Here is a 57,671-nt window from a genome sequence, read left to right as displayed (position 1 = left end):
TGTTCATCGACGTGCGCGGAACACGCATTCCCGCGACCGTCACCGCCCTGCCGTTCTACCGGCGCGCTGCGTAACCCGCGCGGCGCGTTTCGTGATCCACCCGAGCACACACCGGAGGAAGAAGTGACCGACCTGAACAGCCTCAAGTACACCGCCGAGCATGAGTGGATCGCCTTCGACGGCGACGTCGCCACGATCGGCATCACCGACTACGCGGCCGACAAACTCGGCGATGTCGTCTTCATCGATCTGCCCGCGGTGGACTCCGGCGTCTCCGCCGGGCAGGTCGTCGGTGAGATCGAGTCCACGAAATCGGTCGGCGAGCTCTACGCGCCTCTCACCGGCGACGTCGTCGGCATCAACCAGGCCGTCGTCGATGACCCGTCGCTGGTCAACGCCGACCCGTACGGGGGCGGATGGCTCATCAAGCTCCAGGTCGACACCTCCGACAGCTCCGAACTGCTCGATCGTGAGGCTTACGTCGCGCTCACCGGCGGCGACGCGTGAGCGCGAGCGTGCCCGATGGTTCGACCGCGCGGCTGCGCGGTTTCGCGGATCGCCACATCGGAACGGATGCCGCGGCCCAGGCGCGCATGCTGAGCGCTTTGGGATACGACACCGTCGACGCCCTGGTGCGGGCCGCGGTTCCGGCATCCATCCACGCGAACCCGCGTACGACGTCCGACATCCCGCCCGCCGCGACCGAGGCCGAGGCGCTGGCGGAGCTGCGCGAGCTCGCCTCGATGAACCGGGTCGCGCGCCCCATGATCGGACTGGGGTACTACGACACGTTCACCCCTTCGGTGATCGCGCGGAATGTGCTCGAGAACCCGTCGTGGTACACCGCGTACACCCCCTATCAGCCCGAGATCTCCCAGGGCCGGCTCGAAGCGCTGATCAACTTCCAGACGATGGTCACCGACCTGACCGGGCTCGCGACCGCCAATGCGTCGATGCTCGATGAGCCCACGGCCGTGGTCGAAGGGATGCTGGTGGCCCGCCGCGGCTCGAAGTCGGCGTCGAACGTGTTCCTTGTCGACGCGGACGCAATGCCGCAGACGAAGGCGGTGCTCGAGAACCGCGCCGCTGCCCTCGGGATCCGCCTGCAGTACACCTCGTACGAGCGGGCCACCGTGGAAGAGGTCGAAGCGTTCGGCGCCTTCGTCCAGTACCCCGGAGCATCGGGTCGCGTGTGGGATCCCTCCGACGCGGTGGCTGCGGTGCACGCGCAGGGTGGGCTCGTGGTGGTGGCAGCGGATCTGCTGGCGCTGACACTGCTGCGCTCGCCGGGTTCGCTCGGTGCGGACGTCGCCGTGGGCACGACGCAGCGGTTCGGCGTACCGCTCGGGTTCGGCGGCCCGCACGCCGGATACATGGCCGTGCGCACCGGACTGGAGCGTCAGCTGCCCGGCCGGCTCGTCGGCGTGTCCCAGGATGCCGCAGGCAATCCCGCCTATCGGCTCTCGCTGCAGACCCGTGAGCAGCACATCCGTCGCGAGAAGGCGACCTCGAACATCTGCACGGCGCAGGTGCTGCTGGCCGTGATGGCCGCGATGTACGCCGTCTACCACGGCCCCGACGGGCTTCGCGGGATCGCGACGGAGGTCGCGCAGAAGGCCGAGGCCCTCGCCGAGAGACTCCGCTCCTACGACCTCGCGGTGATGTCCGATGCGTTCTTCGACACGATCCGCGTCGTGACGCCCGGTCCCTCACGGCACGTGATCGACCGGGCCCGGTCGCGCGGGTATCAACTGTTCTGGGTGAACGACGCGACCGTGGGCGTCTCGGTCGACGAGACCACCACGGCCGACGACCTCGCCGCCGTCGCGTGGGCCTTCGGGCTGCCCTCGGCCGACGAGCGGGGCGAGCGGGACGTGCCGTTCCTGGACGCGACGCCGCTGGCCGGTGTCGCGGACTCGCTGCGGCGCCAGGACGAGTACCTGACGCATCCGGTGTTCACCACGCACCGCAGCGAGACCGCGATGATGCGCTATCTCAAACAGCTCGCCGACCGTGACTACGCCCTGGACCGAGGCATGATCCCACTCGGCTCCTGCACGATGAAGCTGAACGCGGCCACCGAGATGGCCGCCGTGTCGTGGCCCGAATTCTCGCGCGTGCACCCGTTCGCGCCCGAGGCCGACGTGCACGGCTACCTCGCGATGATCGAGCAGCTCGAACGCTGGCTCGCCGAGGTCACCGGCTACGACGCGGTCTCGCTGCAGCCCAACGCGGGCTCGCAGGGCGAGCTCGCCGGGCTCCTCGCCATCCGCGCGTACCACCGCGCCAACGACGAGCCCACGCGCACGGTGTGCCTGATCCCGTCGTCCGCGCACGGCACCAACGCGGCATCCGCTGTCCTGGCCGGCATGAAGGTGGTCGTGGTCGCGTGCGATGACGCGGGCAACGTCGACCTGGGCGACCTCCGGGCGAAGATCGCGCTGCACGAGTCGGAGCTGGCGGCGCTGATGATCACCTACCCCTCGACGCACGGCGTCTACGAGCAGGACGTGCGGGAGATCACCCAGGCGGTGCACGACGCGGGCGGCCAGGTGTACGTGGACGGCGCGAACCTGAACGCGCTCCTCGGCTACGCGCGTTTCGGCGACCTCGGCGGGGACGTATCGCACCTGAACCTTCACAAGACGTTCGCGATCCCGCACGGCGGGGGCGGTCCGGGCGTCGGTCCGGTGGCGGCCAAGGCACACCTCGCACCGTACCTTCCGGGACATCCTTTCTCGCAGCGCGCCGACCATGCGGGCGGGATCTTCCAGGGCGGCGCCGTGTCGGGTGCACCGCACGGCTCTGCCGGCATCCTGCCGATCTCGTGGGCATACATTCGGATGATGGGGCTGGACGGCTTGCGGGATGCCACGGCCGCCGCGGTTCTGGCGGCCAACTACATCGCGACCCGGTTGAAGGACCACTATCCGGTGCTCTACGCCGGCGAGGGCGGCCTCGTCGCGCACGAGTGCATCCTGGATCTGCGGCCACTGCGGGACGAGACGGGCATCACCGTCGACGACGTCGCCAAGCGGCTCATCGACTACGGCTTCCATGCGCCGACGATGTCCTTCCCGGTGGCCGGAACCCTCATGGTCGAGCCGACCGAGTCGGAGGACTTCACCGAGATCGAGCGGTTCATCGAGGCGATGATCGCGATCCGCGCTGAAGCGCTCGCCGTCGCGGCGGGGGAGTGGCCGGCTGAGGACAACCCGCTCGGGAACGCGCCGCACACGGCCGAGGCGGTCGTCGCGGCGGAGTGGGCGCACCCCTATTCGCGCGAGCTCGCCGTCTACCCGGTGCGCTCGCTGGTGCGGACGAAGTACTGGCCGCCGGTGCGCCGGATCGACCAGGCGTACGGCGATCGCAACCTGGTGTGCGCGTGCCCACCCGTGGAGGCGTTCGCCTAGCGCGTCCGCGCCCCTCTCGGCCGCGAGACCGGATAGACGCCGCGAGAGTGCGGGTAATCCCCTCAGTCTCGAGGCGGCGCTGCAGTCTCGCGGCCCTGCCGCCCGCGGCCGCCCAGGAGCGCGCCCAGCGCGAAGAGCTCCCGGGATGCCTCGGGATTCACCTGATGCAGACCCGCATGTCGAAGCGCCTCCCGCAGCGGGGTGAGCCGCGCCACATCGGCCCAGCCCCAGTGGGCGATCCCTGACGCGTGATTGCCAAGACGCCGATCGCGATCCTTCTCTTTGCGGATCGCCGTCGCCGGCGCCTGGAGCGTTCCGTCGTACTTCACGTCACCGTCCGCCTCGCCGATGACGCGGACGGTCTCCCACCACATGTCGCAGCGATCCACGACGCCGGCGGTGAGGAATTCGACCTGCAGCTTGGGCTCCTCGAATCCCAGCCATTCGATCGCCGCGCGACTCACCGATTCGAGGGGAGTCTCCGCAAGCGCGCTCGCCCGGTGCAGCACCCATCGCGCCACCCTCCGACCGCGGCTACTGGTCCTGCTCTCGTTGTGGGCGACGAGCGCCTCCACCGAAAGCAGCGGGTCGAGGCGCAGGGCGGCATCGGACACGGCCAGGCCGACCGCACCGTTTCTCGCGCGAGCGATGTCGACAGCGGTCTCGAGCGGCGAGGTGACCAGCAACCCGCCCAAGTCGACGATCACGCGATCGCCCCTCGTCGTATGCAGCCGGATGCCGCCGCTCAATCGCGATGTGGTGCCGGGCGTATCCTGGGCGTGGACCTCGAGCGGCTCGCCGAAGATCGGCAGTCCCAGGATCACGGCCGCTGACTCGTGGCTGAAGACGATGCCGGGATGGGTCATCGCTGCGGCATGGACGCGCGCCGCGTAGCGCTGCCAGGGCGCGAGCGTGGCCCAGTGCGAAGCCGGCGCGAGGATCCCTCGCCGAACCCGCACGAGACGGCCGTATGCGATGTCGCGTTCCGCGTGCGGCACCTGCGACGAGGGGATGAGCGGGATGGGCGAGGAGACCGCTAGGAATGATGAGGGCCCCGGATCGATGCTCAGCGTCATTCCCGCACTCTGACCGGCGGCGCGCGGACTGCCGGGATGTCACGCCGATCCGGTGGACGCATGTTCTCCGGAGCGGCCTGTGGAGGAGCCGCACTCGCTCCTTCGGCCTCCGCTGCCGCGACCCCCGCGAGACTGCAACCGCAACTCGAACGGGTGGGCGAACCCCGCTGTCTGGAGGCGCGGTTGCAGTCTCGCGGAAAGCGAGCGCGGGCTACACGGATGGCGACGGCGTCGGCGAGGGGGAGGGGGCGAAGACGCCGGGCCACAGTGCGGCCGCGAGCGGATAGCCGACGAACGCCACGATGTCCAGCAGCGTGTGCGCGATCACGAGGGGCATCACGCGCCCCCAGCGGCGGTAGCACCAGCCGAACACGACGCCCAGCACGAAGTTGCCGACGATCGCACCGACGCCCTGGTACGCGTGGTACGCCCCGCGCAGCGCGGCCGTGGTCAGGATGATCGTCCACCACGACCACCCGAGTCGCCGCAGCCGGTCGAAGAGGTACGCGATGAAGATGACCTCTTCGGTGAGCCCCGCCCGCACCGCGGCCAGAAGCAGCAGCGGAACCGTCCACCACGCGGCATCCAACGGCGAGGCCACGACGGCGACGTTCAGCCCGAGGACCCGCGAGACGACGTACAGCCCCAGCCCCGGCACGCCGATGACGGCGGCGAGCAGGATGCCGCGCCCCAGGTCGCCGCCGAACCGCGTGAAGTCCAGGCCGATGCGGCGCAGCGCGTTCGAGCCCGGCTCCCACAGGAGGTACACGACCAGGGCGACCAGCGCGAGCGCGAACACGACGCCCAAGAACTGGTACAGGACGTTCCAGAGGACCTCGGCATCCCGATTCGGGTTGAGCTGGGTCTGCTGCTGCCCGATGGGCGTGGTGCGCAGCGACGCGCGCACGAGAGAGAGGACCGAGTACAGCGCGGATTGCCCCACGGTGACGGCGAGGACGATGCCGATCTCCCACCACAAACGGGTTCGGGATGCCGCGGCAGGAGCTTTCCTCTGAGGTGAAGGGGGGGTCGGCGAGGTCACCTTGTCAGATTGTCACATCCGGCCTCTGTTGAGTTAAGGCTCTGTAACGTTTTCGCGGGAAGTTTTGACCATCCCACACCGGGTGCTTAGGGTTTCCCTATCCGCGTCCCGTCTGGCCTTGCCCTGACGTGTGCGCACAACCCTGCACAGGAGGATTCAGTGAGAATGAAGCGCATCTCGGCCGCGGTGGCTCTCACCGCTGTCGGCGCATTGGTGATCTCGGGTTGCGCCGCCGATGGCGGCGGCAACAGCGGCGACGACTCCGGTCTCGTCGAAGGCTCGTCCATCACCGCCGCGTGGAACCAGGCGTTCTTTTCGATGAACGGCAACACGTCGTTCGGCAACGCCACCGCCAACAACAACATCAACTACTTGGTGCTCGACGGCTTCAACTACTACAACAACACGCCGGAGCTCGTTCAGAACACCTCGTTCGGCTCGTACGAGCTCGTCAGCGAAGACCCGCTGACCGTCACGTACACCGTCAACGAGGGCATGAACTGGTCGGACGGCACGCCCATCGATGCCGCGGACCTGATGCTCTACTGGGCAGCCGAGTCGCGCGCGCTGGACACCCCCGACTTCGACCCGAACGATTTCATCGATCCCGAAACCGGTGAGTTCACCGAGGCCTTCCCGGCCGACGTGGTCTTCTTCGACTCCGGCGCGACCCCGACCTCCGGCCTCGGCCTGGTCTCGGAGACCCCGGTCATCGGAGAGGACGGTCGCTCGGTGACGATCACCTACGACCAGCCGTTCGTGGACTGGGAGCTCACCTTCGCGACCATGGGCGAGATGCTTCCCGCTCACATCGTCGCGAAGAAGGCCCTCGGACTCGACGACAACGAGGAGGCCAAGACGGCTCTTCTCGATGCCATCGAGAACGCGGATGACGCAGCTCTTGCGCCGATCTCGGCGTTCTGGAACTCCGGCTTCAACTTCACTGAGATGCCCGATGACCCGGAGCTCGTGACCGCCAGCGGCCCGTACATGATCAGCGACTACGTCGCCGACCAGTTCGTCACGCTGACGGCCAACCCCGAGTACAACGGCGACAACGCTCCGAGCATCGAGGAGATCACGATCCGCTTCATCCCCGACCCGCTCGCTGCGGTTCAGGCGCTGGAGAACGGCGAAGTGGACATCATCCAGCCGCAGGCGACCGCCGACATCACGACGGCTCTCGACGGCATCGACGGCATCACCGTCGACACCAGCCTCGGCGGCACCTACGAGCACGTCGACCTGCAGTTCGACCTCGGCAAGAACCCGGAGAACATCTTCTCGAACCCGCTCGTCCGCGAGGCGTTCATGAAGACCATCCCGCGTCAGGAGATCGTCACCTCGCTGATCGAGCCGATCATCGGCGACGACGCCATCGTGCGGAACTCGCAGATCTTCGTGCCCGGCGCGGAAGGCTACGACGAGTCCGTCGCGGCCAACGGCTCGGACGCGTACGCGGACGTCGACATCGCAGGCGCTCAGGCGCTGCTGGCCCAGTCGGGCATCACCGACACCTCGGTCTGCATCCTGTACGCGTCGAACAACCCGCGACGTGTCAACGAGTTCGCCCTGATCCAGGCCTCGGCCAACCAGGCGGGCTTCAACGTCACCGATTGCGGCTCGGAAGAGTGGGGCGGCCTGCTGGGCACGCCCGGCGCCTACGACGCCGCGCTGTTCGGATGGCAGTCCACGAGCCTCGGTGTGACCAACTCGCTCCCGACGTTCGAGACCGGAGGCATCAACAACCTCAACTCGTACTCGAGCCCCGCGGTCGACGAGATCGTCTCGAAGCTGAACGTCGAGTTCGATGAGCAGAAGAAGATCGACCTGCAGATCGATCTGGACACCCAGCTCTGGGCCGACTTCTACGGAGTCACCATCTTCCAGTTCCCCGAGGTCACCGCGATCAGCGACCGTGTCACGAACGTGACGTCGTCGATCCTGGCGCCGACCGTGTTCTGGAACGCATGGGACTGGGAAGTCACTGACGCCGGCGCGGAGGAGTAGACCGCTGCGAAACGCTCTAGGGCGAGCCTCGGCTCGCTGTAGACCGGGTGGGGTGCAGGTCCCCTGGGACCTGCACCCCACCGCGTTAGACTCCTCTCAGTGGTAGAGCACGCGGACGTGCACACAACCGCTCCAACTGCTCGCGCTGATTCACCGATTGGCAGGCGGCCACACCATGGCTTCATTCATCATCAGGCGGTTGATCGCATCGATCTTCGTGCTCTTCGCCGCGACGTTCCTGATGTACGTGCTCACAGCCTTCTCGGGCGATCCCCTAGAAGACCTGCGGCAGGGCAATGCGCCCAACAAAGCCGAGCTCATTGAATCCCGCACCAAGCTTCTGAATCTCGACGTCCCGCCCCCGCTGCGCTACTTCCTGTGGCTCGGCGGCCTGTTCCGCGGCGACTTCGGGGTCAGCATCCAGAACCAGCCGGTCAACGCCATGCTGGGCAACGCGATCACCGCCACCCTGACGCTGGTGACGACGGCCACGATCGTCGCGATCGTACTGGGCATCATCGTCGGCATCGTCTCGGCGCTGCGACAGTACAGCGGCTTCGATTACAGCGTCACGCTGGTCTCCTTCCTGTTCTTCTCACTGCCGATCTTCTGGGTCGCGGTACTGCTCAAGCAGTACGGGGCGATCCAGGTGAACAACTGGCTGAGCGATCCACGGATCTCCGTTCCGGTGATCATCGTGGGTTCGCTTGTGACGGGTCTGCTGTGGATGTCGCTCATCGGCGGCAGATGGAAGCGCCGTCTGATCGTGCTCGGCATCTCGGCGGTGGCGACGGCCGCCGTGCTGACGTTCCTGTCCGTCACCGAGTGGTTCGCCGATCCCAGCATCGGGATCGTCGTCTACAGCGTGCTGGCGCTGGGCACCGCGTTCGGTATCACGGCGATCTCCACGGGGCTCCGCAATCGCAAGGCGGTGTACGCGTCCCTCGCGGTGGCCGTTCTCGGGATCGCGCTGTACTTCCCGATGATGAACTACATCCTCAACGGGATGACCCTGTGGTTCTTCCTGGTGCTGATCGTGCTGACCATCGTCGTGTCCGCCGCGATCGGCTGGTTCTTCGGCGCTCCCGACCGCGGACCGGTGATGCGCACCGCGGCGATCGTGGGCGTCCTGGTTGCGGGTCTGATCGCCCTCGACAAGTACATGTCGTACTGGCAGGCGTACGCGAACTCGAGTCGCATCCGGGGCCGGCCGATCGCGACGGTGGGAGCGTCGACCCCCGGTCTGGGCGGCAACTTCTGGGTGCAGGGCATCGACCTGTTCACGCACCTGCTGCTGCCGACCATCGCCATCGTCCTGATCTCGTTCGCCAGCTACACCCGCTACTCTCGCGCGAGCCTGCTCGAGGTCATGAACCAGGACTACATCCGCACCGCCCGGGCCAAGGGCCTCACGCAGCGCACGGTCATCGTGCGCCACGCGTTCCGCAACGCGCTCATCCCGATCACGACGATCATCGCGTTCGACGTGGGCGCGATCGTCGGAGGCGCGGTCATCACCGAGACCGTCTTCGGCTGGACCGGTATGGGCCGGCTCTTCGTCGACGGGCTCTCGGCACACGACCCGAATCCGGTGATGGCGTTCTTCGTCGTGACCGGCACGCTGGCCGTGCTCTTCAACCTCATCGCGGACCTCGTCTATGCGGCCCTCGACCCGAGAATCAAGGTGGGCTAGATGAACACCACAGTCGCAAACGAGCCCGGCTCGCGGGAGACCGAAGCCATCGCCCAGATCTCCATCGAGCAGAAGGAGACCGAAGGCCTCAGCCAGGGCCAGATCGTCCGCCGTCGGTTCTTCCGCCATCGCGGGGCGCTGGTTTCGATGATCGTCCTCGCGCTGATCGTCGTCATGGCGTTCACCTCCGTCGGAGTGAACCTCTGGGGCCTGCGGATCACCGGCTGGTGGCAGTACTCGTGGGAGCAGATCCCCCCGAAGATCAACAACGGCGTTCCGACGCTGAGCCTGTGGCCGCTGCAGATCGGCGACCACCCGTTCGGTCAGGACGAGGTCGGCCGAGACATCTTCGCGGTGGTCATGCGGGGTGCCCAGCAGTCGATCATGGTGATGGTCATCGCCGGCGTCGTCGCCACGACGATCGGCGTGGTGATCGGCGCCCTCGCCGGCTACTACCGCAAGTGGACCGACTCGGTGCTGATGCGATTCACCGACGTCATCATCACGATCCCGCTCATCGTCATCGGATCGGTGCTCGGAAACACGTTCGGAAGCCTCGGCGCCGCCGTGCTGGGCGTCGTGATCGGCATCTTCGCCTGGACGACGATGGCGCGGCTGGTGCGCGGCGAGTTCCTGTCGCTCCGCGAGCGGGAGTTCGTGGATGCCGCACGCGTATCGGGTGCCCGCGACCGACGCATCATCTTCCGCCACATCCTGCCCAATGCCGTCGGTGTCATCGTCGTGAACGCGACGCTCCTGATGGCCGGTGCCATCCTGCTGGAGTCGGCGCTGAGCTACCTCGGGTTCGGGGTGCAGTCGCCGGACACCTCGCTCGGCAAGATCGTGTCCGACAACCAGGCCGCCTTCTCCACCCGCCCCTGGCTGTTCTGGTGGCCCGGCATCTTCATCATCGCGATCGCGCTGTGCGTCAACTTCATCGGCGACGGGCTCCGCGACGCGTTCGATCCGCGCCAGAAGAAGATGCCGACCGAGCGTGCGATGGCCCGGGCGGGACGCGCGTCAGGCCCGATCGCGCCGGGTTCCGGGACGAGCGCGTCCACGGAGGCGGCGAGCGTCACGGTCGGAATGCAGACCGCCTTCACCGGAGACGTGGTCAACTTCAACGACCCACGGCCGGAGGAGCCCGGCGACGTCCAGCATCAGCCCCTCGATCCGGAGCGGTGACGGTGACCCTGCTAGATCAGCAGACCGACCAGCGAGGCGATCGCGAGAACGACCGCGACCGTGATCGTCGCCCGGTGCCAGGTCACGGTCATCGCGTCGGGGTCCACGCCGTACGCGAACGCGCCGGCGTCGCGCAAACGCTCCCAATGGCCGCGGATCACCTGCGCCAGGTTGCCGCTCGGGGTCGTGATGGCATCGGCCGGCCGCAGCGAGCCGTGCGCGCCACGTGCCGACGCGCCCACCCCGTCGAAGTCCTTGCTCGCGAGGCCGAGCGTGCGGTGCCGGCCGGGGGCGGGCGCCGCCCACACGCCGACGCGCCCGGAGACGGTGTGCAGCGTGAGCGCGTAGCGCGTGTCGAGAGAGGTGATCGCTGGCCACGGAACGAAGTACGTGCGCAGCACGTTCTCGACGGTGATGCCGTGCTCCTGAACCCGCAGACTGGGACGCCAGAACAGCGCCCAGGCGGCGAACGCGACCAGGGCGATCGGCCACACGTAGCGGATGCCGGCCATCCCGTCCGTCCAGAACAGCACCACCGCCCCGAGGGCGCAGACCACCGCGGTCACGACGGCGAGGGTTCGCCCGAGTACGGGCCGGTAGAGAACCTCCTGGAACGCCATGGGCTCAAGCTTCGCAGATGGGACACCACCAATGACTGACACCACGGGCATCGGCGCTGAGATCGCCGCATCCCACCGGGCCCTGCCCGAGAGGATCCTCGAGGTCCAGAACCTCGGAGTCGAGTTCTGGGTGGAGGGCGAGTTCTACCCGGCAGCCATCGACATGAACTATGTGGTGCGTCGTGGCGAGGTGCTCGCCATCGTCGGCGAGTCCGGCTCGGGCAAGAGCACGAGCTCGATGGCGCTGCTGGGCCTCCTTCCCGAAAACGCCCGCGTGACCGGCTCCATCAAGCTGCTGGAGCGGGAGCTGCGCGGCGTCGACGATTCCACGCTGCGGGCACTGCGCGGCAACGAGATTGCCGTGATCTTCCAGGAGCCGATGACCGCGCTGAACCCCGTCTACACGATCGGCTTCCAGATCGTGGAGGCGCTGCGCTCGCACAACGGCTCCCTCGCACCGTCCGAGGCCAAGGCCCGCGCCGTCGAGCTGCTCAGCCTGGTCGAGATGCCGAACCCCGAGCAGTCCTTCGACAAGTACCCGCACCAGCTGTCGGGTGGTCAGCGCCAGCGCGCCATGATCGCCCAGTCCATCTCGTGCGACCCGCTGCTGCTGATCGCGGACGAGCCCACGACGGCGCTCGACGTCACCGTGCAGGCCGAGATCCTCGACCTGCTGCGCAACCTGCACAAGCGCCTGGACTCCGCGATCATCCTCATCACACACGACATGGGCGTCGTCGCGGACCTCGCCGACCGCATCCTGGTCATGAAGAGCGGCGAGGTGGTCGAATCCGGCACCGTCGATGAGATCTTCCACGCGCCGCAGCACCCGTACACCCAGCAGCTGCTGGCCGCCGTGCCGCACCTGGGTCTGGGCGTCCTCGAGGAGGCCGACGCGAGCGTCGTCGAGCTCATCGCCGAAGACCCCGCGGTGCCGGTGATCGCGCAGATCCGGGAGCGGGCGTCCGAGGCCGCGGAGGACGTCGACGCGAAGCCCCCGGTGCTCTCATTCGAGGACGTCGCGATCGATTACCCGAAACGCGGCCGAATCCCCGCGTTCCGCGCGGCGGAGCACATCGACCTCGAGATCCATGCGGGGGAGATCCTCGGCTTGGTGGGGGAGTCCGGGTCCGGCAAGACCACGCTGGGCCGCGCGGCGATCGGGCTGCTGCCCATCGCCGAGGGCAAGCTCACCGCGGTCGGCACCGACATCTCGAAGGCGACCCAGAAGGACCTGCGCGCCATCCGCCGGCGCACCGGCATCGTCTTCCAGGATCCGGCATCCTCCCTGAACCCCCGGATGCCGATCGGCCAGTCCATCGGCGAACCGCTGCTTCTCGCGGGGGAGGCGAAGGGCAAGGAGCTCGACCGGCGGGTGGAGACGCTGCTGGACCAGGTCGAACTGCCCAGGTCGTACCGCAACCGCTTCCCGCATGAGCTCTCGGGGGGCCAGCGCCAGCGCGTCGGGATCGCCCGCGCCCTCGCGCTCGCGCCCGAGCTGCTCGTCGCCGACGAGCCGACCTCGGCGCTGGACGTGTCCGTGCAGGCACGGTTCCTCGAGCTGCTGCAAGAGATCCAAGGTCGTCTGCAGTTCGCCTGCCTGTTCATCAGCCACGACCTCGCCGTCGTCGACATCCTCGCCCACCGCATCGCCGTGATGCACCTGGGCAAGCTCGTCGAGACGGGGACCCGCGACCAGATCCTGCGCGGCGCATCGGACCCCTACACGCAGCGCCTCATCGCCGCCGTGCCCGTGCCCGACCCGGAGGAGCAGCGGATCCGCCGCGAGGCGCGTGCTCTGCTCCTGGAGGCCGAGAGCTCCGCCGGCTGAGTCCTTCTCCGTGGGCGTTCCGCGCAGTGCCATACGGGACGCGGCAGACGTTCAGGCGCCAACCGGTAGAATGTATCAGCCCGGTTCCGGGCGCTTCCCCGTTCTGCAAGGATTCTTCATGGCGCGCGCCCTCCGTTCAGACCTCCGCAACGTCGCGATCGTCGCCCACGTCGACCACGGCAAGACGACCCTCGTCGACGCGATGCTGCGCCAGACCGGATCGTTCGGAGACCACGCGCACGTCGAAGAGCGCGCCATGGACTCGAACGATCTCGAGCGTGAAAAGGGCATCACGATCCTCGCCAAGAACACCGCCATCACGTACCGCGGTGTGCACGCGACCGACGGTCCCGTGACCATCAACGTGATCGACACCCCCGGCCACGCCGACTTCGGCGGCGAGGTCGAACGCGGACTTTCGATGGTCGACGGCGTCGTGCTGCTCGTCGACGCGAGCGAGGGACCGCTGCCGCAGACCCGCTTCGTGCTTCGCAAGGCCCTCGAGGCGAAGCTGCCGGTCATCCTGCTGGTGAACAAGACCGACCGGCCCGACGCCCGGATCGCTGAGGTCGAGGAGGAGAGCCACGACCTGCTGCTCGGTCTCGCCTCCGACCTCGTCGACGACGTGCCCGATCTCGATGTGGACGCACTGCTGGACGTGCCGGTGGTGTACGCGAGCGGCCGCGCCGGCGCGGCATCCCGCAATCGCCCCGACAACGGGTCCCTTCCCGACAACGACGACCTCGAGCCGCTGTTCGAGGCGATCCTCGAGCACGTGCCGGCACCCGTCTACGACGATGAGGCCCCCCTGCAGGCCTGGGTGACCAACCTCGACTCGAGCCCGTTCCTCGGCCGTCTGGCGCTTCTCCGCGTCTTCAACGGCACGCTGAAGAAGGGGCAGACCGTTGCCTGGGTGCGCGCCGATGGAACGACCAGCAGCGCCCGGATCACCGAACTCCTCAAGACGCGGGCTCTCGAGCGCTACCCCGCGGAGAGCGCCGGCCCCGGGGACATCGTCGCCATCGGCGGCTTCCCCGACATCACCATCGGCGAGACGATCGCGGACCCCGACGACGTGCGGCCGTTGCCGCAGATCCACGTGGACGAGCCCGCGATCTCGATGACCATCGGCACGAACACCTCCCCGCTGGCCGGAAAGGTCAAGGGTCACAAGCTGACTGCGCGTCTGGTCAAGGACCGCCTGGACCGCGAGCTGATCGGAAACGTCTCGCTCAAGGTCGTCGACATCGGCCGCCCCGATGCGTGGGAGGTGCAGGGTCGCGGCGAGCTCGCCCTGGCCATCCTGGTGGAGAACATGAGGCGCGAAGGCTTCGAGCTGACCGTCGGCAAGCCGCAGGTGGTCACGAAGAAGGTCGACGGCAAGGTGCACGAGCCGTTCGAGCACCTCACGATCGACGCGCCCGAGGAGTACCTGGGCGCCATCACTCAGCTGCTGGCCACGCGCAAGGGCCGTATGGACAACATGACGAACCACGGCACCGGGTGGGTGCGCATGGAGTTCATCGTGCCGTCGCGCGGTCTGATCGGCTTCCGCACCGAGTTCCTCACCACCACCCGCGGCACCGGCATCGCCAACGCCATCTCGCACGGCTACGAGGCCTGGGCGGGCCAGATCGTGACCCGCCAGAACGGCTCGATCGTCGCCGACCGCAGCGGCGTGGTCACGCCCTTCGCGATCATCGCGCTGCAGGAGCGCATGTCCTTCTTCGTGCAGCCCACCCAAGAGGTGTACGAGGGCATGGTGATCGGCGAGAACTCGCGCAACGACGACATGGATGTGAACATCACCAAGGAGAAGAAGCTGACCAACATGCGTCAGTCCACCTCCGACACGTTCGAGGCGATGACCCCTTCGCGCCAGCTGTCGCTCGAGGAGAGCCTCGAGTTCGCCCGTGAGGACGAGTGCGTCGAGGTCACCCCCGAGATCGTGCGCATCCGCAAGGTGAATCTGGATCAGACCGAGCGCGCCCGCGCGACCTCCCGTCTGAAGCGCCAGGACGCCAACGCCTGACAACCCGCGGCCGGGCCGCGCACGGCGCGGCGGCGCAAGCGGTTCTGGTGGGTAGGCTCGACCGGTGAGTTTCGAGCCCGCGACACCGGATGCCGAGAGCCGGCGCGCGTGGCGCCAGGGCCTCAGCGTCGCTGTGGCCACCAGTGCGTACGGGATCTCCTTCGGCGCGCTGGCCGTCGCTGCCGGGCTCGACGTCTGGCAGACGTGCGTGCTGAGCCTGGTCATGTTCACGGGCGGTTCGCAGTTCGCGTTCGTCGGCGTCTTCGCCGCCGGGGGACTGGCCGCGGTCCCCGCGGCGATCGCCTCGGCGTCCCTCCTCGGCGTGCGCAACGTCGCGTACGGTATGCGCATGTCGCCGGTGCTCGGCACCGGCTTCTGGCGTCGCGCCGCTGCGGCCCACTTCACGATCGACGAGTCGACCGCCGTGTCGCTGGCTCAGACCACGCCCAGGGCGCGCACGCTGGGTTTCTGGGTCACGGGTATCGGCATCTACATCGGGTGGAACCTGTCCACACTCGCCGGCGCGCTGCTCGGCGACGTGCTGGGAGACCCCCGGGCGTACGGCCTGGATGCCGCCGCCGCGGCCGCATTCCTCGCCCTGCTGTGGCCACGGCTCAGGCATCGCCAGCCGATCGCGGTCGGCATCGCCGCGGCCGTCGTGGCGATCGTCCTCACGCCGGCACTGATGCCCGGGGTTCCCGTCCTCGTGGCCGCCGCGGTGGCCGTCCTCGTGGGCTGGTTCAACTGGCTCGGGGTCGGGGCGGAGCCGCCTGAGGAGCCCGAGGATGTCGCGGAGCGGGGAGGCCTGCCATGACCCTGTGGAACGCGGTGCTGCTGGCGTCGATCATCTGCGTCGCGCTCAAGACCCTCGGCTACCTGATGCCGCAGCGGTTGCTGGAGGCGCCCCGGCCGGCCCGGATCGCGGATCTGTTGACCGTCGCCCTCCTGTCCGCGCTGGTGGCCGTTCAGACGCTGGGTGCCGGGCAGGCCGTGGTGGTGGACGCCCGCATTCCCGCTGTGCTGGTCGCCGGCGGGCTGTTGCTGGTCCGGGCGCCGTTCCTGGTGGTGGTCGTCGCAGCCGCGCTCGTCGCCGGGCTGCTTCGGCTGTGGGGCGTGGCGGCCTGAGCCGCGGCCGACCACGGATTCCGAGACCGGAACGTAAGCTTGCCCGCGTGAGGTCCGCCTTTCCCCGCATCGCGACATGGGTCGTGGCGTTCGTCGTCGGCGCCGTCTACGGCCTTGCCGGTACGATCGCGCATGCATACCGACTCGGGTGGTTCCCCCTGGGCCTCGTGCTGGCCATCATCGGGAGCGCGGCACTCCTCGCCGCGGTGCGGCTGCTGACGTCCGATCGCTGGGCCGGATTGGCCGCGGGCGTGGGGATGATCCTGGCGACCCTGGTGTTCTCCGGGCGCGGCCCCGGTGGTTCGGTCATCGTGCCCCAGACGGACCTGGCGGTGATCTGGACCTTCGCGGTGCCGATCCTCGTCGCCGTCGCGGTGGCGTGGCCCACTCGACCGGCCACGCCGGCGGCCTCCGCGGGCCCCGGGTCGAATTAGACTGAGCACGTGACGTATGTGATCGCTCTTCCGTGCGTGGATGTGAAAGACCGCGCCTGCATCGACGAATGCCCCGTCGATTGCATCTATGAGGGTGACCGGATGCTGTACATCCACCCCGACGAATGCGTGGACTGCGGCGCGTGCGAACCGGTCTGCCCCGTCGAGGCGATCTACTACGAGGACGATCTGCCCGACGAGTGGCAGGACTACTACAAGGCCAACGTCGAGTGGTTCGAAGACGTCGGCTCGCCCGGCGGTGCCGCGAAGGTCGGGGTCATCCACAAGGATCACCCGATCATCGACGCGCTGCCGCCGCAGGCTCCGTAACGCGGCCATGGGCGTCGCTGACCTGGCCGATTACCCGTGGGATGCCGTCGCACCGTATGCGACGCGGGCACGCGCCCATCCCGACGGACTCGTCGACCTCTCCATCGGATCGCCGGTCGACCCGACTCCACCGGTGATCGCCCACGCGCTGGCGGCCGCGACGGACGCGCACGCCTATCCTCAGACCGCCGGTGCGCCGGCACTCCGGGAAGCCATCGTGGACTGGTACGCGCGTCGACGCGGCGTGCCGGATCTCAGTGCGGATCACGTGCTGCCCACGATCGGCTCCAAGGAGCTGGTGGCGCTGCTGCCGCTGCTGCTGGATCTGGGCCCCGGCGACGTCGTCGTGCATCCTCGCGCGGCGTACCCGACATACGAGGTCGGCGCGCGACTGGTGGGGGCCACTCCGATCGCGGCCGATGACCCGCAGACGTGGCCCGCCGGGACGCGCCTGGTGTGGCTCAACTCGCCGGGCAATCCGGATGGACGGGTGCTGGATGCCGTGTCCCTGCGTGCCGCGGTGGCGCGGGCGCGCGAACTCGGGGCGATCGTCGCCTCCGACGAGTGCTACGCCGAGTTGGGCTGGGACGCGCCGTGGCACTCCGAGCCGATCCCCTCCGTCCTCGACCCCCGCGTCACCGACGGCGACGTGCGCGGCATCCTTTCCGTGTACTCGCTCAGCAAGCAGTCGAATCTGGCCGGATACCGTGCGGCGTTCCTCGCCGGCGATCCGGAGATCGTGGCCCGCCTGACCACCGCGCGCAAGCACCTCGGCATGATCCTGCCGGCACCCGTGCAGGCGGCGATGATCATCGCGCTCGGCGACGACGAGCACGTCGCGGCGCAGAAGGACCGCTATCGCGCCCGTCGAGCGACGCTGAAGCCGGCACTCGAAGCCGCCGGCTTCCGGATCGATTTCAGCGAGGCTGGTCTCTACCTGTGGGCGACCGAAGACCGCGACGCGTGGGACAGCCTGGGACGCCTGGCCGACCTCGGCATCCTCGCGGGTCCCGGTCACTTCTATGGCGAGCACTTTCCCCGCCATATCCGCCTCTCGCTCACGGCGACCGACGAGCGGATCGCGACGGCTGCCGCGCGCCTGCGTGGGCTCTGATCGGGACTGAGGTTTCCTCCAGCGCATCGCCCGGGGGTTTGGCCGTGTCCGCAGTATGCCGACGGGCCCATTAGGCTGTAACGGCGCGTTGACGCGGCAACCCCTGTCATCGCGCCGGCTCTCGGACTCGCCCTACGGTGCGACCCGCAGGGCCCTCGAAACCCCCGGACCGACCAGGAATCGCGAGGAGGCGCCGTGAGCGACGCGGGCACCCAGCAGGACAGAGCCATCCTCACCATCGGTGATCGGACTGCCGAGTTCCCACTGCTGCAGGGCACCAATGGGACGATGCCGAGCGTGGACATGTCGACGTTCACTCGGCAGACGGGCCATACGGCGCTCGACTACGGTTTCGTCAACACTGCCGCGACGAAGTCCGCGATCACCTTCATCGACGGCGACAAGGGGATCCTCCGCTACCGGGGCTATCCGATCGAGCAGCTGGCCAAGAACAGCACGTACCTCGAAGTCGCCTGGTTGCTCCTCTACGGAGAGCTGCCCACCGCTGACCAGCTCGCCGAGTTCGACGACCGCATCCGGCACCACACGCTCCTGCACGAGGACCTCAAGCGCTTCTTCTCGGCCCTCCCGCCGACCGCGCACCCCATGTCGATGCTGTCATCGGCCACCTCGGCGCTGTCGACGTACTACGAGAACCAGTCCGACCCGAACAATCCCGAGCACATCGAGCTGAACACCATCCGGATGCTGGCGAAGATGCCCGTGATCGCGGCATACGCGCACAAGAAGAGCATCGGCCAGGCGTTCCTCTACCCGGACAACAACCTCAGCTTCGTCGACAACTTCCTGAAGCTGAACTTCGGGGTCCTCTCGGAGATCTACGACGTCGACCCGGTGATGTCCCGCGCGCTGGAGCGCCTGCTGATCCTGCACGAGGACCACGAGCAGAACGCCTCGACCTCGACCGTCCGCCTTGTCGGATCGACCGGCGCGAACCAGTTCTCGTCGATCTCGGCGGGCATCAACGCCCTGTACGGTCCGCTGCACGGCGGTGCCAACGAAGCAGTCCTGGACATGCTCGCGCGCATCCGCGACTCGGGGGAGAGCGTGCAGCGCTTCGTCGAGCGGGTCAAGAACAAAGAAGAGGGCGTGAAGCTGATGGGCTTCGGGCACCGCGTGTACAAGAACTACGATCCGCGCGCCAAACTCGTCAAGGAATCCGCGGATGAGGTGCTCGAGGCGCTCGGAGTGAGCGATCCGCTCCTGGACCTGGCCAAGGAGCTCGAAGAGCTCGCGCTCAGCGACGACTACTTCAAGGAGCGTCGTCTGTACCCGAACGTCGACTTCTACACCGGCGTGATCTACAAGGCGATGGGCTTCCCGACCCGCATGTTCACGGTGCTCTTCGCGATCGGTCGGCTGCCCGGCTGGCTCGCCCACTGGCGCGAGATGCAGACGGACCCGCAGACCAAGATCGGTCGCCCCCAGCAGCTGTACACCGGAGCGCCGGCGCGCGACTACCCCGGCGTGGGCTGACCGGAGGCCGCGCCTGCTGGCGCGCCGGCCGTCGCCGTGCTCAAGGCACGGATCAGTCCTTGCTGCTGCCGCTCTGCTTCTCGTCCGCGGCCTGTTCGCGATCCGCGATCTTGGCCGCTTCCTTCTCGCGTCCCCGTTTGCTCTTGGACGCGTCGATGCGCTCGGCACGGTGACGCTTCTCGACGTCCTTCGCGTAGTCGGGCACATGCGAGGTGAAATCGCGCGGCGGACGTTCGTAGCCGCCTGAGGCAGGTCGCGGCGGCACGATGACATCCTCGCGCTCGACCGTCTCGTAGGGGACCTGCGAGAGCAGGTGCGCGATCGTGTTGATCCGTCCCCGTCGCTTGTCCTCGTTGTCGACCTCCCACCACTTCGCCTCGGGGATGTCCGTGTGCACGAACATCGTGTCCTTCGCCCGCGAGTAGTCCTCCCATTTCGTGATCGACAGGACGTCATTAGGGCTGAGCTTCCAGCGGCGCATCGGATCGTCGGCGCGGTCGCGGAAGCGGCGTTCCTGTTCGACGTCCGAGACGCTGAACCAGTACTTGATCAGGATGATCCCGTCCTCCACCAGCATCCGCTCGAAGATCGGCGTCTGGTGCAGGAAGCGGTGGTACTCGGTGCTGGTGCAGTAGCCCATGACGTGCTCGACGCCGGCCCGGTTGTACCAGGACCGGTCCATCAGGACGATCTCACCCGCCGCGGGCAGATGAGGCACGTATCGCTGGAAGTACCAGCGCGTCTTGTCGCGCTCGCTCGGTGTGGGCAGCGCCACGATGCGTGTGACGCGCGGGTTGAGGTACTCGGAGACCCGTTTGATCGTGGATCCCTTGCCCGCGGCATCCCGGCCTTCGAAGATGACCACGACGCGAGCGCCGGTCGCCTGCACCCACGCCTGCATGTCGACCAGCTTGGCCTGCAGCACCATCAACTCGGATTCGTACAGCTTCTTGCCCATGCGAGCGCTCACGAGACCCCCTCGTCCCCTGCCGCGACCGATACGCGGACCTTTCGACCCTACGCGTGCAGTGCGTCGTTCAGCGTGACCCCGACGCCGGCTCGGCGCACAGCCTCGATGGCGCCGGTGAGCGAGTTGCGCCGGAACAGGATGCCGCTCCGGCCGGACAGCTCCGCGCCCTTCGCGGTCGCGCGGCTGCCGTCGGCGCGCGTCGGCTCATCGGCCAGGACGATCTTCGACCCTGCCGTGACGTACAGTCCCGCCTCGACCACGCAGTCGTCGCCCAGCGAGATCCCGACTCCGGCGTTCGCGCCGAGCAGCGTCCGCGCGCCGATGGAGACGCGATGTTCGCCACCGCCGGACAGGGTGCCCATGATCGAAGCCCCGCCCCCGATGTCGCTGCCATCCCCGACGACCACACCCTGCGAGATGCGTCCCTCCACCATCGAGGAGCCGAGCGTGCCGGCGTTGAAGTTGACGAACCCCTCGTGCATCACCGTGGTTCCGGGGGACAGGTAGGCGCCGAGGCGGACGCGCGAGGCATCCGCGATTCGAACGCCGGGCGGGCTGACGTAATCCAGCAGCCGCGGGAACTTGTCCAGCCCCTGCAGCTGGATGCCCTCGCGGGTCAGGAACGGTCGCAGGCGGGCGGCGTCTTCCGGGTGCATCGGTCCTGCGTTGGTCCAGGCGACGATGGGCAGGTGGGCGAAGATGCCGTCGAGGTTGACGGTGTTCGGCGCGACGATGCGGTGCGACAGCGCGTGCAGACGCAGGTATGCGTCGGGCGTCGAGGCCGGTGCGGCGTCGAGGTCCACCTCGACGACGACGACATCGACGTCCACGTCCCTGCGCGGGTCGGGCACCGCATGCCGGTCCAACTCGTCCGGGGGGATGGCCGGATCGAGCCCGAGCGGAATCCGCCCCGCGGCAGGGGCAGGGAACCATGTGTCCAGCACTGTTCTGTTCGCGGATGTCGTGGCCAGGCCGACACCCCATACCCACCGCTGATCGCTCATCACTCCACGCTACCGGGCCGCCGGTGCGTCATCAGTAGACTCGAGGGATGCCGCCGCTCGATCTGACCGCGACCTCTGTCGATCTCACCCGGATGATCTGCGACATCCCGAGCGTCTCCGGCGACGAGGTGGCGCTGGCCGATCTGATCGCGGCCTCGATGCGCGATCTGGCCCACCTCGAGGTGTATCGAGATGGCGACACCATCGTCGCGCGCACCCAGCTGGGTCGTGCTCAGCGGGTCGTGATCGCCGGCCACATCGACACGGTGCCGATCAACGGGAACGTGCCCACGCGCGAGGTCGCGATCGACGGCGCCCCCTTCCTCTGGGGGCGGGGGACGGTGGACATGAAGGCCGGAGTCGCGGTCCAGCTCAAGCTCGCCGCCGAACTGACCGATCCCCGTGTGGACATCACGTGGATGTGGTACGACCACGAGGAGGTCGACGCCGACTTGAACGGGCTGACGCGCCTCGCCGCCACACGGCCGGATCTGTTCGCGGCCGACTTCGCGATCCTCGGCGAGCCGTCCAACGGCGCCGTCGAAGGCGGCTGCAACGGCAACATGCGCGTGATCGTGCGCACGCACGGCGTCCGGGCGCACAGCGCGCGCGCGTGGGTCGGCGAGAACGCGATCCACAAGGCCGCGCCGGTGCTGGCCCGGCTCGCCGAATACCGCCCACGGGAGGTCCCCGTCGACGGACTCGTGTACCGCGAGGGGCTGAACGCCGTGCGGATCACGGGTGGGGTGGCCGGCAACGTGATCCCCGACCTGTGCGAGGTCGAGGTGAACTATCGCTTCGCCCCGAGCCGGTCCGCCGAAGAGGCCGAGGGCCACGTGCGTGACGTCTTCGCAGGGTTCGAACTCGACGTCGTGGACATCGCGGTCGGCGCCCGCCCGGGTCTGGATGCGCCGCTCGCCCAGGAGTTCGTCGCGGCGGTGGGCGCGGAAGCCCGTCCGAAGTACGGATGGACCGATGTCGCCCGGTTCTCCGCCATGGGTGTTCCTGCCGTCAACTACGGGCCCGGTGACCCGATGCTGGCTCATCACGATGAGGAGCGGGTCTCCCACGCGCAGATCGAGGACGTGGAACGCGGACTCCGGGCGTGGTTGAGCGCGCCCTGATCGCTCCGCCGCGCCGCGGGTGGCGCACGCTTCCGGCGGCGCTGCGGATCGGCATCCTGTATGTCGCCGCACGCGCGGTCACGACGGGTTTCCTGATCCTCGCCGCAGCGCTGGCCGGGCCCGGTTCGCGCTTCGGTCAGGACGCCACGATCGGCAGCTTCCTGCTCGGGTGGGACGCGCAGTGGTACTGGCTGATCGCTGTGGGCGGGTATCCGACCGAGCTTCCGCTGACCGAGACCGGGGAGGTGTCCGAGAACCAGTGGGCGTTCATGCCCGTGTACCCGTACCTTGCGCGGATCGTCGGTCTGCCGTTCGAAGCGCTGGCGTGGACCGGCGCGCCGGCGTGGGGCGTCGGCGCGGTCGTCGTCTCGATCGTCGCAGGCTATCTGGCGTGCCTGGTGCTGTACCGGATGCTGCGAATGCGCATCGACGTCCCGGCGGCGACGTGGGCTGCGCTGTTCTTCGCGGCCGGCCCGATGGCGGCGCTCTTCCACGTGGGATATGCCGAGTCGCTGTTCCTGCTGTGGCTGTTCCTGTCCCTCTGGCTCGTTCAGCGCCGCCAGTTCGGCTGGTTGTACATTCTCATCCCGCTGATGGGTTTCACTCGTCCCGGCGTCCTGGCCTTCGCGCTGTTCCTCGGCATGTACGGAATCTGGCGGTGGATCTGCCGACGACGCGATGCGCTGCCGGCGCGTCAGATCGTCCACATCGTGGCGCTCGGACTGCTCGCGGTCGTCGTCGGGTTCTCGTGGCAGGTGCTCGCCGGCATGGCCACCGGGCGCGCGGATGCCTATCTCGCCACGGAACTGGCGTGGCGACGCACCGCGGTGTCCGGAGACGGCTTCGTGCCGTTCGGGGGATTCGTCGAGGGCACCGCCCTGTGGTTCGGGCGCATCTGGCACGTCGGGGAGGTCACCGGGTACGTGGTGCTCGCGGCGTCCGTGCTGGCCGTGGCCGCGCTGCTCCTGTTCGAACCCCACCTCAAGCGGCTCGGCGTCGAGACGCGACTGTGGGTGGCGAGCTACCTCGTGTATCTGCTCGCGGTGTTCTTTCCACAGTCCAGCATCTTTCGCCTTCTCGTTCCCGTATCGCCCGTGTGGGGCGCGATCGCGCTCCCGCGCTCGACCGCCTACCGGGTGTCGGTGCTGGCCGTCTGCCTGGTCGGGCAGTGGTGGTGGATCTACAACATGTACGCGCTCGGGAATACGGCGTACTGGACCATTCCTTGAGCGGGTGCGGCACCCACGACTTCCGCGCAGCGGGCCGATTATCTCCTATCGCACGCGGCGGGATAAACTTGACACGCAGACCACGACGAAAGGGAGCCACGATGGCAGCCATGAAGCCGAGAACCGGAGACGGGCCAATGGAGGCCGTGAAGGAGGGTCGCCTGATCATCGTGCGCGTGCCGCTCGAAGGTGGGGGACGCCTCGTCGTCTCGGTGAACGACGCTGAGGCCAAGGAGCTCTACGAAGTGCTCGGCGGCGTTGTGAACGTCGCCTGATCACGCTTCAGACGCCGACGGCCGGTCCTGTGGACCGGCCGTTTCGCGTTGCCCGGGATGGATGCCGCGGCGTGCGTCATCCGGCCGGTCGAGTGGTGAGCTGCAAGAGCCCCTCGCCGACGATCGACAGCGCGCCGATCACGGCGGGCGAGGCCTGAGTCTCGGAGATCAGTGAGCGGTAGGCGGCCGTCACCGCGTCGCGGCGCACGGGGTCGCTGACCGCACCGTTGCGCAGCACGCGCGGGACCAGGACGGTGCCGCCCGCGCGCACCAGGCGGAGGCCGTGCTCGACGTACTCGATGACGCCTTCGGGGTCGGCGTCGACCAGGACGATGTCGTAGGAGGCCTCGTTCATCCGGGGGAGCACCTCGGCGGCGCGTCCCGTGATGAAACGCGCTCGGGCGGGCGGGATCTTCGCCTCGCTGAATGCCTGTCGGGCCGCGCCCAGATGTTCGGGCTCGCTGTCGATCGTGGTCAGCGTCGCCCGCGGCGACCCGTAGAGCAGCCAGAGGCCGGACACACCGGCTCCGGTGCCGATCTCGACGATGTTCAGTGCCTGCGACGCGGCGGCCAGCACTGCGCACTGGGCACCCACGGCGGCGCTGACGGGCGCGGCACCGAGCTCGAGAGCATGCGCGCGGGCGCGCGTGATGTGCTCCGGTTCGATCGTCGCCTCATCGGCGAAGCGGTAGTTCGCGTCCTGCTCGCCCATCGGTGCTCCTTCGCGGCCAGCCTACGCGGACACGCCGCGCCGAGCGCTCAGGCGCGGCGGTAACCTGAATGCATGTTCTTCGGACTCACGATCGAGAAGCTTCTGCTGATCGGTGTGGTCGCGGGGCTGCTCATCGGACCAGAGCGGCTGCCGCGCTATGTGGAGAGCCTGACGCGGTTCGTCAAGCGTGCCAAGGAGTACGTCACGACCGCCAAGACCCGCATGAAGGACGAGATGGGGGCGGACTTCGACGACGTCGATTGGCGCACGCTCGACCCCCGCCAGTACGATCCCCGCCGGATCATCCGCGAGGCCCTGCTGGATGACGCGCCCGTTCCGACGGTGCGCGCCGCGAGCGCGGCGGCCGCCGTCACGTCTCCGGCCCCGTTCACGACGTCCAGGCCGGCGAGCGCACCGTTCAGCAATGAGGAGCCGCCGCCCTTCGACAGCGAAGCGACCTGACCGGGCTCAGCTCGGGCGCAGTGGCAGTGACCGGCCGGCGAGGCCGCGGGGTTCGGTCGCGATCGTCTGCGCCAGCGCTTCGATCGCGACGGCGGCGGGATCGGCGGGATGCGCGACCACCACGGGGGTTCCGGCATCCCCGTCCGCACGCAGCGCGGGGCTGAGCGGGATCGAGCCGAGCAGCCGGACCGGCGCGGTCTCCTCGGCCAGCGCGGCGACCACGGCGGCACCGCCGCCGGATCCGAACAATTCGAACGTGGTGCCGTCGGGCAGGATCATCGCCGACATGTTCTCCACGACGCCGGTGACGCGCTGGCCGGTCTGGCGTGCCACGATGCCGCTGCGGACCGCCACATCTGATGCCGCGGCCTGAGGCGTCGTCACGACGATGACCTCGGCGTTGGGAAGCAGCTGACCGACCGTGATCGCGATGTCGCCCGTCCCGGGCGGCATGTCCAGGAGGAGGATGTCCAGATCGCCGAAGTAGACGTCCGTGAGGAATTGCTGCACGGTCCGGTGGAGCATCGGGCCACGCCACGCCACGGCGCCGACCGGGGCGTCGCCGTGCGCGCGGCGCAGGAACATCCCGATCGAGATGACCTTCACCCCGTAGGCGACCGGCGGAAGCATCAGATCGTCGATGCGCGTGGGCTGGGGCACGTTGCCGTCCGCGTCGACGAGCCCGAGAAGGCCCGGTATCGAGAAGCCGTGGACATCGGCATCCACCAGGCCGACGGCCAGGCCGCGGCGGGCGAGCGCGACGGCGAGGTTCGCCGTGACGGTGGACTTGCCTACGCCGCCTTTGCCGCTGGTCACAGCCAGGACGCGGGTGAGTGATCCCGGCCCGAACGGCATCTCGCGGGCGGGACGGCCACCGCGCAGCTGCTCGGTCAGATCACGCCGCTCCGCGGGGGACATCACGCCGACCTCGAGGGAGACGTCTGTGACACCGGTCACGGATGCCGCGGCGGCGCGCACGTCCGCGGAGATCCGGTCGGCGGCAGGGCAGCCGACGATCGTCAGGACGATGCCCACGGAAGCCACGCCGTCGGCGACGGAGATGTCGCGGAGCATGCCGAGTTCGGCGATCGGGCGCCTCAGCTCCGGGTCGAGAACCGCGCCGACCGCACGCCGGACAGCCTCGTCTGTCGTCACCGCTCGGCGCCGCCCCTGGGCGCTGTCGCTCCGCGATCGTCGAGCTGCTCCAACAGCACCTTCAACTCGGCGCGCAGCACGTCCCTGGTCACCACGTCCTCGGAGACGTCGGTCACGACCATGCGCAGCGCCACGACCTCGCGGGCGAGGTACTCCGTGTCAGCAAGGTTGCGCTCGGCGCGCTGGCGGTCCTGCTCGATCTGGACGCGGTCCCGGTCGTCCTGCCGGTTCTGCGCGAGCAGGATGAGCGGGGCGGCGTAGGAGGCCTGCAGCGAGAGGATCAGGGTCAGCAGCGTGAAGTTCGTCGCCCTCGGGTCGAACTGCAGATCAACCGGCGCCAGGGAGTTCCACATCAGCCACACGGTGACGAAGACGGTCATGCCGATGAGGAACCCGGAGGTTCCCATCCCGCGGGCGAACGCCTCGGAGAACCGCCCGAATCGGTCGCGAGAGGGCTGAGGGTTGCGGCTCAGCATGCCCGAACGACCGCGGGGGGCGTCCAGCGAGGACTGCCGGAAACGCGCCATCAGCGCCGCCTCCCCGCGCCCCTGGTGCTGGCCGGAGGCGGTGCGGCCGCGATCGTTCCCGCGGACGCCCGCGCGTGCTGCTCGTCGTCACCGCCGGAGGACCGCCAGTCGTCGGGCAGCAGGTAGTCCAGCACGTCGTCGACGGTGATCGCGCCGACCAGGCGCCGCGCCTTGTCCACCACGGGCAGCGACACAAGGTCGTAGCTGGCGAGCATCCGCGCAACTTCTGCGGCGGACGCCGTCGCCGGCACCGGATCCAGGGTGTCGTCGATGATCGCGCCCAGGCGCTCGTGCGGCGGGTAGCGCAGCATGCGCTGGAAGTGCACGGTTCCCAGCAGCCGGCCGGTGGGCGTCTCGTACGGGGGAAGGGTGACGAAGACGGCGGCGGCGAGCGCCGGGTGCAGCTCGTGCCGGCGGATGAGCGCCAGGGCCTCGGCGACGGTCGCATCGGCAGAGAGCACGATCGGTTCGCTCGTCATGAGCCCGCCGGCCGTGTCGGGCCCGTACTGCAGCAGCGCGCGGACGTCCTCAGCCTCTTCGGGCTCCATCAGATCCAGAAGCTGCTCGGACCGGGCATCGGGAAGCTGACCGAGCAGGTCGGCCGCGTCGTCGGGTTCCATCGCGTCGAGGATGTCAGCCGCGCGCTCGTCGCCGAGCCGCTCGAGAATGTGCACCTGGTCGTCCTCAGGCATCTCCTCCAGGGCGTCGGCGAGCCGCTCGTCGGAGAGCTCTTCGGCAACCTCGAGCATGCGCTCGTTGGGGAGGTCGAGCAGCGTGTTGGCCAGGTCCGCGGGCTTGAGGTCGGCGAACGAGGCAACGAGCTGCTCGGCGGACTGCGCCTCGCCGGAGTTGCCCTCCCGCACCTCGTTCCACGTCGCGAACGTCGTCGGACCCTTGGCGAACGGTGAGGCGCTCGTGCGGGGGCGCCGCAGGAACAGCTGGCCGACGTCCCACTCGTCGAGACGGTTGCGCTCGATCGCCACGTCCTCGATGACCGCCGTCCCGCTGCCGTCGGTGAGCGTCACGCGTCGGCCGAGCAGTTCGGACATGACACGCACCTCGCCGCCGCGCTGCTGGAACCGGCGCACGTTGATGAGGCCGGTCGTGATGACCTGGCCGGTCGCGATGGAGGTCACCCTGCCGATCGAGACGAACACGTGGCGGCGGCCGGGGATCTCCACGACCAGGCCCACAACGCGCGGCGGGTCGTCCTTGCGGTAGATGACGACGACGTCGCGTACCTTGCCCAGCCGGTCGCCCGCGGGGTCGAAGACGGAGCACCCCGAAAGGCGCGCCACGAAGACCCTCTGCATGCTCACGCGTTCCAGCGTAGCCCGGTGTGCGTGAGGGGGCGGGGAGGTCGGGCCGTGGGAGGATGGGACGGTGAGCATCAACGGCGGGAGGATCCCGCAGAGCCTCGAAGACATCGGGCAGAGCATCGCGAGCTTCCCGACGTACGAGGCGGCGCAGAAGGCGGTCTCCACGTTGATCGCCGCCGACATACCGGCGCGTGACATCGCGATCGTGGGGCAGGACCTGCGCTCCGTCGAGCGGGTGACCGGTCGTCTGGGCTATGCGACCGCGGCACGCTCCGGTGCGATCAACGGCGTGCTCCTGGGCCTGCTGTTCTCTGCGATCCTCGTGATCGGCACCCCGGCGGTCCCGATCCAGGCGTTCGTCGGAGTGCTCTTCGTCGGCATCGCGATCGGGATGCTCTTCAGCATCATCACGTATTCGTTCGTGCGCCGCCGGCGCGATTTCGCGTCGGTCATGCAGGTCATCGCCGAGCACTACGAGGTGACGGTCGCCGCCGCCAGCATGCAGCGGGCGCGGCAGGTGCTGGGCGGGCAGACAGCTCCACAGCCACGCACTCCCGCCGCATCGGCAGACCCGACTCCGCCCGCCGGACCGTTGCCCGCTGCGCCGACGGCGGATGCCGGTGCCGAGCCCCCGCGCTACGGCGAGCGGGTCGCGCCGGCCGCCGACGACTCCGCGGAACCGATCCCGACGTCTCCGCCCGAGAGCGGGTCCGACGCCCCGGCGGGATCCGACGTCTCCGCGTCCGAGCGCGAAGACCCGCCCGCCGAAGACGGTGGGGCGCACTCGCCGTCTCCGCGATGACAGCGGACGAGACCGAGACGCGCTTCGACGTCCCGCTTCCGTCCGGCCCGATCGAGGTCGACGCCGCCTACGGCCGTCCGGACGACGCATGGGCGACGATCGCGATCGCGCACGGCGCAGGCGCCGGGTATGCGCATCCCTTCCTCGTCGGCTTCGCCCGCGCCATGCGGGCGGAGGGCGTCGCGACCCTGCGGTTCAACTTCCCGTACATCCAGCTCGGACGACGGATGCCGGGACCGGCGGCGCACGCGGTCCTCACGTGGACGGCGGCGATCGCCCGCGCCGAGGAGCATGCGGAGGGCAGCCCGGTCTGGGCCTCGGGCAAGTCGTATGGCGGACGCATGGCCTCGATGGCCGCGGCGGAGGGGGTCATCGATCCGGCCGGGCTCATCTATCTGGGTTATCCGCTGCATCCCCCCGGCGATCCCTCGAAAGCGCGCGTCGCCCACCTGCCGTCCATCGTGCCGCCGCAGCTGTTCGTGGAGGGCACGAACGACCCGTTCATCGACCCGCGCTCGCAGCTCGAAGACGCCGTGGCATCGTGCCGGAGCGCATCGATCGCGTGGATCGACGGCGGCGGCCACTCGTTCGAGGTGAAGGGCCGCAAGCGCCCGGCCGACGAGGTCGGCGCCGGCCTGGCCGCACTGGCCGCGGCGTGGATGCGCGGCGTGCTCCCGCGATGAGCTCGGGCGGCGGGCCTCACCGACCGGCAGCGTAGCCCTGCATACCCCGCGGGTTCGCCGCTGCCCAGACCAGTCCGGTACCGGCATCCCGTCCCACGGCCGACACGCGCCCGAGAGACCAGTCGCCGGCGCGCGTCACTGAGTGTCCGCGCCGTTCCAGCCCGGTGATGACCGACTCGCCGAGGCGATCCTCCACGAAAACGCCGGCGGGGGTCCAGCCGCGCGGCCAGAAGGAGTCCACCAGGGCGGTGGTGTGCAGAGACGGCGCATCGATCGCCTGCTGGGCGGAGTACCCGCCCACGAGCATCCGCAGCAGCACGGGCACCTGCCACTGCTCCTGCTGGTCACCGCCGGGCGTCCCGAGCGCCATGACCGGCTGACCGTCCCTCAGAACCAGGGTCGGCGTGAGCGTAGTGCGCGGCCGCGCCCCGGGACGCAGGGCGGCGGGGGAGGAGGCATCCAGCCACATCATCTGCAGACGCGTGCCGAGGCAGAAGCCGAGGTCGGGGATCGTCGGTGAGGACTGCAGCCATCCGCCGGACGGTGTGACGGCGATCATGTTGCCCCAGCGGTCCACGACATCGATGTGACACGTATCCCCGCGTGTCCGGCCCGAGCGGTCGATCGTCGGCTCGCCGAGACCGCTGGCAGCGTCGGCTCCGGCGCTGCGCAGACGGGGGCGGAACGGTGAGCGTCCGGGTACGCTGCCGGGCCGCCAGTCCTGCGACGCGCTGTCACCGATCTGCGCGCGGCGGGCGGTCGCGTACTCCTCCGACAGGAGCACGTCCAGCGGCACATCGCCGTCACCGTAATACGCGTCCCGATCGGCGAGGGCGAGCTTGAGCGCCTCCAGCACGACGTGCGCGCCCGCCTCCGTCGACGGGTCGATCTCATCGTGCCCGTCGAGGATCCGCAGCGTCTGCAGCAGGGCGGGTCCCTGGGTCCAGGCCCCCGCCTTGGCGATGTTGTGACCGCGGAACTCGATCGTGACCGGTGTGTCGTATCCCGCTTCGAAGTCCGCGAAATCGCTCGCCTCGATCACGCCGCGATGGTCGCGGCCGTCCGAATGCCGGTGCGGGGTCGCAAGGAACGCGGCGGCTGCCTGTGCGACGCGCCCGCTCCGCCATTCCCGCAGGGCCGCGTCGATCCGGGCGATCCGACCGACCGGCCCCTCATCGCGGATGCCGCGACCGGCCGCGACGAGCGACTGGAGGACGTCGGCGTAGGCGGGGTTGCGCACGAGAGTCCCCGGCGCGGGGACCCGGCCCTCGGGCATCCACAGTTCCGCCGACGACGGCCAGTGCTCGCGGAAGAGGCCGGCGACGCGGCCGATGGTCGCGCTCGCCTGGGCCAGCAGCGGATGCCCCTCGCGGGCGTATCCGATCGCGGAAGCGAGGATGTCACCGAGCTCCCACGTGCCGTGGTCGCGCAGCAGGGTGAGCCACGCGTCCACCGATCCGGGTACGGCGGCGGCCAGACCTCCGGCACCGGGCACGAGTTCCAGGCCCAGGCCCCGGTAGTGCTCGATGGTGGCACCCGCCGGCGCGGGGCCCTGGCCCATCAGCACGACGGGCGTGGCCGGGTCGGCCGCCGTCGCGAAGATCCCCACGAGGTCTCCGCCCGGCCCGTTCAGGTGCGGCTCCACGACATGCAGGACGAAGCCGCCCGCGACGGCGGCATCGAAGGCGTTGCCGCCGCGTTCCAGGATGGCCTGCGCGCTCGCGGTGGCCAGCCAATGGGTGGATGCCGTCATCCCGAACGTGCCCGTCAGTGTCGGGCGCGTGGTGAAGACCGGGGGCGGTGTGAACGTCACGGGTTGAGGCGAGCGACCCACGCCTCGACGTCGTCGGCGGTGCGGGGGATCGCCGCGGAGAGGTTGACCGGCCCGTCCGGAGTCAGGAAGATGTCATCCTCGATGCGCACGCCGATGCCGCGGTACTCCTCCGGCACGGTGAGGTCGTCGATCTGGAAGTACAGTCCGGGCTCGATCGTGAAGACCATGCCCGGCTCGAGCGTTCCACCCGCATACAGTTCGCGGCGCGCCTGCGCGCAGTCGTGCACATCGATCCCGAGGTGGTGGCTGGTGCCGTGCACCATGTACCGCCGGTGGTGGTGTCCGGTCTCGGGGTCCAGGGATTGCGCCGCCGACACCGGCAGGAATCCCCACTCCTCGATACGGTGCGCGATGACGTTCCATGCGGCCGCATTGAGGTCGCTGAACTTCGCGCCGGGCTGCGCGGCCGCGAAGGCGGCATCCGCTGCCTCGCGGACCGCCTCGTACACGCGCCGATGTACCTCGCTGAACCGGCCGCTGACCGGGATCGTGCGGGTGATGTCGGCGGTGTACAGGCTGTCGACCTCGACGCCCGCGTCGATCAGGATCAGGTCGCCGGGGGCGACCTGACCGTCGTTGCGCGTCCAGTGCAGGTAACAGGCGTGAGGGCCGGAGGCGGCGATGGTGTCGTACCCCTCCCCGTTGCCGTCGCTGCGCGCGCGCTGGTGGAACACGCCCTCCACGATGCGCTCACCGCGGGGGTGATCGATGATCCGCGGCAGGTTCGCGACGATGTCATCGAAGCCCTCCGCGGTGACGTCCACCGCGAGCTGCAGCTGGGCGAGTTCGTACTCGTCCTTGTGCAGCCGCAACTCGGAGACGAATCGGGTGAGATCGGCATCGGCGTCCAGCACGACGTCGTCCTCGGACGACTCGAACGAGTCGATGTGCGCGGTCGCCAGACCGAGGTCGGCAGCGACTCCCGCCAGCGCCGGACGCGGCCCGATCCAGAACTCGCCGATCGACGGATTCGCATAGAACTCCTGCGTCGTGCGATCCGCGCGCTCCCGGAAATAGAGGGTGACGTCGTGACCGCTGTCACCGCTCGGCTCGAAGACGAGTACCGAGTCCGGTACCGAGTCCGCGGCCCACCCGGTCAGGTGCGCGAAGGCGGAGTGGGCGCGGAAGGGGTAGTCCGTGTCGTTGCTGCGCACCTTGTACGGACCCGCCGGGACGACCACGCGCCGGCCGGAGAACGCGGCCGAGACCGCATCGCGCCGCCGGGCGGCATACGGCGCCTGCTCGCGCGCGGACGGCAGGGTCGAGGGCCGGTCCGCCCATCCTGTGGAGATCGTGTCGAGGAACCCCTGGCCGAATCCCTGACGTCGGTTCACGGAACTGTTCGCGGGGATCCCGGTCGGCGCCGCCTCGGGAGCGAGCTCGGTGGTGCCGGTGGTTTCACTGTCGCCTGAAGTGCTCATCCGGCAAGTCTCGCACTGTGCGCCGGAACGCGCATGTGTGCACACCGCCGCAGCACAGCGGCGCGACGAATCACCGCGAAGCGCGGATCACGCATCCGATTCCCTCGATGGGCGGTCCCTCAGTCGAACGGCTCGAACTGCACGATCAGGGGTCGGTGGTCGCTTCCGGAGCCGTCCATCGACGTGAGCACCAGCGATCCGGTCGGCTTCCAATGACTCGAGGCCATCACGTGGTCGATCGGTGCCCCGAGGACCGCGGACACCTCGGTCGACCAGGTGCCGACCCCGCCGCTCCCGGTCTCGACAGCGCCGTCGTGGCAGCGACCGAGCGTCCCACCGTCGACGCCGAGGTTCGCCATGTGGTCGACGGTGGCGTTGAAATCGCCCGCCATGATGACGTTCGCATCGGCGCACTGGTCGGCAAGCCACGACAAGTCGTCACGCCAGTGCTGCATGTAGCTCTGTCGCGGGGCGACGGCGTGAGCGGCCACCACGATCGGCCCGTCGCCCGTGATCGGCATCGCCACCGCACTGGGCACCGTCGATGTATTGCTCGTGCCGTCCTGCGACGACTCGATGACCGAGTAGTCGCCCAGGTCCGGAGAGATCAGCAGCGTGGTCGATCGCGCGTCCCATCCGTCGGTGCCGTACTCGGCATAGTGCGCCCACATCCGATGCCCGAGCTCACGCATCGCCACGGCGACCTTCTCGCCGGTTTCGATCGTGGTCTCGGGGAGCGTCACGATGTCGGCGTCCATCGCGACCGCGATCTGCGCAACGGTCTCGGGGGCCGTCGCCGAACCGGCGGTGTTCCACGTCATGACCCGGATGCTGGTGTCCGTCTTGGCGGGGAGCGTCTCGGTCCCGACTCCACGCGTCACGACGACAGCGAGGTTGGCCAGCATCGCCACGCCGGCGATCACCGCGATCGCCACGGCGAAGGCGCGGATCGGACGCGCGATCGCGAGCAGGAGCGCGATCACCAGGAGGACCGCGAATGCCAGAGCGAGAGGACCGCGGAAGGACACGATCTGGGCGATCGGGAAGACCTGCTCCACGCGGAAGAATGCCGGCCATGTCAGGACGGCGGCCGCGATCGCGCAGATCACGGTCCCGAAAACCCCCAGCAGGCGAAGCACGCGGCGACTCTATGTCAGCAGGCTGGGAGATCAGTCCGCGGCGTCGGCGCGGCCCTCTGCGGACCGACCGCCACGGGCCGCGCGATACGCTCGAGGGATGTCGGACACGCGTCGTTTCAGGGGTCCGAGCGACCTGCACCTGCATTCGGTCCACTCCGACGGGACCGAGTCCGCCGCGCAGGTGATGGCCGCCGCGCACCGGCACGGACTGCGCACGGCCGCGCTCACCGATCACGACACTACCTCGGGCTGGGCCGAGGCAGCCGAGGCCGCGGCATCCCTCGGAATGACGTTCATTCCGGGAATGGAACTCTCCGCCAAGTATCAGTGGCGCAGCGTGCATGTGCTGGCGTACCTCGTCGATCCCGACGACCCCGGGTTGCGCGAGATGACCGACCGGATCCGGCGATCGCGGCTCGAACGGGCGCGGACGATGGCCGACCGGATCGGACGAGACTTCGACCTGCACTGGGACGACATCGTCGCGCAGACCTCGGACGGCGCCACCGTCGGGCGCCCGCACATCGCCGACGCCCTGATCGCGAAGGGGCATGTCCGGGACCGCACCGAGGCGTTCTCGGAGATCCTGAGCCCCTCGGGCGACTACTACGTCGCCCTCTACGCCCCGGATCCGGTGCTGGCCGTCGAACTGATCGTGGGCGCGGGCGGGGTGCCGATCATCGCCCACCCGGCAGGCCGCGCGGGACTGCTTCCCATGCCCGTCCTGGAGCGGATGCTGGCTGCGGGCCTGGCCGGGTTCGAGCTGGGACACCGCGAGAATCTGGATGCCGGTATCCGCACGCTCAGCCGGATCTCTACCGAGCGCGACCTCATCGTGACGGGCTCAAGCGACTACCACGGCCTCGGCAAGCCGAACCAGCCGGGCGAGAACACGACGACCGACGACATGGTGGCACGCATCATCGAGCGGGCCACCGGCAGCGAACCGGTCTATCCCTGACCGATTCGCTGCCGCAGCAGTGCCGCGCAGATGCCTAGCTCAGGGCCCGGGACTTGATGTGGTCGAACTCGGCCTGGTTGATCGCGCCCGAATCAAGCAGCGACTTCGCCTTGGCGATCTCCTCGGACGGGCTGCCGCCTGCCACCGACCTGATGTAGTCGTCCTGCGCTGACCTCAGATCCCTGGCCTGAGCCGCACTGCGCTCGGCCATCCCTTTGCCGCGGGCGATCAGATAGATCAGAACCGAGAGGATCGGGAAGAGGATCAGGAAGATGAACCACAGCGCCTTCGCCCACCCGTTGAGCTTGTGGTCGCGGAACAGATCCGCCACCACGGCGAACAGCGCGAAGAGGTAGGAGACGAAGACGAAGGCCAGCAGGAACCACCAGATGAGGTCCCAGATGGACCCCCAGAATCCCTGATATTCCACGGCGTCGAGGTATCTCATGGCTGCCTTTCGTAGCGAGGGTCGGCGGCGGACCCGCCGTGCCGCTCACAATAGCGCTCACCGTCTCCGACGTCAGCCACCGGGATCACCGTGTCGGACGCGGGCTCGACGCCGGCGTCACGAGAACTGGAGATGCACCGGAAACGGGACGGATCAGCGTGGATCGTCCGATTGCCGGCGCATCTCCTGACTCAGATGCGGATGCTGCTGCTCAGGCCCCGGCGACGGGCGCGCCGCCGCGTGATCCGCGACGACGACGCCGGCGGCGCGGAGCCGCGTTGCCGTCGTGGTGCTCCTTGCCTCCGCCGTCATGCGTTCCGGCGCCCTCGGCGGCATCGTGCGAGCCGTGGTCGGCGGGGACCTCGGGGGCGGCGGCGCGCTGCGCCTCGCTCTCGGTCCCGTTGCCCCCCGGCTCGTCCGAGCGACGGCGTCGGCGACGCGGTGTGCCTTCGCGCTCCGAGGAGCGGGAAGGCGCAGCATCCTGCGTCTTGATCGTCTGCGTCCGCGGGGCTGTGGTCAGGCGTCCCTTGGTGCCGGCCGGGATGCTGAGATCGGAGTACAGGTGCGGGCTCGACGAGTACGTCTCGACGGGCTCGGGTTGGCCGAACTCGAGTGCGCGGTTGATGAGTGCCCACTTGTGCAGGTCGTCCCAGTCCACGAAGGTGACCGCGATGCCCGTCTTGCCGGCGCGGCCGGTACGGCCGGCGCGGTGCAGGTACGTCTTCTCGTCATCCGGGATCGTGTGGTTGATGACGTGGGTCACGTCGTCGACGTCGATGCCGCGCGCGGCGACGTCGGTGGCGATGAGCACGTCCTTCTTGCCGGCCTTGAACGCGGCCATGGAACGCTCGCGCGCTTCCTGGCTCATGTCACCGTGGACCGAGGCGGTGTTGAAGCCGCGGTCTCCGAGCTCGTCCGAGAGCCGCTGGGCGGCGCGCTTGGTGCGGGTGAAGACGACGGTCTTGCCGCGACCCTCGGCCTGCAGGATGCGGGCGATGACCTCATCCTTGTCCATCGAGTGCGCGCGGTAGACGAGGTGGTTGATGTTGGCCTGCGTGAGCCCCTCGTCGGGGTCGGTGGCACGGATGTGGATCGGGTTCGTCATGAACCGGCGCGCGAGCGCGACGATCGGTCCGGGCATCGTCGCGGAGAAGAGCTGCGTGTGCCGGATCGCGGGCACCTTCTGGAAGATCTTCTCGATGTCGGGGAGGAAGCCGAGATCGAGCATCTTGTCAGCCTCGTCCAGCACGACCTCGGTCGCGTTGGACAGATCGAGGAGGCGCTGATTGTTCAGGTCGATCAGGCGGCCGGGAGTGCCGACCACGATCTGCGCGCCGGCGCGCAGCTGCTCGATCTGACCTTCGTACGCCTTGCCGCCGTAGATCGCCACGACGCTGGTGGAGCGACCGGTGGTGAGCATGTCGATGTCCTCGTAGACCTGCACGCACAGTTCGCGCGTGGGCACGACGATGAGCGCCTTCACGCCGTGCTCGGGGTTCAGTCCGAGCCGCTGCACGACGGGGATGCCGAAGCCGAAGGTCTTGCCCGTGCCGGTCTTGGCCTGGCCGATGATGTCCTGGCCGGGCAGGCCGAGGGGAATGGTCTGCTCCTGGATGGGGAAAGCGTCGACGATGCCTTTTTTGGCAAGGGTCTCGACGATGTCCTGGTCGACGCCGAGTTCGGCGAAGGTCGTCACGATGTGTGCCTGTCCGGCAGTGAGATGCTGCCTCGTGGGTGCCCTGGCGCTGTGCGATCTCGCCGCGCGGGCGGGGTGGGATCCACGCCCTTATCTCTGCCACAGGCGCGGGAGCCCCGATCCGATGCCGGGGACCCCTCCAGGATAACGGGTCGGGCCCGCGGTGGAGACATCGTCCGTGGTGCGCAGGAGGCCGCACGCCTCCGCGCCGCGAGAGCCCGCGCATATGCTGAGGTCGTGGTGAAGTGGTTCTGGCAGCAGCGCCCGCAGGGACGAAAGCTCCAACTGCGTTCGCGCGGTGAGGCGAGCGATGCTCACCGCGTCGACTTCGAGGCGCTCGCGCCCGACATCGACACGTTCCTCGGTCAGGCCGCGTATCTGCAGCTGGGCTATTTCGAGACTCTGTCAGAGCTCATCGCCTCGACACCGGAGCTGGCGCAGAAGGAATCGCTCTCGCGCGCCGCGGGTGCCGCCCTGCAGAAGCACGAGGAACTGGTCGCGCTGATCCGCGAGCGCGGTGATGACCCGACGAGCCTGATGCTTCCGTTCCGTGAGCCGCTGGACGCCTTTCGACGCGCGACGCACGGGGTGCGGCCTCAGGAGACCATGCTCTCGGTGCACATCACCGCGGGGATGCTGGATGACTTCTACCTCGCGCTCTCCTCGAGCTACGGCGACACCGGACGCCGGGTGGCCCGGATCCTGCGCGCAGACGATGACCGCGAAGCGATCGTGGACATCATCGGCGCGACGATCGCCAGCGACCCGGAGTGGGCGTCGCTCCTGGCGATGTGGGGACGCCGTCTGGTCGGTGACACTCTGCTGATCGCGCGGGCGGCGCTCGGGCTGACGACGCTGCAGATCGCGGACGAGCGGCAGGTCGAGCCGGTGTTCACCGAGCTGATGGGCGCGCACTCCAAGCGCATGGATGCGATGGGTCTGGCGGCCTGACGAGCGGCATCCGCGCTCGATTCAGCCGATCTTGAGTCTGGCCCTCTCGCGGGCGTCGAAGGCGGTGCGGGTGCGCGCCAGGATCACGAGCGCCGGGTAGGTGACCACGATCGGGGCGACGAACGCCGACAGCCACAGCCACGGGTTGTCCAGGCCGAGGCCGGCCCAGGTCAGGATCATCCAGACCAGGCCGGACATCAGCGCACCGAGGAGGGGAGCCAGGACCACGCCCCGCGTGCCGCGCGCGGGGACGAGGAAGTGCACAGCCGCGCCGATCACGGCGCCGATGAGCAGGGCGAGAAGGATCTGCACGAGAGGGCTGACGTCAGGCGACGAAGCCCACGCGGCGGGACTCTTCGGTGCCGAACTCGATGTAGGCCAGGCTCGCGGTCGGGACGATGTAGCTCGTGCCCTTCGCATCGGTGAAGCTCACGTGGGTCGCGCCCGCGTCCAGAGCACTGGCGACGGACTTCTTGACGTCGGCCACGGGCTCATTGGTCTCGAAGTTGAGCTCACGGCCGGTGTTGGTGATGCCGATGCGGATCTCCACGGAAATACCTCCTGCGACGGGACCGAGTCCCGGGGCCTGTTGCGCCGGTACGCCCGGCGCGCATGGCAACTCTACGACACCGCCGGGAGGGCCCCGCCCGTCCGTTGCACGCTCTCGGCGAACGCGGGATCGAGGGCTCGGCAGACGCCGGATGTCCGCACCTGGCGGTACCGTCGAAGCCATGGACTCCGCGGACGGCTCGGGCGCGGCATCCGAGTTCGACACGCACCAGCTCGCGGTGGTCGCACTGCCGGTGGAGGCATCCGGCGTCGTCGTCGGCGCCCCCGGCAGCGGCAAGACCGCCACGCTGGTGAAGCGCGTCGCGGCGCTGGTCGAGGCGGGAGTCGACCCCGACGGGCTGGTGGTGCTGACCCCGTCGCGGCAGACCGCGACGGCCCTGCGTGACCGTCTCGCCCTTGCGGTGGGCCGGGCCACGTCGGGTCCGATCGCGCGCTCGGTCGCCTCGTTCGCGTATCAGCTCGTGCGGGGGACCGCGGTCGCCGCGGGCGAGGAGCCGCCGCAGCTGCTTACCGGCGGCGACGAGGACCAGCTGATCCAGGACCTGCTGGAGGGGGACGCCGAAGACGAGACCGACGGCATCAGCCGCTGGCCGGACTGGCTCGGACCGGCCGTCCGTTCGACCAAGGGGTTCCGCACCGAGGTGCGTACCTTTCTTGCCGAATGCACCACCCTCGGTATCGAGCCGGACCGGCTCCGCGCGCTGGGACAGACCCATGCGATCCCGGTGTGGCAGGCGATGGCATCCTTCCTCTCGGAGTACCTGCAGGTGCGTGCCGACATGCGGGGCGCGCATCGGGATGCCGCCGGCCTCGTGCGCGAAGCGGTCGGAGTGCTGCGCACGGGTGCGGCGGGCGCCGAGATCATCCAGCGCGGAACGGTGATCCTCGTCGACGATGCACAGGAGCTGACCCTCGGCGGCGTGGAACTGCTCGAGGCATGTGTCCAGCGGGGCATCGCCGTGCTCGCGTTCGGGGATCCGGATGTCGGTTCGGGCGCGTTCCGGGGCGCGACTCCCGAGAACTTCGCCCGGCTGGCACACGTGCTCGGCAGCGTGTCCGTGCTCGCGGCGGCGCACCGGGGGACCGCCTGGCAGAACGAGGTGGTCCGCGAGGTGACCCAGCGCATCGGCGCCGTCGGTCTGGTCGCGCACCGCGCGCGCCCCTCCGTCGACGGGGTTGCGGTGGTCCCGGACGCGTCGGTGCGCGCCCTCACGCTGCGCTCACCCGCCGAGGAGTTCGACGCGATCGCACGGCTTCTGCGCGAGCGGCACGTCCACGACGGCATCCCCTGGTCCTCCTGCGCGGTGATCGCGCACGACACCCGACAGGTGGCCGCGCTCGAGCGCGAGCTCGCCGCGCGCGAGGTGCCGACCCGGTCCAGCGGTCCGGGGCGTCCTCTCGGCACCCTCGCACCGGTCCGCGATCTGCTGAGGCTGATCGAACTCGCCTCCCGCGACGCATGGACGTTCGAGGATGCGGCCGAGGCGCTGCTCAGCACGGGCGGCCGCCTCGATCCGATCGAACTGCGACGACTCCGGTCGGCGCTGCGGCACGGCGAGCTCGCGGCCGGCGGCGAACGGTCGGGCCGCGACCTGATCGTGTCGGCGATGCGGCAGCCGCTGGAATTCGACCTGATCGACACGCGCGAGGCGCGGCGGGCGGCCGTCCTGGCGCGGACGATCGCCGTGCTGCGGGACGAACTGGCCCGGGGTGCGACCGCCCACGAGCTCCTGTGGACCGCATGGGACCGCAGCGGACTCCAGCGGCCGTGGTCCGAATCGGCGCGCGGACATGGGCCGCTGGCCGATCAGGCCAACCGTGACCTCGACGCCGTGGTGGCCCTGTTCCAGGCCGCGAAACGGTTCGTCGAACGATCGCTGGACGCCGACCCGCGCGTGTTCGTCCGCGGGATCCTGGACAGCGACGTCGCCGAGGACCGTCTCGACGCTCCCGCCGGCGGCGAGGCGGTGCGCATCCTCACGCCCGCCGGCGCGCTGGGTACCGAGTTCGACACTGTCGTGATCGCGGGGGTGCAGGACGGCGTCTGGCCGAACACGCGGCTGCGCGGGTCGCTCCTGGACACCTGGCGGTTGGCGGATGCCGCGACCAGGGCAGACGCGGGGGCCGCCTCGACGCTCGATCGACGCCGCGCCGCGATGCACGACGAGCTGCGGCTGCTGGCTCGCGCGCTCTCTCGGGCCACGGATCGGGTGATCGTGACCGCGGTCGATGACGACGACACCGGTCCGAGCGTGTTCTTCGAGTTCCTGCCCGACCCGGAGCGGCACGCGGTCGAGCACCCGCTCTCGCTCCGGGGTCTGGTCGCGCAGCACCGTCGGGCGCTCACCGAGCCCTCCTCGCGCGGAAGGGCGGGTGAGCGCGCCGCCCGCGCCGCGCAGCAGCTCGCACTGCTCGCCGACGCCCTCGTCCCGGGCTCTGCGCCGCGGGAGTGGTTCGGTGTTGCGGCGCCCACCTCGACCGGACCACTGCGCGATCTCGCGCACGAGGACGTGCGGGTGTCACCGTCGAGACTGCACACGCTCGAGGAATGCGAGCTCAACTGGGTGATCGGAGACCTGGGCGGCGACCCGGGCGGCGCGACGGCCGGACTCGGCACGATCATCCACGCGGCGCTGGAGCACTCTGCCGGCTCCGACGAGGCGAGCCTGTGGGCCGAGGTCGAGTCGCGGTGGGGCGAGCTGACCTTCGAGGCGGAGTGGCGCGACCGCGCGGAGCGCGCCCGGGCGCGCGACCTGGTGCGCCGGCTGCACCTGTATCTGCGGCGATTCGAGGACTCCGGCGGCGCGCTCATCGGCGCCGAGCCGCACTTCGAGGTCGCGATCCCGCTGGATGACGCCGAGGCGTTCGAGCACGGTGCGATCCTCTCGGGCTACATCGACCGGGTCGAGCTCACTCCGGAAGGCACGGTCGTGATCATGGATCTGAAGACCGGCAAGCGAGAACCGCAGACCGACCTGAAGGTGGTCGACAATCCGCAGCTGGGCGCCTACCAGCTCGCCTTCGAGTCCGGTGCGATCCCTGCCGCCGTCGGGCTGCCCGCCGGCGGTGCGAAGCTGCTGGTGCTGCGGCCGACCGCCACGCGCGTGGACTACGCGACCCCGTGGCAGCCTCCGTTCGATGACGAACGCCGCGAACTGTTCCTGGAACGGGTGCGATCGGCGGTGACCGTCATGCGAGGCACGACCTTCACTGCGCCGTATGAGGACCACTGTCGCGACGAGTTCTCGTACGGACTGTGCCGGATCCACACGATCGGCGCGGTGAGCGCGTCGTGACGGCATCCCTCTCCGTGGCGACACTGTCGGCCGAAGTCATCGCCGCGGCGCTCGGCCAGTTCCCGCCCACCGGCGAGCAGACCCAGGTCATCGAGGCGCCGCTGGACCCGGCGCTCGTGGTGGCCGGCGCCGGAAGCGGCAAGACCGAGACCATGGCCGCGCGGGTCGTCTGGCTCGTGGCGAACCGGATCGTGCGTCGCGACGAGGTTCTGGGGCTGACCTTCACGCGCAAGGCCGCGGGCGAGCTCGCCGAGCGGATCCAACGTCGGCTCCAGCGGCTGGCCGAATTCGAGCGCAGGGGACTGCTCGCCGCATTGCCCGCCTTGCACGCCGACGGTCGCCTGGACGTGTTCGGCGAGCTCGAGCGCGCGGGCGGGGACGGTGCGAAGGCGGCCGCGGCGAGGGCGACGGCGATGGACGCGCTGGCGGCCGACGTCGGCGCGATCGCCGAGGCCCCGGACGAGGACGCGCTCCTGCACCGCCCTACGGTCGCGACCTACAACAGCTTCGCCGATCAGATCGTCCGCGAGCACGCCGTCCGGATCGGCCGCGATCCGGAGGCCGTCATCCTCTCCGAGTCCGCGGCGTGGCTGCTCATGCGCCGTGTCGTGTTCGGCTCCGATGACCCGCGACTGGAAAGCCGCGGTGAGGCGGTGCGCAGCATCGTCGACGCGGCGCTGCGGATCGCGCGCGATGGCGTCGACAACCTCGTCTCCTTCGATGAGCTGGCCGACTTCCCGAAGCGGTTCGACGATGTCCTCGATCGGCCCTCGACCCGCAAGGGCACGGTCGTCTACAGCGATGTCGCCGACGCTGCCGAGAAGGTCGGGGCTCTCGGCCTGCTCGCGGACCTGGCGCGCGAGTACGCGGCCGAGAAGCGGCGGATCGGCGTGCTCGACTTCTCCGACCAGGTCGCCGGGGCACTGGAGGTGGTGCGCACGCACCCGGTCGTCGCCGGAGAACTGCGCGAGCGGTTCCGCGTGGTGCTGCTCGACGAGTATCAGGACACCTCGGTCGTGCAGACCGACCTGCTGGCCGCCCTGTTCGCCGACACGGCCGTCATGGCGGTCGGGGACCCGAACCAGGCGATCTACGGATGGCGCGGAGCGAGCGCCGGCAACCTGGGCGGCTTCGCGGGGTCGTTCTCGCCGGGCCGCGTGTGCGCGCAGTTCTCGCTTCTGACCAGCTGGCGAAACAGCGCCGCCGTACTGACCGCCGCCAACGCGGTGCTCGCGCCGTTGGCCACTCGCGCCGCGGTCGTCGTCGAGGAGCTGCGGGCGCGCCCCGGGGCTCCGGCCGGAGCGGTGGATCTGGTCTTCGAGGCGGACCTGGACGCCGAGGCGGACCGGGTCGCCGAGTGGTTCGCCCGCATACGGGCCCAGCGTGCCGCGGGCGCGAAGTCGACGACGGGCGCGGTCCTGTTCCGCAGCAAGAAGCACATGGTGCGCTTCGGCGACGCGCTCGGTCGCCGCGGCATCCCGCATCGCATCCTGGGGCTGGGCGGACTCCTGTCCACGCCGGAGGTCGTCGACGTGGTGTGCGCACTGCGCGTGCTGAGCGATCCTGCCGCCGGCTCCGCTCTGATCCGCCTGCTGGCAGGACCCCGATGGGCGATCGGGCTTCCCGATCTTCGTGAGCTGGCCGCCCTCGCCCGGCGCATCGCGCGCCACGACGCGGCCCTGCAGCCGCTGTCACCCGAGGTCGTCGAGCGCATCCGCGGCAGCGCCGGCGACGACGACGGCTCGCTGGTGGACGCACTTGATTTCGTGCTGCGCCACAAACCCGACCACGGCTGGCTGAGCCCGTTCACCCCCGAGGCGAGGGAGCGCCTGCGTGAGGCGGGTGCCGTCTTCGCCGGGCTGCGCAGGGCCGTAGGGATGCCGATGCCGGACCTCGTGCGGCTCATCGAGCTGGAGCTGCGTCTGGACGCGGAACTCTCGGCGAACGAGTCGCGCGGACCGGCACGGATCGCCTCGGCGCAGCTGCGCGCGTTCGTCGACGAGCTGCACGCGTTCCTGGCCGCCGACGAGTCGGGGTCGATCTCGAGTCTGCTGGCGTGGCTGGATCACGCCGAGCAGCTCGACGAGTTCGCCCCGCGGACCGAGCCGCCCGAGGACGATGTCGTGCAGCTGCTCACGATCCACGGTTCGAAGGGCCTGGAGTGGGACGCCGTGGCGGTCGTGCGCCTGGTCAAGGACGAGCTGCCGAGCGCACCGCGCGACACGAAGGGGTGGCTCGGATTCGGGGTCCTGCCCTACTCCTTCCGCGGCGATGCGCGGTGGCTGCCGGCGCTGCAGTGGGAGCGGGATGCTGCGCCGACGCAGCAGGATCTGAAAGCCGCCTTCGAGTCGTTCGTGGCGGCGAACCGCGCCCGACAGCTCGAGGAGGATCGGCGGCTGGCGTATGTGGCAGTGACCCGCGCGCGCGATCACCTGCTGCTGACCGGTGCGAGCTGGTCAGGCACCAAGCGCCCCCGCGAGCGGAGCGTGTTCCTCAACGAGATCGCGCAGGCACTGCACAGGGAACTGCCCGAGGACGTCCCCGGCGAGAACCCGTACCTGGGGGAGCGTCGCGTGCTGCAATGGCCGATCGACCCGCTCGGCGCTCGTCGCGACGTCGTCCAGCGCGCCTCCGCGGCGGTCGAGGCGGCGCTGGCAGCGCCGCGTGTCGTGCCCGACCGAGACGTCGCGCTGCTGCTGGCGGAGCGCGATGCGCGTCAGCGTCCGTCCGGCGAGGCCGCCCCGACCCGCATCGCGGCGTCGCGTTTCAAGGAGTTCGTGTCGGACTATGCCGGCACCGTCGCCCGCATCGCGCGGCCCCTGCCGGAGCGACCGTTCCGGCAGACCCGGCTGGGGACGCTCTTCCACGTCTGGGTCGAGCAGCGCTCGGGTCGAGTCGGCACGGCCAGAACCCTCGATGACGCCCTGTGGGAGCTCGACGACGACGCGCCGGACACGACGGCCTCCGCGGAAGATGCCGCCGTGCTCGCGACGCTGCAGGCGAACTTCGCCGCATCGGAATGGGGGGCGCTCAGCCCGATCGAGGTCGAGACGGAGATCGACTTCACCGTCACGGGCGAGCCCGGCCTGAGCCTGGACGGGCGACCGCACGTGATCATCTGCAAGCTCGACGCCGTCTATCGGCGGGACGATCGCGACGGCCGCATCGAGATCGTCGACTGGAAGACCGGCGCACCTCCGCGGAACGACGCGGAGCGGGAAGAGCGGATGCTGCAGCTCGAGCTGTACCGGCGTGCGTACCACGCGATGCACGGTGTGCCGTTGGAGGAGATCGACGTGGCGCTCTACTACGTCGCGGCTGACCTGGTTCTGCGCGGCTGAGAAGCCCGCGGGCTCAGTCGGACAGCCAGCGCCGCAGGGCGGCGTCGGAGGAGCGCTCCGCATCCGCTTGCGCGTCGGCCGTCTCGGCGCCCGTCGTGCCGTTCGCCTGTGCCGCCGTGCGCGGTCGCTGCGCCCACGCGGAGATCTCCACGGGTGCCGTCGAGACATCGTCGTGCGGTGCCGCGGCCGTCGTCGGGTCCGGCACTCCGTCATCGCCCGAGTCCTCGCCGGCGACGTCGTCCTCGTCGGAGAGCCACAGGGCCAGCTCCGCGGGGTCGTATGCGTCCGTGTGCATCGACGTGTCCACCGGAGCGGATTGCGAGTCGGGAACGCGGTCCAGCAGCGCGATCGCATCGTCCACACCGAGCGCCGAGGCGGGCACGATGTCCTCGTCGCGCACGCCGGCCGCGAGCGACTCCAGCAGCGTGACCGCATCCTCGATGATGTCCTCACGCCGGGCCTCGGAGCCGTGGACCAGCCATTTGGCGAACTCGAGCTCGGCGTACAGCCGTGCACGCTCGCGCACGAGGGCGTCCGGCGCGCGACCGCTGTGCGCGACATAGGCGACGTGGACGTCTTCTGCGGCGGCGGGGGCAGAGGCGAGCCACTGCAGATCCGTCGCGGGGTCACCGACCGAAAGGCCGTGCCAGTCGAGGACACCGGTCACGACGGGCACGGCATCCACGTCCTCGAAGAGGAACGATGCGGCGCCGGCACCGCCGAGCACGACCGCGGACTCGAAACGCCAGAGCTCGTCGGTCTGCACCGCGCGGCGCCAGCGCTCCAGCAGACGGGGTGGCGCCGATCGCGTGAGTTCGACGCGATCCAGCAGACGAGAGACGTCCTCGCGGACCTGCGCAGGGGTGCGGAAGGGGAGGCCTTCGGTGCGGACGATCGACGCGGGCAGGGCGTGGAGGGCGGCCAGGGCCTCGCCGATCGAGCTCGCGGCGCCGCGCCCGGAGGGCAGGTGGGCCGCATCGACACGGTATCCGGGGAGGAAGTCAACGACGACGGCGCGCGCATCACCCAGGCCCGTCTCGCCCAGCAGTTCCGGTGCGCGGAACGGGAGAAGCCCGCGTACTCCGGGGGTCAGCGCGCGCAGCGCGCGCGCTTCGGCGGCGAGCTCGGGCGCAGCTTCGGCATCGACAGGGGCGCGCACCACGACGCGTCGCCCGTCGTCGAGTTCAGCGAGCGCGGAGTCGTAGCGTCCGGCGGCGCCTTCGGTGAGGATGCCGACCCCTACGACGCCGACCCGGGGCAGAGCCGAGGTGACCGACGCGGCTAGAGTGAGGGGTGAGCGTGCCATGTGCCCAGGGTAGGTCCGGGTGCGCTCTTGCGCCCCCGCGCCACGCCCGGCTTGTCGACCAGCGGCAGAGAGGTCTCGATGACTGCGCCCGACAGCACACGTCCGGCACCGCTGGCGCGCCCCGGATTCGATCGGGCCGCTGAAGAGCGCATGACCGCGGATCTGCTGGACGCGGCGCGAGCGGAGGCCTCGTCCCGTGTGCTCGTGCTGAACGGGGACGCCGCGCCGCTCGCGGAGCCGGACTCGCTGCACTGGGTCGCCCCGTCCGTGGTCCCCGCCGGTGCGCAGTGGGCCTTCCTCGGCCGGACTGCGGATGGAGCGGCAGCCCTGGCGGCCGTCTTCGCACGCGGCAAGGACGAGCTGTTTCCCGCGCCGGCCGGCTGGGCCCCCCTGCGCGTGGTCGGCGGTTCGCTGGCGGCGGAGGATGCCGGTGCCTTCGTCGAGGCATTGAGCCTGGGCCGCTGGCTCCTGGAGGCTCCGTTCTGCCCGGCCTGCGGCGCGCGAACCGAAACCCGCAGCGCCGGCTGGTCGCGACACTGCCCCTCCTGCGGGCGCGAGCACTTTCCCCGGACCGACCCGGCAGTGATCGTCGCGGTCACCAGCGCGACGCACCCGGACCGGCTGCTCCTCGGCTCGAACGCCATGTGGGCCGACAATCGCTTCTCGTGCTTCGCCGGTTTCGTCGAGGCCGGCGAGTCGCTCGAGTCGGCTGTCGTGCGGGAGGTGCGCGAGGAGGCGGGCGTGGATCTGGTCGACGTGCAATACCGCAGCTCCCAGGCGTGGCCGTACCCGCGATCGCTCATGCTCGGGTTCCTCGCGGTCGCCGCCGACGACACCGCCGCGCAGGCGGACGGCGAGGAGATCCTCGCGGTCCGCTGGTTCGAGCGGTCCGAGATCGGCGCGGGCCTCGCGGGCGAGGGCGATCTGCTCCTGCCCGGGTCCGCCTCGATCGCCCACCAGCTGATCAGCGACTGGTACGCGAGCGCGGGATGATCGACCCCGCGCTCTCCGGTCTCGACGACCACCAGCTCGAGGCGGTCACGACACTCCGCGGGCCGGTCGTCGTGCTCGCCGGCGCCGGCACGGGCAAGACGCGGGTGATCACGCATCGCATCGCGCACGGCGTCGACACCGGTGCGTACTCTCCGAGCCGTGTGATGGCGGTGACATTCACGGCGAAGGCGGCAGGTGAGATGCGGGGGAGGCTCCGGGCGCTGGGCGTGGAGGGAGTGTCCGCGCGGACCTTCCACGCCGCCGCTCTGGCGCAGCTCAACTTCTTCTGGCCCACGGTCGCGCGCGACACAGCCCCCGGAATCGTGGACAACAAGGTGCGGCTGCTGGCCCACGCCGCCGATGGCATCGGGATCTCACCCGATGTCGCGACACTGCGTGACGTGGCCAGCGAGATCGAGTGGCGCAAGGTGACCATGCGCAGCATCGATCAGTACGCCGCCGCACGTCCCAACGGGGTGGGGCGACTGGAGGTCGGCAAGGTCGTCGAACTTCAGCGCGCCTACGAGAAGCTGAAGGACCAGCGCCGTCAGCTCGACTTCGAGGACGTTCTGCTCGCGTGCGCGGGCATGCTGGAGGCCGAGCCCCATGTCGCGGCATCCGTGCACGAGCAGTATCGCCACTTCACCGTCGACGAGTTCCAGGACGTCTCGCCCCTCCAATACCGCCTCCTGGAGCTGTGGCGCGGTGACCGCCGCGACATCTGTGTGGTCGGGGACGCCAGCCAGACGATCTACTCCTTCGCCGGCGCGGACGCACGGTATCTCCTCGATTTCGCCGATGCGCACGATGACGCGCGCGTCGTGCGTCTGGAGACGAACTATCGATCGGACGCCGCCATCCTCGCTGTCGCGAACGAGCTCATGCGCGGCCGGCCGGGTGCGCTCGAGCTCACCGCCGCCGGGTCCGGAACACCGACGCCGGCACCCGAACCACGGGAGACGCCCGAGGTCACCGGATACGACGACGACGTCGACGAGGCGCGCGGCGTGGCGGCGCAGGTCGCCGCGCGGATCGCCGCAGGAGTCGATCCGCGCCGGATCGCGATCCTCTACCGCGCGCACTCCCAATCGGCCGAGCTGGTGCGCGCTCTGGCGCGGCACGAGATCGCCACGACCGTTCTCGGCGGTCGCCGATTCTTCGACATGCCCGAAGTGCGCCAGGCCGTGATGGCCCTGCGTGGTGCGTCGGTCGCGCCGCTGGAGACCGGATTCGCCGATGCGGTGCGCGACGTGCTGCGCTCCCTGGGCCTGACGAACGAGCCGCCACAGGCCGGCGGCGCCCTCCGCGATGCGTGGGAGGCGCGCGCGGCGCTGCTGCGGCTGGCCGAGGAGTCGCCGCCCGGAACGACGCTGCGTGGATTCACGGACGAGCTGCAGGCCCGGGCGAAGGCACAGCACGAGCCGGGGATGAGAACGGTCACGCTGGCGACGCTGCACGCGGCGAAGGGCCTCGAATGGGATCACGTTCACCTGCTCGGCTTCGCCGAGGGGCTGCTCCCGATCAGCTACGCCACGACCTTCGAGCAGGTGGACGAGGAGCGTCGGCTGGCGTACGTCGGCATCACGCGGGCCGGGCGAACGCTGTCGCTGTCCTGGTCGCGGGGAACGCGGGAACGACAGCCGTCGCGGTTCCTCCGAGAGATCGGCAGCGGCACGCTGCGTGCGGGCGGTGCACGCGCATCGACCGGTGCAGCGAGTTCTCGCGCACGGTCAGGGAGTGGCAGCGGATCCGCTGCGGGCTCCGCTCGGCCTCGCTGATCAGCCGAGCCGCGACCAGGGCCGCCTCGACGGCCAGCGCATCGTGCACCTCCGGCGGCCGTCGTCCGAGCAGTTGCGCGGCGAGGTGCGGCCACGCCGGATCCGCATCGCGGCGATGCGCGGCGATGCACGCCAGGCACGGAGTGCGCCCGGGGACGATGAACGGCCCCACCTCAGCGCCGGCACCGGTGAAGACCAGCGGCACGTGGGGGACATCCGCCCCCATCAGCACCGACGCGCGCCGGGGCTCCACGAGGTGATGGGCGAGCACGACGACCGCCGAAGCGGCCGGGACGGCTTCGTTCGGCGCGCCGAACCAGGTGACCCGGTCGACGTCGATCCCGGTGGATTCGAAGGCACGCGCGACGGCCTCGGCCGTTTCGCCGGCCCCGTCGTGCGGCGATTGCACAGCGATGCGGCGACGCGGCGGCGCGGGCCCGAGCAGCGCGCGTTCGATGCCCCGCACGAACGCGTCAGCGGCGCCCTCGGGCGCGCCGAACGCGATGGCGATGGGCTCGAGCGCGGCCTCGGGAATGCCGTGCTCCAGCTCGCGAATCAGCCGCTGCTGCCACGGTTCCGGGTCCTCGACCATGGCCACCGCATCCAGCCCGAACTGCAGGGTGGTCGGCGAGCGCCACAGCGGAGGAAAGCCCGGGTCCAGTCGCAACATGCCCCGATTCTGGGGTGTTCCTGCCGGGCACGCGGGTTCTCCACAGGCCGGTCTGCGAAGCCGACCCGCTCCTCACGCCTGGGGAGGAGCCGGCAACGGTCGCCGCCGGTTCTGAGCTAGACCGGACGCGGGTCGCCCGGCCCGTCCTCGTTCGGCTCGTCGTGCTCGGGATCCGGTCGCTGCGGACGCGGACCGTCGTCGGCCGTGCCCTCCGGAGGTGCCTCGCCGATGTCCTCGCCGGCCAGCAGTCGCGCCAGCGCGTCGTCCATCTCGTCCGGCGCGGGCTCCTCGCCCCGCGCCCGTGCCTCCAGCCGTGCCACCAGCCCGGCCGGATTGTCGATGTCCTCGGCCGTGGGCATCAGATCGGGGTAGTCCCAGAGGGCGTCACGGCCCGCCACGCCGACGGCATCCGTCACAGCCCGCCACATCGCGGCGGCCTCGCGCATCCGCCGCGGCCTGAGCTCCAGGCCCACCAGCGAACTGAGCGCCTGCTCCGCCGGTCCGCCGACCGCACGGCGGCGCCGTACGGCCTCGGCGATCCGATCGGCCGAGGGCAGGCGCGCGGTCGCTGCGTCGGTGACGACGTCGACCCAGCCTTCGATCGTGGCGAGCAGATTCTCCAGGCGCGTCAGCGCCGCGTTCTGGGCCTCGGAGCGGCTGGGCAGCAGCGCGCCGCTTTCGAGTGCGCGCCGCAGCTCGTCAGGCTCGGCCGGGTTGAACCGCGAGGCGAGTTCTTCCAGGGCGTCGGTATCGACGTGGATGCCGCGGGCGAAGTCGGTGATCTGCGAGATGACATGCAGGCGCAGCCAGCGCGCGTGGCGGAACAGGCGCGCGTGCGCCAGTTCGCGCGTGGCGACGTAGAGGGCGAGCTGGTCGTGCGGAATCTCGAGGTCGCGGCCGAAGTCGGCGAAGTTCTGCGGCAGGATCACCGCATCCCCGTCGGGCATGAGCGGGATGCCCACGTCCCCGCCGCTGACGACCTCCTTGGAGAGGTTTCCCACGACCTGGCCCAGCTGCGAGGCGAACAGCGAGCCGCCGACAGTGCGCATGAGCCGCCCCGCGCCCTGGACGAGGCTCTGCATCTCCTCGGGGGCCTGGTCGCGCAGCGCCTCGGTGAGGGCGTCCGCGATGCTGGTCGCGACCGGATCAGCCAGCTCCTGCCAGACGGGCAGCGTCGCCTCGACCCACCCGCCGCGAGTGAGCGTGCGGGGCGGGGTGGCCAGCTCCGAGATCGTCGTCGCCTCGCTCAACCACAGCGATGCCAGGGCGAACGCCTGATCGAGGTCGGTGCGCTCGCCGTCGGTGACGACCAGTCCGTCCTGATTCGCGATGTGCAGAGCCTGCCGCTTGGCGAGATCCCAGGAGATGCCCTCGTCGGCGCCGCCGGCGAACGCACCCTGAAGGTGCCGCATCACGGTCTGCATCATCGCCGGATCGATGCCCATGCCCGACAGCCGCTCGAGCTGCTCCGGATCGACCTGCCCACCGGCGCCGCCGAACAGCTGCCGGATCAGTTCCTGGAACTGCTCCTCCGGGCTCTGTTCGTCTTCGGGGTTGGAGTCTGCCACTTCAGCCGCCTTTCAGCCGGGTCATGAACTCGCGCTCTACGCTAGTCGCACGGATCATCGCACCACCCGGCACGGACCCCTCCACCCTTACGCCGGTCGCGAACGACCAGGCAGAGAAAGGTCCACCACCCGTGGCGCTGTTCGACGAGAACGTCACCATCACGCCCGCCCCTGTGCGCCGCATGTCGCGGGGCATGCTCGCGGGTGTCTGGGCGCTCGCCGTCGCACTCGCGGTGCTCCTGGTCATCACGTTCCTGCCCACCTCATACGTCATCCAGCGCCCCGGCCCGGTGTACAACACCCTCGGCACGGCGTCGGCCGCGGACGGCACGCAGGTGCCGCTGATCTCGGTCGAGGGCGCCGAGACCTTCCCCACCGACGGTGCTCTGGACCTGTTGACCGTCCAGGTGGTCGGCAATCGCGAACGGACCCCCTCCTGGTTCGAACTGGCGACCGCCTGGTTCGACCCGAGCCGTGCCGTTCTCCCGATCGACGCCGTGTTCCCCGAGAATCAGACCACGCAGGAGCGCGAGGAGCAGAGCGCGGCCATGATGGTCGACTCGCAGCAGGACGCGACCGCCGCCGCGCTCACCGAGCTGGGCTTCGACGTCGATCCGCAGCTGACCGTGTACTCGTTCACCCCGGATTCGGCATCCGCGGACGTGCTGGAGGAGGGGGATGTGATCCTCTCGGCCGACGGGATGCCGGTGGATGACGTCGCCGAGCTGCGCGAACTCGTCAACAAACTCGAGGGAGCCCCGATCGATCTCGGAATCGAACGGGACGGCGCCGAGCAGACGGTGTCGGTCACGCCGCTGGAGTCCGAGACCGACGGTGAGTCGACCTGGCTGATCGGGGTCACGCTGACGACCGCGTACGACTTCCCCATCGATGTGACCATTCAGCTGAACAACGTCGGGGGACCGAGCGCCGGCATGATGTTCGCACTCGGGATCATCGACACCCTCACACCCGGGGAGCTCAACGGCGGAGACACCGTCGCGGGCACCGGCACGATCACCGCGGACGGCGTCGTCGGGCCGATCGGGGGCATCCGGCAGAAGATGTGGGCGGCGCTCGGCGCGGGCGCGGACTGGTTCCTGGCACCACAGGCCAATTGCGACGAGGTGGTCGGGCACATCCCCGACGGGCTGCGGGTGTTCTCGGTCGCCGAACTCGACGACGCGCTCGCCGTCCTGGACGCGGTGCGCGACGATGCCGATCTCGCCGGACTGCCGACCTGCGCGAGCTGAGCGGTTCCATTCCGCCGTCCGGATATTCCAGGAGTTCGCCCAGCGCGGACTCGGCGGCCGCCCAGACCAGCGCACCTAGGATGGGACGGTGACCACGACCTCAGCGCCGGCCCCGGCCACGCCCTCTCGCTCCCGCCGGATCATCGCGATCTCCCTTGCCGTCATCGCCGCCCTCGTGGTGGCGTTCTTCGTGTTCGCCAATCTGTACGCGGACTGGCAGTGGTACGCGCAGCTCGGGTTCGATTCCGTCCTGCTGACGCAGTGGATCGCACGCGTGGTGATGTTCGTCGTCGGATTCGTCGGCATGGCCGTCCCGGTATGGCTGGCCATTCAGCTCGCCTACCGTCTCCGCCCGGTGTACGCCCGGCTGAGCTCGCAGCTGGATCGTTACCAGGAGGTCGTGGAGCCGCTGCGCCGCCTCGCGATGTGGGGCATTCCGATCTTCTTCGGGTTCTTCTCCGGCTTCGCCGCGTCCGCGCAGTGGGAGACGACGTGGCTGTGGTTCAACGGCGTCGCCACCGACATGACCGACCCGCAGTTCCAGCTGGACACCGGCTTCTACCTGTTCGCCATGCCGTTCTACAACTCCCTGCTGGGTTTCGTCTCGGCGGTGCTCCTGGTGAGCCTGCTCGTGACCGCCCTCGTGTCGTACCTGTACGGGTCCGTCCGGATCGGACAGCGTGAGCTGCGGATCTCCAAGGCGGCCCGCATCCAGTTGGCCGTGATCGCCGGGTTGTACCTCCTCGTGCAGGCGGCCAGCCTCTGGCTCGACCGTTACAAGACGCTGGTCGAGCCCGGCGACCGCATCACCGGCCCCGGCTACACCGGCGTGAACGCCGTCATCCCCGGACAGACGATCCTCGCCGTGGTCGCGGTGATCGTCGCCATCCTCTTCTTCGTCACCGCGATCATCGGCCGCTGGCGCTACCCCCTCATCGCGACCGCGCTGCTGGTGGTGTCGGCGATCGTCGTCGGGGTGGGCTACCCGTGGGTCGTGAACACCTTCCAGGTGCGCCCGAACCAGCTCGCGCTCGAACGCGAGTTCTATCAGCGCGGAATCGACATGACGCAGGCCGCGTACGGCATCGACGGCCTGGAGAAGACCAACTTCGAGGCCGTCACCGACGTGGGGCCCAACCAGCTGCGTGAGGACGCAGCCACGACCGCGCAGATCCGCATCATGGACCCGACCGTCATCAGCCCGACGGTGCGCCAGCTCGAGCAGTTCCGCGGCTACTACCAGTTTGCCGACCCGCTCGATGTCGATCGCTATGAGATCGACGGCGTCTCGCAGGACACGGTCGTGTCGGTTCGCGAGCTGAACATGGACCAGCTCGGCGCGGCCGCCTCATGGCAGAACACGTCACTGGTCTACACGCACGGCTACGGCGTCGTCGCGGCCAAGGGCAACGATCGCACCACCGACGGCGATCCGGTCTTCCTGGAGCGCGGCATCCCGGCCGCAGGTTTCCTCTCCGATCAGGAGGACTTCGAGCCACGCGTGTACTTCGGTGAATACTCGCCGCCGTACTCGATCGTGGGTGCGCCTGAGGCGACCGATCCGATCGAACTCGACTATCCGGCCGGTGCCGATGGCGCATCCGAGACGAAGACGACCTTCACGGGCGACGGCGGGCCGAGCATCGGCAGCGTCTTCAACCGGCTGATCTTCGCGCTCAAGTTCCAGTCCGAGCAGATCCTGTTCTCGGACTACGTCAACGAGAAGTCGCAGATCCTCTACGACCGCGATCCGAGCGTGCGCGTGCAGAAGGCCGCGCCGTACCTCACGCTCGACAGCGACCCGTACCCGAGTGTGGTCGACGGGCGGATCGTCTGGATCGTCGACGGCTACACCCTCAGCGCGAACTATCCCTACTCGACCACCGTCAGCCTCCAGCAGGCGATCTCGGACTCCAACACGACCGCACAGCGGTTCGCGCTGGATGACATCAACTACATCCGCAACTCGGTCAAGGCCACCGTCGACGCGTACGACGGCTCGGTCACCCTCTACGCGTGGGATGACGAAGACCCGATGCTGCAGGCGTGGCAGAACGTCTACCCGTCGACGGTCAAGCCGATCAGCGAGATGTCGGGCGATCTCATGGCTCACGTGCGGTATCCGACCGACCTGTTCAAGGTGCAGCGGTACGCGCTGGGCGTGTACCACGTCGACGACGCGCAGTCCTTCTACCAGCGCGACAACGCCTGGCAGACGCCGAACGATCCGCAGCTGGACACCGTTCTGCAGCCGCCGTACTACCTGACGATGCAGATGCCGGGTCAAGAGGCCCCGACGTACTCGATGTTCACCAGCTTCATCCCGGCCTCGGAGGGGACCGCGTCGCGCAACGTGCTGATGGGGTATCTCGCCGTCGATTCCAACGCGGGCAGTGAACCGGGCGTGAAGAACGCGGACTACGGCAAGCTCCGGATGCTGGTGGTGGATGCCGATACGACAGTGCCGGGTCCCGGCCAGGTGCAGAACACGTTCAACTCCGATCCGCTGATCTCCTCCCAGATCAACCTTCTGAAGCAGGGGCAGTCCGAGGTCATCAACGGCAACCTGCTCACGCTCCCGGTCGGAGGCGGCCTGCTCTACGTGCAGCCCGTGTTCGTCCAGGCCTCCAGCGGCACGCAGCTCCCGCAGCTGCAGAAGGTGCTGGTCGCCTTCGGCAACGAGGTGGCGTTCGAGGACACGCTGAACGAGGCCCTCGACGCCCTGTTCGGCGGCGATTCGGGTGTCGACACCGGCGACGCCGATGTGGCGCCGACTCCGGGTCCGACGCCCACGCCCACACCGGGCGAGCCGACGCCGGAGCCGACCGACCCCGCCGCCCCGCCGGCGGACGCCTACCAGGCGGCCCTGCTGGATGCCCAGAAGGCTCTCCTGGATCGCCAGACGGCGCTTCAGGCAGGCGACTGGGCGGCGTACGGCGAGGCGGACGAGCGGCTCACCGCAGCCATCGAGCAGCTCATCGAGCTCGGCGACCAGTAGCCACCCGCACCGTTCCGCTCGCCGGAGCGGGACGCGCAGGCCAAGACGAAACGCACCCCGGAACGGGTGCGTTTCGTCTTGGTTCTGTCGAGGGGTCGGCGGGCCGATCGACGGTCAGCCCGTCAGCACCCACCGCCAGATCAGCAGAAGCGTCACAACGAACCCCGTGATCTGGTTGACCCAGAGGAAACGGCGCCACCCGACCGTCGCACGCTCCGCGGTCTGGTCGGTGACGTTGCGGAAGGGCCACACCGTGGCGAGGTACAGAACAGCGATGAGGGCGGCGAGGGGACCAGGCCACGGCGTGACCAGCATCACCAGGCCGGCGCCGAGGTAGCAGACGAGCGAGAACCACACGGTCCAACGGGCGCCCCGAGCCGTCGCGATGGACGAGATCCCCGCCTCGCGATCTGCCACCACGTCCTGGACGGCGCCGAACGCATGCGAGGCGATGCCCCACAGGGCGAACGCGAAGATCACTGCTGCGAGCTGCCACGTCCAGGTCGCACCGGCGAGCACCAGCCCGTACACCGCGGGTGAGAAGAAGTGGATGCTGGAGGTCGCGGAGTCGGCGAACGGCACTTCCTTCAGCCGCAGCGGTGGGGCGCTGTAGAAGACCACGAAGAACAGGCTCACGGCCAGCACCAGCCACGACCAGGGGTTCCCGGCCAGAACGAGGAAGACCACGAACGGCACGCACGCCAGCGCAGCCACCCACAGCGTGATGCGGTGCATCCGCCGATCCAGCACGGCGCCGTGCGTTCCGCCCTTGCGCGGGTTGCGCAGGTCGGACTCGTAGTCGAAGACGTCGTTGATCCCGTACATCGCGAGGTTGTAGGGAATCAGGAAGAAGAGGGTGCCGACGACGAGTGTCACGTCGATCTCGCGGGTGGTGAGCAGGTACGCCGCGGCGAACGGGTAGGCGGTGTTGATCCAGCTCACCGGGCGTGACGCGATGAAGAGCTGCCTGAGAACGGCGCCCGGTCGCAGCGTCCGTGCGTCGCTCATGCCGTCGCCTCGACGCGGGTGCGCCGGGTCAGCAGCGTGAAGACCGCGGGCACCAGGAAGGCCGCACAGAGGGGGTAGGAGAAGTCCTCCAGGGGCGCCAGGCCGATGCGCACGCCGCTCAGGTGCTCGGGAGGGTAGGTGAACAGGCCGGCGGCGATCATGACATTGTCGAACACCGCGGTGAGGGCGAGAAGGGCGAGTGCGCAGATGCCGGACGCCGCCATTCTCCGCGCGAAGTGCGGGCGTCGCACCGTGGCCAGCGTGACGATCGCAGTGGCGACGACGAAGGGCGCCACGATGAGCAGGTACGTCACGCGCCGGTCTCCTCGAGGGTTCGCCTGTCCTCGCGCAGCAGCGGCAGGCGGCGGGCAGCTGCCCAGACAACGAGCGCGAGATAGCACAGGAACGCCAGGAAGAACGGCTCCTCGATCGGCAGCTCGGGGGCCAGGTCGACTCCGAGCAGCAGCGGACTGTCGCCCTTCACGAACACGCCGGTCGCGATGCCCACCGCATCCCACGCCAGGAAGAACGCCGTCCCGAGTGCGATGGCCGCCGCAGTGCGGCCGGGGGACCGCCACGCGGCCAGGCGCCACCGCGCGTCGAGCGCGGCGATGCCGGCGGCTGAGACGAGGATCGCAGTCAGATAGATCCCGGGCACGTCACACCCTTGCCGGCTCTGGCAGTGGGCCGGGGGTGCGGTCGCCGCGGAGGCGCTTGAGGACCAGTTCAGCGGAGATGAGGCACATCGGCAGGCCGATGCCGGGAAGGGCGGACCC

General features: G+C 69.5%; 50 protein-coding genes (2 of these 50 running past the window's edge). 28 read left to right on the top strand and 22 right to left on the bottom strand.

Features of this window, described 5'->3' with window-relative positions; all coding sequences use genetic code 11:
- The 3 genes from gcvT to gcvP all read left to right on the top strand — a co-directional run.
- Positions 1-74 carry the 3' portion of a glycine cleavage system aminomethyltransferase GcvT gene (gcvT, locus tag ABD655_RS11605; protein WP_344714110.1) on the top strand. It extends 1,039 nt beyond the left edge of the window, so only the last 74 of its 1,113 coding nucleotides appear in the window; its start codon lies beyond the left edge, outside the window; it ends in the stop codon at positions 72-74.
- 49 nt (positions 75-123) lie between these two features.
- Complete coding sequence (gene gcvH / locus ABD655_RS11600; protein WP_344714108.1) at positions 124-507, top strand: glycine cleavage system protein GcvH; 384 nt, start codon at positions 124-126, stop codon at positions 505-507.
- Between the two features lie 86 nt (positions 508-593).
- On the top strand, positions 594-3,413 hold the full coding sequence (gene gcvP / locus ABD655_RS11595) for an aminomethyl-transferring glycine dehydrogenase (RefSeq protein WP_378721205.1): 2,820 nt from the start codon (positions 594-596) through the stop codon (positions 3,411-3,413).
- 62 nt (positions 3,414-3,475) lie between these two features.
- Here the strand turns inward: gcvP and ABD655_RS11590 are convergent, their stop codons facing one another.
- Entirely contained in the window at positions 3,476-4,489 is a 1,014-nt protein-coding gene (locus ABD655_RS11590; protein WP_344714106.1) for a hypothetical protein, read from the bottom strand.
- A gap of 211 nt (positions 4,490-4,700) precedes the next feature.
- The gene (locus tag ABD655_RS11585; protein ID WP_378721072.1) at positions 4,701-5,531 is read right to left on the bottom strand and encodes a CPBP family intramembrane glutamic endopeptidase; all 831 of its coding nucleotides are present in this window, start codon (positions 5,529-5,531) and stop codon (positions 4,701-4,703) included.
- Between the two features lie 165 nt (positions 5,532-5,696).
- On the opposite strand from ABD655_RS11585, the gene ABD655_RS11580 reads away from it, so the two are divergent.
- The 3 genes from ABD655_RS11580 to ABD655_RS11570 all read left to right on the top strand — a co-directional run bounded on the left by ABD655_RS11580 (position 5,697) and on the right by ABD655_RS11570 (position 10,419).
- Complete coding sequence (locus ABD655_RS11580; protein ID WP_344714102.1) at positions 5,697-7,541, top strand: ABC transporter family substrate-binding protein; 1,845 nt, start codon at positions 5,697-5,699, stop codon at positions 7,539-7,541.
- 175 nt (positions 7,542-7,716) lie between these two features.
- Positions 7,717-9,234, top strand: coding sequence for an ABC transporter permease (locus ABD655_RS11575; protein WP_344714100.1), 1,518 nt, complete (start codon positions 7,717-7,719; stop codon positions 9,232-9,234).
- Positions 9,235-10,419: an ABC transporter permease gene (locus tag ABD655_RS11570; protein WP_344714098.1), complete on the top strand. Its 1,185-nt coding sequence runs from the start codon at positions 9,235-9,237 to the stop codon at positions 10,417-10,419. It begins immediately after the preceding gene.
- 11 nt (positions 10,420-10,430) lie between these two features.
- Here ABD655_RS11570 and ABD655_RS11565 read toward each other — a convergent pair whose 3' ends face one another.
- Entirely contained in the window at positions 10,431-11,039 is a 609-nt protein-coding gene (locus tag ABD655_RS11565) for a PH domain-containing protein (protein ID WP_344714096.1), read from the bottom strand.
- Between the two features lie 31 nt (positions 11,040-11,070).
- On the opposite strand from ABD655_RS11565, the gene ABD655_RS11560 reads away from it, so the two are divergent.
- The 8 genes from ABD655_RS11560 (at position 11,071) to ABD655_RS11525 (ending at position 19,402) form a co-directional block, all read left to right on the top strand.
- The gene (locus ABD655_RS11560; protein WP_344714094.1) at positions 11,071-12,870 is read left to right on the top strand and encodes a dipeptide ABC transporter ATP-binding protein; all 1,800 of its coding nucleotides are present in this window, start codon (positions 11,071-11,073) and stop codon (positions 12,868-12,870) included.
- A 118-nt stretch (positions 12,871-12,988) separates the two neighbouring features.
- Positions 12,989-14,902, top strand: coding sequence for a translational GTPase TypA (gene typA / locus ABD655_RS11555; RefSeq protein WP_344714093.1), 1,914 nt, complete (start codon positions 12,989-12,991; stop codon positions 14,900-14,902).
- Between the two features lie 64 nt (positions 14,903-14,966).
- Positions 14,967-15,716: an AzlC family ABC transporter permease gene (locus ABD655_RS11550; RefSeq protein ID WP_344714091.1), complete on the top strand. Its 750-nt coding sequence runs from the start codon at positions 14,967-14,969 to the stop codon at positions 15,714-15,716.
- Complete coding sequence (locus ABD655_RS11545) at positions 15,713-16,027, top strand: AzlD domain-containing protein (protein ID WP_344714088.1); 315 nt, start codon at positions 15,713-15,715, stop codon at positions 16,025-16,027. The genes ABD655_RS11550 and ABD655_RS11545 overlap by 4 nt, the downstream gene beginning before the upstream one ends.
- Positions 16,028-16,074: 47 nt before the next feature.
- Complete coding sequence (locus ABD655_RS11540; RefSeq protein WP_344714086.1) at positions 16,075-16,461, top strand: DUF6113 family protein; 387 nt, start codon at positions 16,075-16,077, stop codon at positions 16,459-16,461.
- Between the two features lie 9 nt (positions 16,462-16,470).
- The gene (gene fdxA, locus ABD655_RS11535; RefSeq protein WP_257502417.1) at positions 16,471-16,791 is read left to right on the top strand and encodes a ferredoxin; all 321 of its coding nucleotides are present in this window, start codon (positions 16,471-16,473) and stop codon (positions 16,789-16,791) included.
- A gap of 7 nt (positions 16,792-16,798) precedes the next feature.
- Positions 16,799-17,905, top strand: coding sequence for a succinyldiaminopimelate transaminase (gene dapC / locus ABD655_RS11530; RefSeq protein WP_344714083.1), 1,107 nt, complete (start codon positions 16,799-16,801; stop codon positions 17,903-17,905).
- A 195-nt stretch (positions 17,906-18,100) separates the two neighbouring features.
- On the top strand, positions 18,101-19,402 hold the full coding sequence (locus ABD655_RS11525; RefSeq protein ID WP_344714082.1) for a citrate synthase: 1,302 nt from the start codon (positions 18,101-18,103) through the stop codon (positions 19,400-19,402).
- Positions 19,403-19,454: 52 nt separating this feature from the next.
- Here ABD655_RS11525 and ppk2 read toward each other — a convergent pair whose 3' ends face one another.
- Positions 19,455-20,360, bottom strand: coding sequence for a polyphosphate kinase 2 (ppk2, locus tag ABD655_RS11520; RefSeq protein WP_344715820.1), 906 nt, complete (start codon positions 20,358-20,360; stop codon positions 19,455-19,457).
- A 59-nt stretch (positions 20,361-20,419) separates the two neighbouring features.
- Positions 20,420-21,376: a 2,3,4,5-tetrahydropyridine-2,6-dicarboxylate N-succinyltransferase gene (dapD, locus tag ABD655_RS11515; RefSeq protein WP_344714080.1), complete on the bottom strand. Its 957-nt coding sequence runs from the start codon at positions 21,374-21,376 to the stop codon at positions 20,420-20,422.
- 47 nt (positions 21,377-21,423) lie between these two features.
- Here dapD and dapE point away from each other — a divergent pair, with 47 nt between their 5' ends.
- From dapE to ABD655_RS11500, 3 genes are all read left to right on the top strand, one after another.
- Positions 21,424-22,500 carry a succinyl-diaminopimelate desuccinylase gene (gene dapE / locus ABD655_RS11510; RefSeq protein WP_344714078.1) on the top strand — a complete coding sequence of 359 codons (1,077 nt, stop codon included), beginning with the start codon at positions 21,424-21,426 and terminating at the stop codon, positions 22,498-22,500.
- Positions 22,482-23,729, top strand: a complete 1,248-nt coding sequence (locus ABD655_RS11505) for a mannosyltransferase family protein (RefSeq protein ID WP_344714075.1) — start codon at positions 22,482-22,484, stop codon at positions 23,727-23,729. The genes dapE and ABD655_RS11505 overlap by 19 nt, the downstream gene beginning before the upstream one ends.
- Positions 23,730-23,830: 101 nt before the next feature.
- A complete protein-coding gene (locus tag ABD655_RS11500) occupies positions 23,831-24,004 on the top strand; it encodes a DUF3117 domain-containing protein (RefSeq protein ID WP_344714073.1) in 174 nt (57 codons plus the stop codon).
- A 76-nt stretch (positions 24,005-24,080) separates the two neighbouring features.
- On the opposite strand, the gene ABD655_RS11495 is transcribed toward ABD655_RS11500, so the two are convergent.
- Entirely contained in the window at positions 24,081-24,716 is a 636-nt protein-coding gene (locus ABD655_RS11495; RefSeq protein ID WP_344714071.1) for an O-methyltransferase, read from the bottom strand.
- Positions 24,717-24,788: 72 nt separating this feature from the next.
- On the opposite strand from ABD655_RS11495, the gene ABD655_RS11490 reads away from it, so the two are divergent.
- Positions 24,789-25,178, top strand: a complete 390-nt coding sequence (locus ABD655_RS11490) for a twin-arginine translocase TatA/TatE family subunit (RefSeq protein ID WP_344714069.1) — start codon at positions 24,789-24,791, stop codon at positions 25,176-25,178.
- Positions 25,179-25,184: 6 nt separating this feature from the next.
- Here the strand turns inward: ABD655_RS11490 and ABD655_RS11485 are convergent, their stop codons facing one another.
- Genes ABD655_RS11485 through ABD655_RS11475 form a run of 3 tightly spaced genes read right to left on the bottom strand, consistent with a single transcriptional unit; the run spans position 25,185 to position 28,179 of the window.
- Positions 25,185-26,333 carry an Mrp/NBP35 family ATP-binding protein gene (locus tag ABD655_RS11485; RefSeq protein WP_344714068.1) on the bottom strand — a complete coding sequence of 383 codons (1,149 nt, stop codon included), beginning with the start codon at positions 26,331-26,333 and terminating at the stop codon, positions 25,185-25,187.
- Positions 26,330-26,860 (bottom strand): DUF1003 domain-containing protein, encoded by a 531-nt coding sequence (locus ABD655_RS11480; protein ID WP_344714066.1) that lies wholly within the window; start codon positions 26,858-26,860, stop codon positions 26,330-26,332. Before ABD655_RS11480 ends, ABD655_RS11485 begins: the two co-directional genes overlap by 4 nt.
- Positions 26,860-28,179: a magnesium transporter MgtE N-terminal domain-containing protein gene (locus tag ABD655_RS11475; RefSeq protein ID WP_344714064.1), complete on the bottom strand. Its 1,320-nt coding sequence runs from the start codon at positions 28,177-28,179 to the stop codon at positions 26,860-26,862. The genes ABD655_RS11480 and ABD655_RS11475 overlap by 1 nt, the downstream gene beginning before the upstream one ends.
- Before the next feature lie 64 nt (positions 28,180-28,243).
- Between ABD655_RS11475 and ABD655_RS11470 the strand changes: the two genes are divergently transcribed.
- Complete coding sequence (locus ABD655_RS11470) at positions 28,244-28,981, top strand: YflT domain-containing protein (protein ID WP_344714062.1); 738 nt, start codon at positions 28,244-28,246, stop codon at positions 28,979-28,981.
- Entirely contained in the window at positions 28,978-29,664 is a 687-nt protein-coding gene (locus tag ABD655_RS11465; protein ID WP_344714060.1) for an alpha/beta hydrolase family protein, read from the top strand. The genes ABD655_RS11470 and ABD655_RS11465 overlap by 4 nt, the downstream gene beginning before the upstream one ends.
- Before the next feature lie 16 nt (positions 29,665-29,680).
- Here the strand turns inward: ABD655_RS11465 and ABD655_RS11460 are convergent, their stop codons facing one another.
- The 3 genes from ABD655_RS11460 to ABD655_RS11450 all read right to left on the bottom strand — a co-directional run bounded on the left by ABD655_RS11460 (position 29,681) and on the right by ABD655_RS11450 (position 34,058).
- The gene (locus tag ABD655_RS11460) at positions 29,681-31,477 is read right to left on the bottom strand and encodes a gamma-glutamyltransferase family protein (protein WP_344714058.1); all 1,797 of its coding nucleotides are present in this window, start codon (positions 31,475-31,477) and stop codon (positions 29,681-29,683) included.
- Positions 31,474-32,919, bottom strand: a complete 1,446-nt coding sequence (locus tag ABD655_RS11455) for an aminopeptidase P family protein (RefSeq protein WP_344714056.1) — start codon at positions 32,917-32,919, stop codon at positions 31,474-31,476. The genes ABD655_RS11460 and ABD655_RS11455 overlap by 4 nt, the downstream gene beginning before the upstream one ends.
- A 119-nt stretch (positions 32,920-33,038) precedes the next feature.
- Entirely contained in the window at positions 33,039-34,058 is a 1,020-nt protein-coding gene (locus ABD655_RS11450) for an endonuclease/exonuclease/phosphatase family protein (RefSeq protein WP_344714055.1), read from the bottom strand.
- Positions 34,059-34,155: 97 nt separating this feature from the next.
- Between ABD655_RS11450 and ABD655_RS11445 the strand changes: the two genes are divergently transcribed.
- Positions 34,156-35,019, top strand: a complete 864-nt coding sequence (locus tag ABD655_RS11445) for a PHP domain-containing protein (protein WP_344714053.1) — start codon at positions 34,156-34,158, stop codon at positions 35,017-35,019.
- Positions 35,020-35,053: 34 nt separating this feature from the next.
- Here the strand turns inward: ABD655_RS11445 and ABD655_RS11440 are convergent, their stop codons facing one another.
- Entirely contained in the window at positions 35,054-35,467 is a 414-nt protein-coding gene (locus ABD655_RS11440; protein ID WP_344714052.1) for an SHOCT domain-containing protein, read from the bottom strand.
- 211 nt (positions 35,468-35,678) lie between these two features.
- Positions 35,679-37,163, bottom strand: a complete 1,485-nt coding sequence (locus tag ABD655_RS11435) for a DEAD/DEAH box helicase (protein ID WP_344714051.1) — start codon at positions 37,161-37,163, stop codon at positions 35,679-35,681.
- A gap of 237 nt (positions 37,164-37,400) precedes the next feature.
- Here ABD655_RS11435 and ABD655_RS11430 point away from each other — a divergent pair, with 237 nt between their 5' ends.
- A complete protein-coding gene (locus tag ABD655_RS11430; RefSeq protein WP_344714050.1) occupies positions 37,401-38,114 on the top strand; it encodes a ferritin-like fold-containing protein in 714 nt (237 codons plus the stop codon).
- 21 nt (positions 38,115-38,135) lie between these two features.
- Here ABD655_RS11430 and ABD655_RS11425 read toward each other — a convergent pair whose 3' ends face one another.
- Together ABD655_RS11425 and ABD655_RS11420 are read right to left on the bottom strand one after the other, a co-directional pair.
- Positions 38,136-38,426 (bottom strand): hypothetical protein, encoded by a 291-nt coding sequence (locus ABD655_RS11425; protein ID WP_344714048.1) that lies wholly within the window; start codon positions 38,424-38,426, stop codon positions 38,136-38,138.
- Between the two features lie 13 nt (positions 38,427-38,439).
- Complete coding sequence (locus ABD655_RS11420; RefSeq protein ID WP_344714047.1) at positions 38,440-38,664, bottom strand: DUF3107 domain-containing protein; 225 nt, start codon at positions 38,662-38,664, stop codon at positions 38,440-38,442.
- 181 nt (positions 38,665-38,845) lie between these two features.
- Here ABD655_RS11420 and ABD655_RS11415 point away from each other — a divergent pair, with 181 nt between their 5' ends.
- Together ABD655_RS11415 and ABD655_RS11410 are read left to right on the top strand one after the other, a co-directional pair.
- A complete protein-coding gene (locus tag ABD655_RS11415; protein ID WP_344714046.1) occupies positions 38,846-41,980 on the top strand; it encodes an ATP-dependent helicase in 3,135 nt (1,044 codons plus the stop codon).
- A gap of 14 nt (positions 41,981-41,994) precedes the next feature.
- Entirely contained in the window at positions 41,995-45,321 is a 3,327-nt protein-coding gene (locus ABD655_RS11410; RefSeq protein WP_425561677.1) for an ATP-dependent helicase, read from the top strand.
- 13 nt (positions 45,322-45,334) lie between these two features.
- On the opposite strand, the gene ABD655_RS11405 is transcribed toward ABD655_RS11410, so the two are convergent.
- Complete coding sequence (locus ABD655_RS11405; RefSeq protein WP_344714042.1) at positions 45,335-46,627, bottom strand: phosphotransferase; 1,293 nt, start codon at positions 46,625-46,627, stop codon at positions 45,335-45,337.
- 78 nt (positions 46,628-46,705) lie between these two features.
- Here ABD655_RS11405 and nudC point away from each other — a divergent pair, with 78 nt between their 5' ends.
- Positions 46,706-47,620: an NAD(+) diphosphatase gene (nudC, locus tag ABD655_RS11400; RefSeq protein WP_344714040.1), complete on the top strand. Its 915-nt coding sequence runs from the start codon at positions 46,706-46,708 to the stop codon at positions 47,618-47,620.
- Complete coding sequence (locus tag ABD655_RS11395; RefSeq protein ID WP_344714039.1) at positions 47,617-49,398, top strand: ATP-dependent helicase; 1,782 nt, start codon at positions 47,617-47,619, stop codon at positions 49,396-49,398. Before nudC ends, ABD655_RS11395 begins: the two co-directional genes overlap by 4 nt.
- A gap of 786 nt (positions 49,399-50,184) precedes the next feature.
- Here the strand turns inward: ABD655_RS11395 and ABD655_RS11390 are convergent.
- Positions 50,185-51,636: a zinc-dependent metalloprotease gene (locus ABD655_RS11390; RefSeq protein ID WP_344714037.1), complete on the bottom strand. Its 1,452-nt coding sequence runs from the start codon at positions 51,634-51,636 to the stop codon at positions 50,185-50,187.
- 131 nt (positions 51,637-51,767) lie between these two features.
- Between ABD655_RS11390 and ABD655_RS11385 the strand changes: the two genes are divergently transcribed.
- Both ABD655_RS11385 and ABD655_RS11380 read left to right on the top strand, forming a co-directional pair.
- Positions 51,768-52,889 carry a YlbL family protein gene (locus ABD655_RS11385; protein WP_344714036.1) on the top strand — a complete coding sequence of 374 codons (1,122 nt, stop codon included), beginning with the start codon at positions 51,768-51,770 and terminating at the stop codon, positions 52,887-52,889.
- An 88-nt stretch (positions 52,890-52,977) separates the two neighbouring features.
- The gene (locus tag ABD655_RS11380; protein WP_344714035.1) at positions 52,978-55,887 is read left to right on the top strand and encodes a UPF0182 family membrane protein; all 2,910 of its coding nucleotides are present in this window, start codon (positions 52,978-52,980) and stop codon (positions 55,885-55,887) included.
- A 114-nt stretch (positions 55,888-56,001) separates the two neighbouring features.
- Here the strand turns inward: ABD655_RS11380 and ABD655_RS11375 are convergent, their stop codons facing one another.
- The 4 genes in view from ABD655_RS11375 to crtI are tightly spaced (at most 1 nt apart) and all read right to left on the bottom strand, a layout consistent with a single transcriptional unit that may run on beyond the window.
- Positions 56,002-56,895 carry a prenyltransferase gene (locus tag ABD655_RS11375; protein ID WP_344714034.1) on the bottom strand — a complete coding sequence of 298 codons (894 nt, stop codon included), beginning with the start codon at positions 56,893-56,895 and terminating at the stop codon, positions 56,002-56,004.
- Positions 56,892-57,209, bottom strand: a complete 318-nt coding sequence (locus ABD655_RS11370; protein ID WP_344714033.1) for a lycopene cyclase domain-containing protein — start codon at positions 57,207-57,209, stop codon at positions 56,892-56,894. The genes ABD655_RS11375 and ABD655_RS11370 overlap by 4 nt, the downstream gene beginning before the upstream one ends.
- Positions 57,206-57,553, bottom strand: coding sequence for a lycopene cyclase domain-containing protein (locus ABD655_RS11365; protein WP_344714031.1), 348 nt, complete (start codon positions 57,551-57,553; stop codon positions 57,206-57,208). Before ABD655_RS11365 ends, ABD655_RS11370 begins: the two co-directional genes overlap by 4 nt.
- A 1-nt stretch (position 57,554) precedes the next feature.
- Positions 57,555-57,671, bottom strand: partial view of a phytoene desaturase family protein gene (gene crtI / locus ABD655_RS11360; protein WP_344714029.1) — the 3' portion only. 1,452 nt of this gene lie beyond the right edge of the window; only the last 117 of its 1,569 coding nucleotides appear in the window; the start codon falls outside the window, past its right edge — the gene reads right to left on this strand; it ends in the stop codon at positions 57,555-57,557.

It is taken from the genome of Microbacterium terregens, assembly GCF_039534975.1.
GTDB lineage: Bacteria > Actinomycetota > Actinomycetes > Actinomycetales > Microbacteriaceae > Microbacterium > Microbacterium terregens.
The sequence above is the reverse complement of the archived record's forward strand: the minus strand, read 5'-3'. Positions and strand labels throughout refer to the sequence as shown.

Excerpts from the sequence above, each read along its gene's own strand:
- gcvP (WP_378721205.1), top strand. The coding sequence starts at position 594 with ATGCTGAGCGCTTTGGGATACGACACCGTCGACGCCCTGGTGCGGGCC.
- ABD655_RS11590 (WP_344714106.1), bottom strand. The coding sequence starts at position 4,489 with ATGACGCTGAGCATCGATCCGGGGCCCTCATCATTCCTAGCGGTCTCC.
- ABD655_RS11580 (WP_344714102.1), top strand. The coding sequence starts at position 5,697 with ATGAAGCGCATCTCGGCCGCGGTGGCTCTCACCGCTGTCGGCGCATTG.
- ABD655_RS11575 (WP_344714100.1), top strand. The coding sequence starts at position 7,717 with ATGGCTTCATTCATCATCAGGCGGTTGATCGCATCGATCTTCGTGCTC.
- ABD655_RS11570 (WP_344714098.1), top strand. The coding sequence starts at position 9,235 with ATGAACACCACAGTCGCAAACGAGCCCGGCTCGCGGGAGACCGAAGCC.
- ABD655_RS11565 (WP_344714096.1), bottom strand. The coding sequence starts at position 11,039 with ATGGCGTTCCAGGAGGTTCTCTACCGGCCCGTACTCGGGCGAACCCTC.
- ABD655_RS11560 (WP_344714094.1), top strand. The coding sequence starts at position 11,071 with ATGACTGACACCACGGGCATCGGCGCTGAGATCGCCGCATCCCACCGG.
- typA (WP_344714093.1), top strand. The coding sequence starts at position 12,989 with ATGGCGCGCGCCCTCCGTTCAGACCTCCGCAACGTCGCGATCGTCGCC.
- ABD655_RS11545 (WP_344714088.1), top strand. The coding sequence starts at position 15,713 with ATGACCCTGTGGAACGCGGTGCTGCTGGCGTCGATCATCTGCGTCGCG.
- dapC (WP_344714083.1), top strand. The coding sequence starts at position 16,799 with ATGGGCGTCGCTGACCTGGCCGATTACCCGTGGGATGCCGTCGCACCG.
- ppk2 (WP_344715820.1), bottom strand. The coding sequence starts at position 20,360 with ATGGGCAAGAAGCTGTACGAATCCGAGTTGATGGTGCTGCAGGCCAAG.
- dapD (WP_344714080.1), bottom strand. The coding sequence starts at position 21,376 with ATGAGCGATCAGCGGTGGGTATGGGGTGTCGGCCTGGCCACGACATCC.
- dapE (WP_344714078.1), top strand. The coding sequence starts at position 21,424 with ATGCCGCCGCTCGATCTGACCGCGACCTCTGTCGATCTCACCCGGATG.
- ABD655_RS11500 (WP_344714073.1), top strand. The coding sequence starts at position 23,831 with ATGGCAGCCATGAAGCCGAGAACCGGAGACGGGCCAATGGAGGCCGTG.
- ABD655_RS11495 (WP_344714071.1), bottom strand. The coding sequence starts at position 24,716 with ATGGGCGAGCAGGACGCGAACTACCGCTTCGCCGATGAGGCGACGATC.
- ABD655_RS11490 (WP_344714069.1), top strand. The coding sequence starts at position 24,789 with ATGTTCTTCGGACTCACGATCGAGAAGCTTCTGCTGATCGGTGTGGTC.
- ABD655_RS11480 (WP_344714066.1), bottom strand. The coding sequence starts at position 26,860 with ATGGCGCGTTTCCGGCAGTCCTCGCTGGACGCCCCCCGCGGTCGTTCG.
- ABD655_RS11465 (WP_344714060.1), top strand. The coding sequence starts at position 28,978 with ATGACAGCGGACGAGACCGAGACGCGCTTCGACGTCCCGCTTCCGTCC.
- ABD655_RS11455 (WP_344714056.1), bottom strand. The coding sequence starts at position 32,919 with ATGAGCACTTCAGGCGACAGTGAAACCACCGGCACCACCGAGCTCGCT.
- ABD655_RS11445 (WP_344714053.1), top strand. The coding sequence starts at position 34,156 with ATGTCGGACACGCGTCGTTTCAGGGGTCCGAGCGACCTGCACCTGCAT.
- ABD655_RS11440 (WP_344714052.1), bottom strand. The coding sequence starts at position 35,467 with ATGAGATACCTCGACGCCGTGGAATATCAGGGATTCTGGGGGTCCATC.
- ABD655_RS11415 (WP_344714046.1), top strand. The coding sequence starts at position 38,846 with ATGGACTCCGCGGACGGCTCGGGCGCGGCATCCGAGTTCGACACGCAC.
- ABD655_RS11405 (WP_344714042.1), bottom strand. The coding sequence starts at position 46,627 with ATGGCACGCTCACCCCTCACTCTAGCCGCGTCGGTCACCTCGGCTCTG.
- nudC (WP_344714040.1), top strand. The coding sequence starts at position 46,706 with ATGACTGCGCCCGACAGCACACGTCCGGCACCGCTGGCGCGCCCCGGA.
- ABD655_RS11395 (WP_344714039.1), top strand. The coding sequence starts at position 47,617 with ATGATCGACCCCGCGCTCTCCGGTCTCGACGACCACCAGCTCGAGGCG.
- ABD655_RS11375 (WP_344714034.1), bottom strand. The coding sequence starts at position 56,895 with ATGAGCGACGCACGGACGCTGCGACCGGGCGCCGTTCTCAGGCAGCTC.